Below are 57,671 nucleotides of genomic sequence, written 5' to 3' on the forward strand. Positions count from 1 at the left end.
AGATGAGGCGGTGAGGATGCGCTGCCCATCGGGGCTAAAACTGGCAGTGTTGACTGTATTCTCATGCCCGGCCATTACAGTAATGTTTCGTACTTGATCTAAAATCGTCTGTAAAGCTAATACAGGGTTAGCGGCCGGATAGTCCTGGAGTTTTTTGATTCCCTGCTTGTCAATTAAACTTTTTAACTCTTTGCCATCCCGCATAGCTGCCAGCAAAGCCCCTATTTGATTAAACTGAAAGCGGTTAATATTTGCCAGTCCTGACCGTTCCAGCCTTATACCTGCCAAGGCAAGTTTTCGCTCTGCTTCCGTTTTTTGCAGGTCAACTTGCGCCTTTAGCACCTGTTCTTGCGCTCGTTGTTGTTCTGCTTCCGCAGTTTTTAACCCTTTCAAAGCCTGTTGCTGCTGTTCTTGCGCTTGTTTTAAGTCGTTTTGTGCCTTTTCTACTTGTCCCCGCGCCTGATTTTCTTTATTTTGCGCTTGTACTAGTTCTAGATTTGTTGCAGCCAGTTCTTTCTGGGCAGTTTCCTGTTGCTTTTTTAAATTAGCCTCAGCATCCTGTACCTTGTTATTAGCGTCAGCAATTCGCTGCTTTGCCGTTGCTAGTTCTTTCTCTCCCTGTTGTTTCTCCTGGTCAATTTTGTCTAGTTGGTTTTTCGCAGTAGCAAGTTGTTGATTACTTCTCCCCGCTAAAATTCCTAAAACAACCGCAGCCACTACAGAAATGAGTAACAAAACTGAAGCAATTTGCACTCTTTGTTTAGCCGTTTGATTCGCAGCTGCTAATATTGCTTGTTCCTTCTTGGCTAATTCTAAATCTCGCTCAAATTCTCTTCTTTCTAATTCCTGACTCGCATCCAAAAATCGGTCATCAACTTCAGTCAAACCTTTACCAATACGCCAACCCAAAGCCTCTTGTAACGCATTTCCCCGCAACAAGCGCGATTCATCTTGAAAATCAGCAGCCACCCAAGCATTAAAAGCATCAGAATAGGGACGCAACCTAGCTAAAATATTCTCACACCACTCTTGCTGAAACACCTCTGCATAGATGCGATTATAAATTCGCAACTTTCCATCCCGCCGCACCACCAACCCAGACAACCGCAGCACCATTTGGTCATCACTATCATCAGCAACAATCTCACCCTGCTGGATAATTTGCTGACACAACCCCAAAAGTCGCCCAGTTTGCTGTTCCCCACTCCGCATGATTCTGTCTCGAATCGTCTTCAAATGCTCCGGCTCATCCTGCCCTTCCCAATTCTCAATAATCCGCCTTCTAACAACTGCTTCCACTAACTGCTCAATTTGGGATTTTCCCTCATCCCCGCACTCTTCAATTAATAAGTTACAAACTTTCTGCGTCAAAAACGGTTGTCCTCCCGTCCAAGCCAACACCGCAGCCATCACCTCTTGCTGATTCCCCAACGCCCCTAAACCCTGCGCCAAAGGTTCCGCCTCATCTAGTTCAAAGCCGGTTAAATCAATAGCTCGTCCAATATTAAAAGGCGTGCGTCCCTTATGTTGAATCAAATCGGAAGGAGTAGACACCCCAATCAAGGCAAAAGTGAGACGGTTATATTCAGGATTATCAGCCCGGCGGTTATAGCAGTCTCGAATTACTGCAAAAAAGTCATCCAGATTAAAAGTCAAGCTAAGAATACTATCAATTTCGTCAATAAAAATAACTATATTGGCTGTGATTTCTTTTAATAAAACTGTTTCAATAAATTTACTAAAACGCTGCACAGGTGAAAGCAACTCGTTCTGATTCCACCACATTTCTAAATCAAAATCAGTATAAATATTAAAATATCCCACCAATGTATCAATCACCCCGGCATACCATTGTTCTGCCGTAATATCTGCCGTCCCCACTGAGGTAATATCAACAACAGCACGAGCCAACCCTTCATCCTGCAACTGTTGCATCACCCGCACCCGCAAGCTAGATTTCCCCATTTGGCGCGAGTTGAGGACATAACAAAATTTTCCAGCTTTCAAGCCTGCATACAAGTCATCATCAGCTTGGCGTTTGACATAAGTTGGTGCATCTTGGGGTAAGCTACCCCCGACTTGATACTGATACTGGGTCATAAATGGGTATAAGAGAATGTTTGAAAAGTCCTATTGTCGGTAGCAAAATATTTTAGATCCCCCTAAATCCCCCTTAAAAAGGGGGACTTTGATTCTTTTCCCCCCTTTTTAAGGGGGGCTAGGGGGGATCGAAACGCTGTTAGGCAACTTGATAAGACTTGTGTGTACACCGTAGTTTTTTAAGAGGGGGGATCAACACGTTGTAGGGCTAGGGTGATATCTTTTTCCTGAGTAACTTGAACCATTTTTTTAGACCTTTTAGGCGAATGGTAATTGAAAATAGATAAGAATAAGAACTAAAGTTCTTACTACGAACTTTTACTCCAACCCAGGCGATCGCAAAAGTATTTCCGGTATAAATTACATAAAGGCATAATGTTATTTCCTTGAAATTTGACTAACCCCATACTGCGGAGTTTAAAGGCTTCTGTTGTTCCCACGTTCACCGCCTCCTCGGCTGTGACTACTTGCTTCAGGGCTGCTAATAATTCTTCGTCCTCCTGCAAATTCAGTAAATGGCGGCGCAAGTGGTCATTATAGGGGCCGGCTTCTGTGGGTGCGACTTGTTCTAATTTGTCTAATGTCGTCCTCTCCCGCGCAATTTGATAAAGCGCCATTCGCACTAAATAAGGATGTCCACCCACAAGCATAATCAACTGTTGCACCTGGGAATTAGACCAACTTAACCCATGACGCTGGACTAAATCTTGCACCTGTTGTTGATTTAATTCTGGTAGTTCCACAGGTAAACCCACATTAAAGGGCGACTGATTGATATTCAGGGGAACGTACACTTCCTGAGAATGGACTATCACCAACTTAAGTTTTCGCCAATCTGGGTCATTTTTAGCCCGTTCATGCCAAGCCCGCAGCAAACCAAAAAAATCTGTAGCGATTATGGGATGCTTAAAAATTTCATCAACTTCATCTAAACCCAAAACAATCGGCTTGTCTATCTCCTTGAGCAAATACCTCTGAAAGTAATTTGTACACTTATTTTTACTGCCCAAAACCCCTTTCCAATAGTCGTCTAGCTTTTCTGGTAAACCCAAGCTATCGGTGACACTGGCGCAGAACCACTGCAAAAACATATTCAAGTTGCTGAGATATTCTGCACCACTAAGGATTGCAAGTTCAAATATACAGATTCATAGCCTTGTTTGCTGCCATAATCTAGAACTCTTGACATTAACGAGCTTTTACCCATCTGTCGTGGTGCTTTGATGCGAATTAATGCCCCATCTCTGAGAACTTCTTCATAACAGTCATTTTCCACAGGCGATCGCTTGATGTAAAATGGAGATTCCAAAGGTACTTGTCCTTCAGGATTTTCTAAGGCGATCGCTGGCATTGTGAGAGTTTCTTCACCTTGATTGTTGCGACTTTTGAGAACTGGTGTAGAAGACTCAGGAATGCTTTTGAGGTCAATGGCATTACAGCCAAATTTGTAAGCATCTTCATAAGATCTATTAGCACCCAGGGCATCATAAAATCCAATCGCAAACTCGATTGCTGCCACATCCCCAATTTTTTGATTCATTCCCATTACACAGTCAATGTGTTGGTAAATCGCCTCGGCTTGAACTTCGCTATAACAGGCGTTAAATAAGACACACTCAATTTTGTCTTTACACAACCCAAATAAATTAGCCAGCGCTTCTGTACTTACCAGTTGCCATTCTCCAATATCATTTTCTAAAACTAAACCCTCTTCACCAGCGCCATGTCCAGAAAAGTGGACTATCTGCGGCTCATAATCTAAAAGTCCACGACGCAAATCTTCAGGACGCACCGCCCATTTAGACATGATTTTAAACTGATCTCGGTTTTTAGCCCGTTCCAACCCTGCCTGAATTTCCCGTACTTCCTTATCTAAGCGCAAGGGACTAGTACTGGTGGGATTGGCTGATAAAATCAGTATTTTTTTCACAGAGGAAATAAAAATAAATTAACCCAGGGTTTTTACCTAAAAGTAGTGTACTACAACCAATATTCCCAAACATATGCTGGGTTATGGAGAATTGATTTATCTCAAGATACGCGGATCTTAATTTGCAAATGTACAAAAATAACAGCGGGTTAGGGGACTCCAACCCGCAAAACTTCTTAGACGATGTTTGAAAAGTAGCAGACTATATAAATATCCCCCCTAGCCCCCTGTTCAAGCGTGGATTTAAGGGGATCTAAAAATATTTGATACATCACTAACAACTTTTCAAACACGCTTCTAAATCACAAAAAATACATCAATTAAATCTTAACTACGATAGCAGTTCTGCATCAATCAGTAGAAATTTGCCAAATCTTAGCAGTTTCATCAGAACTACCACTAGCTAGAGTTTGTCCATTGGGACTAAAAGCTACAGACCAAATAGCCTTATTATGTCCGTTGAGATTATCAATTAACTTTCCTGTTTGTGTATTCCATAACTTAATTGTTCTGTCATAACTACCGCTAGCTAAAGTTTTCCCATTAGGACTGAAAGCTACGGAATAAATTGCTCTATTATGCCCTTTCATAACACAGTGCAACTGCCCATTTTGCAAATTCCATAACTTAATCATACGGTCAGAACTACCACTAGCTAGGGTTTGTCCATTGGGACTAAAGGCTATAGACCAAATCGGTTGATTATGAGCTGCTAAAGGTGTCCTTAATTTACCAGTACTTATGTGCCAAAGCATGATTTTACCACCTTCATCACCACTAGCCAGAGTTTGACCATCAGGGCTAATAGCTACTGTTCTCACTGGTTGTGATAGGTTGAAAGTCTGTAGTATTTCCCCAGTCTCTATATTCCATAAGTTCACTTTTCTGTCCCATCCAGCACTAGCAATAGTTTTACTATCTGGGCTAAAAGTAACTGCTTTAACATCATTAGAATGTCCAGATAAAGTGCGGATTAGTTCACCTGTGTTTAAATCCCACAACTTAACTTGATAATCCCAACTACCACTAGCTAAAATTTTACCATCGGGGCTAATTGCCACGGATTCTACAGAGTTTCCATGTCCTTGGAGTGTGTGAATTAATTTGCCAGTGTTAAGATTCCAAACTTTGATACTTTTATCATAATTGCCAGTTACAAGTTTTTGTCCATCGGGACTAATTGCGACAGAATAAACCCAGACTGATTGAGTATTAAAAGTGCGGATATATTCATTGTCTACAATTAATTTATTTGTAGAATTACCTAAAATCAAGGGTATACTACTTAGTCCAAGCAGTGTGGAAAAGACAACGCCGACTAAACCAATTTTGGTTTTTCTGTTAATTGGTTGGAGTTTCATAAATAAATTAATGGCAAATAATGGAAATAAATATGCTACTTAATCAGACAGTGGTTCTATTGATTTCTGTTCTTTAACTTTTGGAGACTTTTTCGTTTGCCGCTCTAGCCAACGTCTTCGTAAAAATAAAATGATCATTGTTGCCATTCCTATGACTACCAAGGGAGTCATAAAATTCCAATGTCCAGACATTTTGTCATTAATGTGCCAAAAAAGTAAAAACATTGCTACATAGGTTAATTGATGTAGCTGTCGCCAATTCTTCTTCATTTTTTTGACACACCAATCATTCGATGTGACCGTTAGCAGTGTAAAAATAATAAATGTTGCCGAGCCATGCACATATACTCTATAAGTAGTCAAATCGAAGAAATCGAAATTTCTTTTGGCTATTAAAAGCCAGGCATGTCCTAAAGCTAAAATAAAAGCTAAAATTCCTAATTGGCGGCGATATTTCAATAACTTGATGGGAAATTTAGCCTTCTTTAAAGCAGGAAAAACTATTCTTAAAGAAGTTGGAAGCAAAGTTAAAATATAACTAACTATTGCTAAACAACCTAGCAAATTAGCTAGCGGAATTGAATCGTAAAACCATGTTGCGTACATGATGCCCTCTTCCGTATTTATTACTATAGAGTTATTCAACTAGTAATGGGAAGATTACGGATTTTTATAGATGAAATTTATGGGAAATTCTTTGTTTAGTGAGAAAATATACTAGGGAATATGAATTAAATAACATACAAGTCTAGTTTTTGACCTCACCCCGCCTTTGACTTGCGTCATAGTCTCCCCTCTCCTTACCAAGGAGAGGGGTTGGGGTTGAGGTTCTGTATTTTATTAAATCCACATTCCTAAACTGAGTTTGACAAGTTTGACAGTGAGCGATCGCATCACTGCTTACTCCTCAAACCCGCTTGTCATCATTACCGAAATTTGACACATAAATAAAATAAAAAAGCAACCAACCACAGACAGTTTTTTATAAACTAAATTCTGCGGCATGATCATCCTCATCTAAATCTTGCCCCATCGCAGTGGGTTTAAATTTAGAACCATGAATGAGTTCACTAAAGTTAATTTCTGGATTGTGATGGAGAAGATTTAGTACACTAATAAAATCGCGGACAATTTCCCCAGGAGTGAGTAAAGCTTCTGCACCTAAGCGAGTAACAATTTCTTGGACAAATTCTTTTAACTGACTATTTTTTAAAGTCTGTTCATAACCGAAATTGAGTGCATGAATTTCAGTTAAGCGTTGCAAAAGGGTGAGAATTTCTGTTTCACTCAAAGGGTTCAACCGGATAACTGGCCCCAAATACTCCTGTACGCCCGATTGTGTAGCAAAACGACTTTCTTTTGTACGTCTTCTCCAAGCTTGGTCTGCAAATAGTCCCCGATTGGGGTCTTCTAAAAATTTGGTTGTTCCACCAATGAAAATGCCCAGATGTTCAGCTTTGCATTGCATGGTGTCATTAAACATTCCTAGCAATCTACGATAATTTTTATCGCGCGTTACAGTCGTAGATATTTGGTACAAATTTACAGCTTCATCAACTAAAATTAATAGCCCTTTATAGCCAATTTCTGCGACAAATTTAGCAAAGATTTTAATGTAATCATACCAACTATCATCATCAATGATAACGCGTACCCCTAAAGCAGCTTTGGCTTCAATTTTCGTGCTAAATTCTCCACGTAGCCAGCGCATTGCTGCATTTTTTAAATCATCATTATCTGAGCGATACCCACGCCAATACGCAATAATCACACTCCCAAAATCAAAGCCATGTACTAAATCTTCCATATATTGAACTACTTCCCGAATTTTGGTTTCAACTTGGTCATCAAAACCATCATCATTAGGACGTAAGTTTGTGTCTTTGACAACTTCTTGTTGAATCTTATTAATCCATCCTTCTAAAATTGAAACTAAAGCACCACCATCAGGACGCGTTTTTGTAGCTAGATGGCTCATTAATTCGCGGTAAGTTGCTAAACCTTCGTTATTAGTTCCTGCTAATCGGCGTTCAGTAGATAAATCAGCATCAGCTACCACAAAACCTTGTTCTAAAGCACGGTTACGAAGTAGTTGCAAGAGAAAGCTTTTACCTGAACCATAGTTACCAATGATGAAGCGAAATGCTGCTACACTTTCTGCGATGTCATCGAGGTTTTGTACTAGGCTTTGAAGTTCTTTTTCTCGACCAACTGCTATATATTCAACTCCTGTTCTCGGTACGACTCCAGCACCTAGAGATTTAATTAAAGCAGTAGAAATTTTTTTCGAGATTTTGAGCTTTGCCATGTAATTCACTTGACTGGATGTTCAACACAGAGGCAGATAATCGGTATTTTAGGAATAATACACCTAATTACTGATCATTTTAAGATGCCGTAGCAGGATTTAATTGGATGAGGTCTGTTTAGCAATGAGTTCTGCGTATACGTCCAGGATTTTTCTAACGTTGCTCAGATGCTCTTGATAAACTTCGGGAATTTCCAGACTCGGTTCAATGATTAATTCACCAATAGTATCATTTGCATGTTGATTAATAGAATCAATTAATAGATTTGGCATAGTAATATTTGTTTCGGCAATCTGCTTAATAGTAGGCTTGGGGTTCTCTTGTTCTACTATGGCTTTTAATACTTCAATTTCATGATTGGGCAATTGTTTTAAAAAATCATGCCATTCTTCAGGTAGAAGCTCAGAAGTGTAAGATTGAGTCTGGCGTGACTCTAAAGGTTCAACCAATTCGGAAAATGGAAATAACTCATTTTCATTTTCTGGGAGATTGTCAGGTGAAATATCCTGATTAAAATTTTCTGTTTGTTGCAGTAGTTCCCAAACTTGATTTTGTAACAAGTCTCGTTCTTGTTGTAATAAAGAAACTTGTCCTTCAATCTGCGTTAATTCTGATTGCTTTTCTGTGATTTTGTTTTGTAATTCATCGAAGTTTTTTGCTAACTTTTCTGTCTCATTCCTTGTAGATATTAGTAATTGATTTTGCTGGTTAACCTGTATTTCTATTTCTTGAATTTGAATCCGCAGTTCATACATTTTTTCCTCTAGTTGCGGCTTTAGTCTACCTAACAAGCTTAAATTACTTTCAAATTCTTGTTTTTCTTGCTGAAGTTGACAAATATGATTTTGTATCTGAGCAATTTCCGATTGATGTACATGGCAATTTAACTCCAGACGACGTTTTTCTGCGGTGAGGTGAGAACAAGTCTGATTCAGTTCTATTTTATTTTTTTCTAGAGTTTCTAGTTCGGTACTGAGAAGATTAGTTTCAGATTCTAACTGCTTTTTTTGCCCTGCAAATACCCCTAAATCTCGATGGAGACTATCTCTTTGGTTGCGACAATCTAATATTTGATTTTCTAATTTTTGCGACTCTGCATATAGTAAATTACGATGTTCTTCTATTTGGTTAATTTCTCTAAAAATTCGTGACTTTAGTCCTTCTGTTTCTTTAATTCGCTGATGGAGTGAAGTGAGAACTAGCATTTCATAGTTTCTGCGGCGCTTATCTATAAATAATGCTGCGGCATAGGTAGATAGTACCGTAATTATACCTGTAATTAAAGCTTGATTTATATCCCAACTGGGGACAAGACTAATGCCAAAACTCACACTAAAGGCAACTATACCTAGAATATATCGATTGCTTACCATTGCTGATTGCATATTGGTTATTTTGAGCATATTTGATTTAGGGGCAGTAAGTAGCTCTGGTGCTAAAGTATTTAGTTGTAACTATTTGTGCATAAAATTTGTGCGGTAAGTATAAAAAATTATCATCACCAGCCATTGAATTTGGTGGCTAAGTGGGGAACGCCTGTTTTGGAGTTGATAGTGATAAATTTGCTTTGAAAAAATGCACGAACTGTTGGGCTGTGCGTCCAGAACGCCCATTGTGGCGAGTTGCCCACTGTAATGCTTGATATTCTAAATCTTCCTGGGTGATATTAATTTCGGCTTGTGCTGCTAAATGTCGGACTATTGTTAAATAAGTTTGCTGATCGGCTGCCTCAAAAGTTAAGGTAAGACCAAAGCGATCGCTAAACGATAGTTTCTCTTGCATCGTATCCCAGGCATGGATTTCTTCGTTATCCTTGGGAGTTGGTCTATCTGCAAAAAACTCTCGAATCAGATGGCGGCGATTGGAAGTAGCATAGACAACTACGTTTTGTGGTCTAGCAGTTAAATTGCCTTCTAAAACTACTTTAAGCGCTTTAAACGCATCATCATCTTCTTCAAAGGACAAGTCATCGACAAAGATAATAAATTTTTGTGGCAAACCTCGCAGATGTTCCACAATTTTTGGTAAATCTTTCAAGTCAGACTTGGCCACTTCCAGCAACCGCAGCTGGCGATCGCCATACTCGTTTAACAAAGCTTTTACCAAAGAAGATTTTCCTGACCCCCGACTACCATAAAGTAATGTGTGCAGTGCGAACTCTCCTGATAATAAAAACTCTGTATTCTTAATCAAGATATCTTGCTGAGACTCGTAACCCACCAAAGTACTCAACTTTACTGGATCAGAATGCTTGATACCTATAAACTGGCCATCTTGCCAGCGCAAGGCATGATATTGTGCGAATAAACCCGTACCAAATTGCCGATAATGATCCGCCAAATCTTCTACAGCATCCGCCCAATTTTCCAACTGTTGTAGAGACTCTATTAATTGTTTCTCCATCTCCAGTCTGTCTTGTTTTCTGTACCACACCACAGGGGAAACGGGTAAATGGGCTACAGTTTGCACCCATTCGCTCAAATAAGCGCTGCTACATTGATAAAGACTCTGGAACACCTGTAAATCATGCTCGGCGGCTGCTACTAATGCCGGAGGTAAATTCCCAAACTCTTGCTGTTGAGCCAGCCTGGTAAAAGGATTCTCGGATATGAGAATTTGAGTAATGAGGTAGTCCTCCCAAGTTTGATTTTTAGCAGCTAAGGCGTAAAAATAACTGCCATAAGCTTGGAGACAACCCCGTGCATCGGCATCAGTGTAACGTATAGCTTGCAACAGGTCAATAAATGCTATCCCTACTTCGTTTTGGAGGACGGATTGGTACAGTAAGAGTGATGCTGCTTGACGTTGGAGAAATTGAATCTGTCCTTGACTATAGGATGAACTACTGGCTCTGGGCATCGCTTGATTATCCATCAATCAACTGGGTGATGTAGCTAAACAGCTATGGTAAATTGTCTGCTGACCCTGGCAGCAAAATCAAAATCTACATAGGTTTTAACAATGAACTCAAGTATAGTTGCTGCTTTTGCCTACGGTATATTAGCGATTGTTGGTGGCATTGTTGGTTACATTCAGGCTAATAGTCAAGTTTCCCTCCTCAGTGGTGTGATCAGTGGTTTACTGCTAGTTTTGGCTGGTTATTTGCAAATCCAAGGTCAAGCATGGGCTTTGATTTTAGCAGTTTTAGTTACAGGCAGTTTAGTGTTTTTCTTTGCTCTCAGGTTGGCTAAAACACGCAAGTTTATGCCTGCGGGATTGATGACCATTCTCGGTGTACTGGCACTAACGTTTATGGTAAATCAACTAATTACTGGTAGTTAATAATTATCTTGATCCAATTTTGGTTCAGTTTTTATAGTACATTTATATTATCACAGAGTTAGTTTTGTCACATTACAAAGTATGAACAAAGTCAGTGTACGATAAATTAATGTAAATTCCACGAACCTCTAGCCCTCTCCAACGCGGGGCTACGGTGTACACAAATGAGCGATCGCGCGAATCAAACCTTTTATAACCTCTCGTCAGAGAAAAAATCCTCGCCGAACGGTAAAAGCCCCAACGCCACTTCCCTGAAGTCGGGAAACCCGCCCACGAGACTGGCTCTCCCTTGTGGGTGGCTAAATTAATTGCAAATTGCGTAAAGCCCTAGTGGGCATAGCTGCGCTTACCGCGTTAGCGTGCCGTAGGCTCTATTGCGAATTATTTTTATATTTAGTTGGTATATTTACTAACCAATAATTAATTTTTAATTTTTGATTTTTGATTTTTATTTAATCATGTAGAGACAAGACTTTTCCTATCTCTACAGATACAACAGGAGCTATATAGAGATAACTCTATGAGAACTATTTAATGAAACTTTGCATTGTGCCGGATCAAATTCATAAATTCCTCGCGGGTTCTACCATCTTCTGCAAACACACCCCGCATGGCACTGCTAACAGTCCAAGAGCCAGGTTTTTGTACACCCCGCATAACCATACACATATGAGTTGCTTCTACTACCACTGCAACACCTTGGGGTTTGAGTAATCTTTGTAGAGCGTCAGCAATTTGTGTGGTGAGGCGTTCTTGCACTTGCAAACGTCGTGCATACATTTCACAAATGCGGGCAATTTTAGATAAACCTATGACTTTACCGTTGGGAATATAAGCAACATGAGCGCGCCCAATTATTGGCAGGATATGATGCTCACAGGAACTAAAAATATCGATGTCCCGAACTAACACCATTTCATTGGCATCTTCTGTGAAAACTGCTCCATTTAGCAGTTCGTCCAAAGACTCATGATATCCCTTTGTGAGAAACTGCAAGGCTTTAACCACTCTTTTGGGAGTGTCTAAAAGTCCTTCACGGTCTGGATCTTCTCCTAATCCAATCAACAAAGTACGCACAGCCTGCATCATTTCTGCTTCTGTGACTTTTGGCTGTTTTTGAGTGGCTAAAGATGACAGTACCTGATCAGCAGAAGTTAGATCGGGACGAATCGATAGAGTCATTTTGTAAGTTTTGTAAGAATGTTGTATGAGTTAATCAGTTGTCAGATTCTTGTGGCTATTGCCTCTGACTACCCCTGACTAATAAATGAGTGTAACATAACTTTACACTTCATTATCATACCAAACATTTATGCAAACGTGAGTGAATTTCACTGGTTTCTAAGTTTCGTCCAATGAAAACTAGCTGATTTTTTGGTGGAGAATACCAATCATCAGCGTGTAAATTGTAACGAGGCCCACTCAGTTGAAAAATATGGCGTAACTCGCTGTCACTAAACCAGAGAATCCCTTTTGCTCGAAATACACCTGCTGGCATTTCTTCAGCTAGAAAGGCTTCAAACTTGTGAACATCAAACGGGCGATCGCTTTGGAAAGAAATGGAAATAAATCCATCATTGTCTAAATGATCAGAGTGATGGTGATGATGCTCATGTTCATGATGGTGATGTTCATGGTGATGATGCTCTTTGTGGGCATCTTCTTCTGCAATGGAAATATACTTATCTTTGGGAGTCAAATCTGTGCCTAACAGCAATGGTAATGGCACTTGTCCATATTGAGTGTGCAAAATCTTCGCACCCACTTTGACTTCATAGATAAATGACTCTACTTCTTTTATTTTTTCTGGAGTAACTAAGTCAACTTTATTCAGGAGGATAATATCTCCATAAGTTATCTGTTTTAATGCTGATTCACTTTGAAAATGCTCGCTATCAAATGCTTCGGTATCTACTAAGGTGAGAATAGAATCTAGGTTTGTTAAATCTCTGAGTTCTGTCCCTAAGAAAGTTAAAATAATTGGTAGGGGGTCGGCAACTCCTGTAGTTTCAATTACTAAATAATCAATGCGTTCTTCTCGTTCTAAAACTCGATAAACAGCGTCAACTAATCCGTCATTGATGGTACAACAAATACAACCATTGCTCAGTTCCATCATGTCTTTATCTACGGAAACTAGCAATTGGCTATCAATGTTGATATCACCAAATTCGTTGACTAGGACGGCAACTTTTAAGTCTTGTTTGTTTTTGAGTATTTGATTGAGAAGTGTAGTTTTACCACTGCCTAAAAATCCGGTGATGAGGGTGACTGGCATTCCCTGTTTGGGAATTTCAGGGATGATATTGGTTTCTGATTTACTTAATGTTGTCATAATTGTATCCTACTGGGAATTGATTCAGGTAAAATAGCAATATTATGAGGAATAAACCGCAAATAATGCCAAAGCAAAGAAAGTTTAAAATGGGTTTTGCGTTAGTCTCATGTACAGTATTTTGTCAGCATATGATAAATCTTGTGGAGTGGGTATCTTGACCTTGTTCACCTTATTTATCTAAAAGAAGTTGAGTGATATCTTCATAATCTATGTCGGCGATTGCTTTATGAATTTTGTACTGTTGAGGTGGCATTGTCATGAGAGAAATTACTGTCTCAATTGGGGGGCAATTTGCTTCAGTACAACTTAATTGACTTAGGGAAATAGGCGTGTCTGGATCAATTGGGAAAATTTGATAAATCCATTGTTTAATTGGTGCTATTAGTTGGGGATTTACTGGAGGTTTTTTGTTGCTAAATGAGAAGTTCATGCTGGGGATTTTAGATGAATGTTTTGGATGCGATCGCTTGTTGCACTTTCTCGATAATGTCATTAATGGTTAATGCACCTAAATCACCAGTTTGTCTGGTACGGATACTTAAGGTTTGGTTTTCTACTTCGCGGTTACCGATGACAGCAACGACGGGAATTTTTGCTAATTCGGCTGTGCGAATTTGTTTGCCTAATCGCTCACCGCTATTATCTATTTCTACCCGGATACCAGATTTTTTGAAAGTTGCAGCTACAGTTTTAGCATATTCGCGTACGTCATCGCTAACTGGTAACAGCCTAATTTGTATCGGTGCTAACCACAGAGGAAAATCACCAGCATAATTCTCAATTAAGATGCCAAAAAATCGCTCTAAAGAACCAAAAATTGCCCGATGAATCATAATTGGTCTTTGGCGATCGCCTGCTGGGGCAACATATTCCATATTGAAACGTTCGGGCAAGTTAAAATCAACTTGAATCGTGGAACATTGCCAACGACGACCAATAGCATCTTCTATTTTAATGTCGATTTTGGGGCCGTAAAAGGCACCGCCACCTTCATCAATGATATAATCCCAACCTTTGGTATCTAAGGCTTCTCGTAGTGCATTGGTGGCTAAATCCCAAACTTGATCATTACCTACTGATTTCTCTGGACGGGTAGACAAGTTAATTTCGTAATTGGTAAACCCGAAGTCCGATAATATTTGTTCTGTCAGATTTAACACACCCAAAATTTCTGGTGCGATTTGTTCAGGTAAACAAAAAATGTGAGCATCATCTTGAGTAAATCCCCTCACCCGCATCAAACCATGTAAAGCACCAGAACGTTCGTAGCGGTAGACTGTCCCTAGTTCACACACCCGAATTGGTAGTTCTCTGTATGAGTGCAGTTGATTTTTGTATGTGAGGACATGAAAAGGACAATTCATCGGCTTGAGTTGATAAGCCTGATTTTCTACATCTATCGAGTCAAACATATTTTCCCGATAGAAGTCAAAATGACCCGATGTTTTCCATAGTTCTAAATTAGCGACGTGGGGAGTGTAGAGTAATTGATAGTCGGCTGCTAAGTGCGATCGCTTCCAGTAATCTTCAATGATATGCCGAATTTGCGCCCCTTTAGGATGCCAGAAAACTAACCCACCACCAGCTTCGTCTTGAATACTGAACAAATTTAAATCTTGTCCTAGCTTTCTATGGTCACGCCGCAGCGCTTCTTCTCTGTGTTTTAAGTAAGCTTGTAAATCTGCGGGAGTTTCCCAAGCAGTGCCGTAAATGCGTTGTAACATCGGCTTGGTTTCATCACCTTGCCAATATGCACCCGCAACATTCAACAGCATAAAAGCATCAGGATAAATTTCCCCAGTAAAGTTGATATGGGGGCCAGCACACAAGTCCCACCAGTAATTTTGAGAACTGGTTAAATCGTCTTGTGAAACTGTAAATAACGAAGCTTCTGGCTGCACAACCGCATCAGGACTACCGATAAAGTAACGTGTAATGATGTCATTTGGGGAAATGCGTTCTAAAATTTCTATTTTGTAACTTTCACCTAAACGCGCAATTTCTGCTTGAATTTCCTCCCGTGACACTTCCTCACGGATAATCGGCAAATTAGCTTGAATTATCCGCCGCATCTCCCCAGCAATTTTATCCAAGTCCTCTGGTGTAAAGCTTACAGGACTATCAAAATCATAGTAAAAGCCTGTTTCTGTAACTGGGCCAGTTGCTACTCTAGTCCCTGGGAATAAGGTTTGCACAGCCATTGCCAAAATGTGGGCGCAAGTATGACGTATTCGCACCAGGTGCTGATTATCTAGCTGCTGCAATGTCTCCTGGGACTGGATGATAGAACTAACCATAGCAACAAAGTAATGAGAATCATTATCATGATAGCGCAAAAAATCCCACTGGCAACATTCAGCCATCAAATTTGATGCATAAAATTACTTGCGGGCTATGCCCATCTGACTAGAAACAGGACTTACGCAAAAATCACCAAAAACCTTAATTTATGGAACCGCCAAGACGCCAAGACGCCAAGACGCCAAGAATCCATAGAGTGTGCGTAAGTCCTATAGAAAATCAGAACAGTAATCAAGCGATCGCCACTTGATTTCATAACAATTCCTTAAATTCTTCACGATTGATTTGACAATCTCTTAGTATTTGTGCAAGCAAACCACGACCAATTGTTTCACCTGAATGTATAGGAACTACTGTCCTACGCCCATCGCTATGTACCATAATATGGTGACTGCCACGTACTCTAGCCACTTCAAAACCGATTTTGCTAAGGGCTGCAATCACCTCGCGTCCTGTAACACTGGGAAATTGACTCATATTTCGACTGCGACCCGTTGAATACCAACAAAGTCTAGTGACTCTAACTGGTCTTCCTCAAACTCCAAACAAAGTTCAATTGCTTCTCGAATACGTTTCATTAACTCATCTAAAGTTTGGGCTTGCGTATGACAACCAGGCAGGTTTGGGACAGAAGCAACAAAGTAACCATCTGCATCTCGTTCAATAATTACATTAAATTCTCGTTTCATGATGAGCTTATCTGAGTTTTTACTTTATGTTTTCATGATACAAAGAGCGATCGCCTGATAATTCCCCATATTCCTCATAGCATAACGGTATCTGAAAATTGGTAAAATTCAAGTTACGCATGAGGAGAACACAATAGACATGGTAGCAACTACAACTAACTTAAATATTCCTGCACTAGAAGCAGAATATAGTCAAAAAACACCAAGAGAAATCTTGAAATTTGCCTTGGAAACGTTTAATAACATCTCGATTTCTTTTAGTGGTGCGGAGGATGTTGTTTTAATTGATATTGCCTCAAAAATCACTAAAAATTTCCGTGTTTTTACTTTAGATACTGGACGCTTACACTCAGAAACGTATCAGTTTTTGGATCAAGTTAGAGAACACTATGGCATTAAACTAGAAGTCATGTTTCCCGATGCAGCCGAAGTGCAAGCCTTGGTAGAAGAAAAGGGTTTGTTCAGTTTCTATCAAGATGGTCACAAAGAATGCTGTGGTGTTCGCAAGGTAAGACCATTACGCCGTAAACTGAATACCCTGGATGCATGGATTACAGGCCAGCGCAAAGACCAAAGCCCCAGTACCCGTAATCATATTCCGGTGATTGAAGTTGATGGTGCTTTTTCTACAGAAGACCATCAATTAATTAAATTCAACCCCCTAGCCAACTGGTCTTCTGCACAAGTATGGGAATACATCCGCGCCTTAGATGTACCTTACAACAAATTGCATGAACGCGGTTTTGTGAGTATTGGTTGTGAACCTTGTACCAGACCTGTGTTACCTAACCAGCATGAACGCGAAGGTCGTTGGTGGTGGGAAGAATCCACAATGAAAGAATGCGGTTTACACGCTGCTAACTTAGAGAAATAGTCCATGCAAAAGTGCGATCAGCTACGCTAGGCGCACGAAGCGCCATCGCCTCCGGTGGGCGTTTTACGCCACCTCCATACTATTGGTTGGTGGCGATCGCCTTAAGCTTGCTTTCATCTAGAAACCTCCGGGACGTTGGAAACTTAGGGTTTCTAACCCTGAGAGGAAAACGGACACGGCAAATTTATTTGCCGTCAAATGTTTTCGTGGATGAAGTACAATGCATAGATGACTCAATCCATATCTGTAAAATGCAAGCTTATAGTTCCCTCTAACTTAGGCGGCGAAGTTGACCGCACGTTGAAGGGGTTTGCTGATGCTTGTAATCAGATTTTGGAAGTAGCTAAACGTGAAAATTGCTGGAATACTACCAAGCTTCACCATAAGGTTTATAAGCCTGTGCGTGAGGCTACAGGGTTGAAGGCTAATCATGTTTGCCAAGCTATTAGACGAGTTATTGGCAATGCCAAAGCGGTTAAACAAATCCATAAATTTAGACCCACCTCTATTAGCTTGGATGTTCGCACCTTTGTTTATAAGGAAGAAACCCAGTCTGTAGGGGTGACTTTGATGTGTGGACGAGTTGAATTTAAATTGTCGATTGGTGGTTATCAGATTGCACTGCTTAGGGGTCAAACTCCGACCAGTGCAACTTTGAATAAAACCAGACGAGGTGACTACTTTATCAACTTTGTAGTAGATATCCCAACGCAACCCACAGGTAAAACTCCCAAAGTAATTGGGGTTGATTTGGGTAGGCGAGATATCGCTACTACTTCCACAGGTAAATGTTGGAGTGGTAAACAGATTCAATCGGTTCGTGATCGATATAGTCAGGTTAGGGCGAACGTTCAAAGCAAACGCACTAGGAACTCTAGAAGACTCCTTAGAAGGCTCTCCGGTAGAGAACGCCGCTTTCAAAAATGGTTGAATCACAACATTTCTCAACAACTTGTTCAAGATACAAAACAGATAAACGCAGCGTTGGCTTTTGAGGATTTGACAAATATCAGGGAATCGCTCAACCAAAAGCCAAGAAGCAAAACTGAACGTCGCAGAACTAATAATTGGGCGTTTTATCAGCTGCGTTTGTTTGTTGAGTACAAAGCCAATATCGCTGGTGTTCAAGTGGTATTCGTTCCACCCGCCTACACCAGTCAGACTTGTTCCCGATGTGGACATATTCACCCTGTTCAGGGTAAATCTTATCGCAACGGCAAGTTTTTCAAGTGTGGGCATTGTGGTTTTGAACATGATTCGGATATCAACGCGGCTTTTAATATTGCTGCTTTGGGGGCTTGTGTAAGCAGTCCCCAAAGTCCGGGGATGAGTTGTCAATTGCTGGGGCAAATGTCTCTGTTTGAGATGATTCAAATCTGTGGCTAAAGCCCCGCGTCTTTAGACCAGGGTATGCTTACAAAACTGTCTCGCAGATGAAAATCAGCTTGTACGCCGCAATGAGTTAATGCCCAATAAGTTACTATATCATTGCTATGTTTAATAACAGTAGTGATAGCAATTTCCAGGGTTTGTTTGGCTGCAATAATTTCACTCAAATCAATATTCACAACCAGTGATAAATCATCGGATTGATGAACATCAAAAGGAAGCACACTAAAAGCTGTTTCCTCTGTCATTCCTTGGCGGTATCCATGAAAATGATAGACATTCCAGTGTCCGGCGGGTGAAAGATTAAATTCCCAATACTGTGCTGAATCTTTGACACCTAAGAAAAATTCAAAACAAGTCTCTTCCCACAATTCATGTTTGCGTGTTGGTGTATTTGATGGTGGTGGAATCACAACTGCTTTTAAGTCAGCCATTAGATGATAGTTAATAGTTAGTTGGTTATGATGTCGAGTAATACTACCAGTGATTTGCAAGTTAGGTAGAGTCTCGTTTGAGGGAAATGGTTGCAGGGTAAATGTCTGGTTATTCATGCCAAATTTGTGAAGTAATTTAGAAGATAAGTTTGTAGTCATAAGAAATGGAGAGGACTAAAGTCCTCACTCTTCGAGTTCGTTAGTCGCTCATGGGGGAAACCCCCAAGACCGCGCTAACTCACTACAAAACTTTCATTTTTTCAAGTTATTATTTATTAATTATTCTCAAGTCTTGAATAATTTGACGAATTTTAGTTTCTTGAGATTCGATGCTTTCGGTAAGTTTAAATTGTACTAAGGCTCTAGCTAAGTTGTGTTCTGGATGCTTAACTTTAAAATAGATATTTCCAGCCAAATAATCAGTGAAAAATCTCAGTCCTAATTCAAAAGTAATTAGGCGAATGGCATCGTAAATGTAAAGATAGTCATTTTCTGTAAGAAAGGCTTGGGCTACAGAAAGATAACCTTGTAAAATTCCCTGGCACAAGTCAGTATCAAAATAAACTCCTGTCCAGTGTTCAGTTTCTTCTCCCGCTGGATTACAGCCCGATCGCAAGCAGTCGCCAATGTCATAATGTACTAGTCCTGGCTTTACGGTGTCGAGATCAATCACGCTAACTGCTTTGTGGGTAGCAGTATCAAACATGACATTATTAATTTTGGGGTCGCCGTGCATCAGGCGCAGCGGTAATTTACCTGTGGCTTTCGCATCTTCGAGAATCGATACAAAGTTAAGACGATCGCTCACAAATTTCCAGCCATAATTAATTTCTGGGGATGGTTGTGGCTGAGTTTTTGCTAAAACTTCGTTGTACTGCTGAAGATAAAGCGGTGTAATATGGAACCCCTCTAAAGTATCAGCCAGTTTTTCTGGGGGTAAATCACTGATAAGGTTGTGAAACATCCCCAACGCATAGCCGATTTCTGCGGCCAGTGAACTATCTTGTAGGGTATCAAATGATTGGGAATTTTCAATGAAACTAATTGCGCGCCAGTAATAGCCACAGCTATCTTGCCAGATATCTTGAGTATTTTTAGTTAATAACACGCGGGGAACTTCCCAACGCCGATTTGCGGGGGTGCGTTGCAGGCGATCGCGCACATGTTCTGTTAAAGTACGCATATTCCGCATCACTAGTTCTGGCTGGCGAAACACCTGGGTATTGATGCGTTGCAGAACAAAATGCTTTTCTGTGGCAGAATCTAGAGTTACTAAAAAAGTATCGTTAATATTGCCACTGCCAAATGCTTGAACACCTGTAACTCTATCGGAAAATGTGAATTGTTCGGCGATTGTCACTAGGCTTTCTACACCAAGTGTCTGCATATCTTCTGTAATTTTCATAGATGACCTACACTACTCCTCACTGAAATTGCACAAATGCAATAGGGGATATCGTAGCCTATGTCTAATTAATTCGTAATCCCAGCAAAAAACCCCGGCGAAACTAACCGAGGTTTATAGGAGGAGTCCAAATGACGATGAGATACAGTGATACCGAAATCTACAAATATTAGCTAACGCTTAAGGCTACCAAAACTAAAGTTGTGACGAGTAATGTAGCGAATGCACCCTGCACAGCATATAAACGTTGCTCTTCTTGGTCAGGGTAGCTAGCGTAATACATTTTGGGTTCGTTAGCGTAGTTATTTAAAATGCCTGCTTCGTTAATGGTGGTATACATAGTTTTTTCTGTGTTTGTTACTTTATGTAAACTAATTTAACAATATTGTTACAAAAGATCAATAGGGCTTGACAAAAAAGAATGGATGACTGTGATTAGAACTACTTATGTGGGGATCTTTGTGAGACTCCACCCAAGGCGATCGCCTCAATATTTATCAGTCGTATAATCAGTATTAGTTGCTATAGCTACCTCAAACATCAACCAGGAACACATAGCATAGGGCGGCAATGCAAAAACTACTTTTTAATGACAGAGATAACTTTAAAGCGCAGGCCCTATTCATTGGTAAGAAGATTAACCTACAGACGTTAGAGAATTACGGCTGTTTGGCGACCATGCCAATAATGATTACAGTGGGTGAACACGGCTGTGCAGTGTTGCTGAGTTATGGCGCAGTTGTTTTCTTTAACCTTGAGCCTAAGGAAAAGGAAGCCTTTTTGACCAAACTATCCTCTCAAGTTAGCGAAGCCTTTGCCAAACCGGAGACAGAAGAGGTAGAAATGCACCTCAACTTGATTGAGAGTGAGCGAGTCAGGGAAGGAAAAATTTTGCTGCATGAATTCAGTATTGAACGCTTGCAGATAGTGGCTGATATTCTGGCTAAAAGTGTTGTGCTATCTCATTACGAAACGAGCCTAGCCACTGTATTTGATCAAATCGAACCCTTTGCAGCTAGTCTTCAGCGCGAACACAGAAGTAGACGCGAGAGTCGGGAATTACTACGTCAACTCGGCACTACCTTGTTAGTTCAACATAAAATTGTCGGTCGAGTCGAGATCATCGATAAGCCAGAGGTACTGTGGGAATCGCCCCAACTAGAAAACTTATATCTGCGTTTAGAGGATGAATACGAAATTCGTGAGCGTCACAACGCCTTAGAACGCAAACTAGAGCTAATTTCCCAAACTGCACAAACGGTGCTGGAGTTCATGCAGCATAGCAGTAGTCAGCGAGTCGAGTGGTATGTGGTGATTCTGATTATAGGTGAGATTTTACTGTCACTGTATGACATTATTTTTAAAGGCTAGCACCGCTGCCTTGGAAGTTAAAGACCTTATTTTATAGGCTTTTCATTGATTTCAAATGATCTATTTATTTACACCAAGTTAAAGATAGGGGAAACTATACTGAGTATAACTAAAAACAATAAAATAACCAATGCATACAACCAGAGCGATCGCCCCATTAACGGCCATTATTTTCTCTAGTCTCATATCCTGTGCATCCATCACAGCGCCGGAATTATCCCAGTCTGCACAATCAACTCCATCCCCATCTATTGTTGCTGACAACGACCAGCCCAGTTCAGAAAGCATCCTCAACGAAGTCATTAGCCGCCAGAAAAGTTTACAGGTGTGCGATTTTGAGTTTAACCCAGAGGCAGCACGCCAATTCTCTGAAGTCTACACTAATAATCAAGGTCAGCATCTAGTACAACTTCTCTGTTTCATGGCCGCTTATCAAGGTAGATTCGCCTTCTTGGAAGTAGATACTTCTGGGTCTGACCTCAAAATTCAACCTTTAGAACTCGAAGTTGCAGGATTACCCGAATTTGATTCCCAAACAAATATCCTATCTAATAGTTATAAATTTGTAGGCGCAGGTACTTGCATACAAGCAACTCAACACTATTGGCGTGGTGATGGGTTAAGGCTGATTAGTTCCCAGATGATAGATGGACAACCTAATGGCTGTCAAGAATTAGGAGTGCGATCGCCTTCAGCCAATCAACTAATTACTACGAAGAATATCGGCCCTGCTAAACTAGGCATGACTCTAGGACAACTCAAGCAAGTTTTAGGTGAGGAAGCAAAATTTGAACCCACCAAGCTGGGGGTTGATGCAGGTGAAGGGATAAAAGTTATTCAAGAAGGAACTTTGCAGTACTTGTTGGGTTTCACCCCAGAAGAAAAAACTATAACCGATAATTCTCTAATTAACAGCATTATAGTTGCTAACCCCGACTATAGAACCAGTACCGGGATAGGGCCAGGAACTCCCCTGAAAACAGCAGTTGCAGTCTACGGCCCTGCGACCCTATTTTACAACTGGAATAATGAAGGACGAGAATACATTGAATTTGAAAAAGGACTTGGTTCAGGGATGTCCTTCAGGTCTAATCAGTGGACTCGTACAGATTTTTCTGGTATTTATTCTGACACTAAAGCTGAGTTCAACAGAACTCAAAAATACCACGAACATGCAGGCATTGGTTCCATCACTATCAGGCAGTAATACAATTTGGGATTTCCAATGGGGAATCCCTTTGTTTGTATGCTTTTCTCGCATTTGGATTAAGGTTTGATGAACCCAAGATTTACACAAGATTCACGAAATTAAGTTATTCGCTAGGCGTAAAAGGTGACGATAACGACGTAAACGCCTAAAACGCTGATATTGCTTACCTAAAACACATTTCAGTCGCATTAACAATCTTTTTTTGTGTAGATTCTGTATAATGAATTTCCGTAATAACGCTGAATCTTATTTTTTAAATAGAGCTTTTTTACGCCAAATAAAAGATAATAAAACTAAGTATGAGCAAAATACAGAACTCATATTTTAAGGAGCTTAAATGAATCGACGTATTACCAGTACTGTAAATTCGGTAGTCAGTAAATTAACGCGCAGAAATGCACTACTATGGCTTGGGGGTACCGGGGTAACTACTGCTTTGGTCGCAGGAGTACAGCCGGAAGCAAGTGCTAAACAACCCAAAGATGTGCAATTGATTAACCCACCAACGTTATACAATGCAACTCAAAATGGCTATAGTCATATAGCTATTGCCCCGCAAAAGGGTACAACTGTCTATATTTCTGGTCAATTTGGTTCGGATTTGCAGGGTAATCTTGTCTCCCCTAATTATGAAGAACAGGTAATCCAGTCCTTTCAAAATCTCCGCTTTGCCTTAGAAGCTGTGGGAGCGCTACCATCCGATGTGGCCAAAACTACGGTGATGATAGTGGATCAGACAGAAGAGAAATTGATCCCTTTCGGTATGGAAGTTGGGAAACTTTGGGGCAATAAACCACCTGCTAATACTCTCATTCCCGTACCTAGACTGGCACTTGATGGGATGTTGTTTGAAATTGATGCTTATGTGGTGATTCCAGACAACCGTAAACGATCACCTTGGTCTTAATGAAGATTGTTTTGTGATCAAAAGATCCCCGATTTTTCAAAAAAGTCGGGGATCTGAATCGCTGAAACTGTAAGCAAAGTTAATTAGGCAAATGCAGCAGTTTGCACATCATTATTTGCCAAAATTTCTTGCAATTCGTCAGAATCAACTGTTTCCTTCTCAACCAGCATTTTCGCAATTTGATCGAGAATGTGACGATTGTTAACTAATACTTCCTTGGCGCGTGTATAAGCTACATCCACCAACTTACGGACTTCTTCATCAATGGCCGCAGCAGTTTCTTCGGAGAAATCACGCTCTGACATGATATCTCGACCCAAGAACATATTACCTTGCTGACGACCAAGGGCAACGGGCCCCAAGCGATCGCTCATGCCAAAACGAGTAATCATCTGACGGGCGACACGGGCTACTTGTTGTAAGTCGTTGGAAGCACCTGTAGTCACTTCTTCTTCACCAAAGATTAATTCTTCAGCTAAACGACCACCTAAAGCCACAGCCATTTGATTTTCTAAATAAGAACGGCTGTACAAACCAGTATCCATGCGGTCTTCACTGGGGGTAAACCAAGTCAAACCACCGGCACGTCCGCGAGGAATAATACTGATTTTTTGTACTGGGTCATAATCGGGCATCAAAGCACCAACTAAGGCGTGACCAGCTTCGTGATATGCTACTAGGGTTTTGCGCTTTTCGCTCATTACCCGGTCTTTCTTCTCTGGGCCAGCTAACACGCGATCGATGGCATCATTGATTTCATCCATCGAAATTTCTGTTAAGTTGCGTCGTGCTGCCAAAATTGCAGCTTCATTCAGCAAGTTAGATAAATCTGCACCGGTAAACCCAGGAGTCCGACGGGCAATTTTATCCAAGTCCACATCTTTGGCTAAGGTCTTACCACGGGCGTGTACTTTGAGAATTTCGCTACGTCCAGCATAATCGGGACGATCTACTACTACTTGACGGTCAAAACGACCAGGACGCAACAGTGCGGCATCTAAGACATCAGGACGGTTGGTAGCGGCAATAATAATAATACCTGTGTTACCTTCAAAACCATCCATTTCGGTAAGTAACTGGTTAAGAGTTTGTTCTCTTTCATCGTTACCACCGCCTAAACCTGCACCCCGTTGACGACCTACTGCGTCAATTTCATCGATGAAGACGATACAAGGAGCATTGGTTTTAGCTTGTTCAAACAAATCACGGACGCGGGATGCACCCACACCAACGAACATTTCTACAAACTCAGAACCAGAGATTGAGAAGAAGGGTACACCTGCTTCCCCAGCTACAGCCCGGGCTAGGAGGGTTTTACCTGTACCTGGAGGGCCTACTAACAATACACCTTTAGGAATTTTCGCGCCAACTGCGGTAAAGCGATCGGCATTTTTCAGGAAGTCTACTACTTCGTTTAATTCGAGTTTGGCTTGGTCAATACCAGCGACATCACCAAAGGTCACCTGAGTTTGCGGTTCCATTTGGACTCTGGCTTTGGATTTGCCAAAGTTCATCGCTTGACTACCAGGGCCACTTTGGGCGCGCCGGAGTAAGAAGAATAAGCCAACTAGAAGTAATACAGGGAAGAATAGACTGCTCAGGGCCCTAAACCAAAATCCTTCGTCGGTTTGGGGCAAGACAGAAATATCAACGCCTCTGGCGGTTAAAGTATTAATTAAATCAGGGTCGTTGACTAAAGTCACTACCTTTTTATCACCATCTCCAGAGGTGACAAGTGCTGTAGAACGGTCTGCACTCAGGCTAACTCGGTCTACTCTGCCTTGTTCAACTTCTTGAATAAATTGGCTATATCGCCATGTTTCTCTTGTTTGAGGTTGTTTGTCAAAGAACGCTGTTCCTAACGCAATGACAACTATAAAAAGCAGTGCATACAGCCCCGCATTTCTCCATCTTTTATTCACTGAGGTCTATCCTCCTGTATTTTTGTGCGTTCTTGTAGCTTCTCTGAATATGAGAGGGCATTATTAAGAATTATGTTAACTTATCTTAAGGTATAACATAATGGTGCGGCTGTCATGCTAAAAAAAGCTCCTTTATTTGCTGAAAATGAGGATGGTAGGGATTATATTGTAACGACCCTGAGAGCTGATGAACGGTATGAATGGGGATAAATTCCACCACACTATTAGTGTAGGCGATCGCTTCAAATCTCCTGACCAATTCAGCATTCCAAGGTTCCTCGCGCACGTCTGATAGCCATTGCATCAGTTGTTTTCGGATAACTCCCGGCAAAATTCCCTCTGTTAGTGGGGGTGTCCACCAACTATTATCTTGCCATCCCCAAAGATTGCCGGTGGTGGTTTCCAACCAATTACCATCGGAATTTACTAAAATTGCTTCTTGAGTGTGGGCATGATTCTTGGCCAGCCAAGCACTCAGATAATTGCCAGTTTTATGAGAAGGAAGACTGCGACTAAATTCCGCTATAGCCAAACTTGTGGTAATGCCGTGTTGTTGTTTTTCGGGCAAATCTGGCGGTAAAAACCTGCCAGTTATCCATTCCCGCCCATCAGGAAACAGAGTAATTCTCAGCACAGGAAAGTTGGCTGAGAGGATTTCTGCACCTTGACGTACCAGATGCCAGTTTGGTTGTGTCCAGTCAAAAGATTGTAAAGAGAACAGCAGGCGATCGCAGTGAGCCACCCAGTTAGTTAAACTACTATCTAAAGATTTTTCATAAACCCGCAGTGTCGTGAAAATCGTCGCCCCGTAGAGTAACCCTGGATCGGTAATATCTAATTCTATGGTTGGGGATGTGATGATTTTGCCGTTGTACCAGTAAATAGGATTTACCTCGCTAGAAAGTCGGAAGATGAGGGAATGAGGATGAAAACTTCCCAGTACCTAGTCCCCTTTGGGTACTCTACGAGAGAGCTTTACTGTACTCCTCACTCCCTACGAATTAACAACTATCTTGCAGTGACGCCAAAAAATTATCGACGTACTACCACTAAAGTCCCATTAGAGGCCCAGTTAAAAAGTTGCCGCGCTTGCGGGACTGTCAAATTTACGCAACCACGACTAACTGGAGTCCCAAAACGGTTATGCCAATAAGCACCATGAATCGCATAGCCGCGATGAAAATACATGGCATAAGGCACATCAGGAATATCATAACCCCTGCCGCGCATCCGGTTAACGCGATGTTTAGAGCCAATGCGAAAACTACCAGTAGGTGTGGGAGTGGAACGCTTGCCTGTAGAAACACGGAAAGAATAAACTAATTTTTGACCTTCCCACGCACGTAAACGTTGTTCAGATAAGCTAATTTCAATGCGGCGGGGTTGAGAATTTTGCCGACGTTGAGAAATGAGGATGCTGTTGTTATTAACTGAAGCGGCGTTGGCTATAGCAGAGTTGGGGTCAGCAGTGGTTGATGGCGACCAGGAAATAAAAGTTGCGATCGTCAACACTACGCCTGTACAGAAAGTTCCTGAGCAACGTATCCAACTTTGCATGTTGCGTTACCTTATATATTTGATTTGCTGTTGTCGGCAGATGGCAAGCAGTCTGAAGATGAGCTACTTCCACCGTTATTAATCGTGCTGTGCAAAAATCACATCGGTTCAGTTATTCACATAAGATGAATGTCTTATGCCTATTCCCCGTAACTGAACTGTATTGAGCTATCTATTCAATGCCTAAAAGGCTATTTTTATCCGAACTGTATTGAGGAGTCAAAGTAATTTGTAATTGTTAATTCATGATTAACAACCCACGCATAAATCAGATGACTGGCCATCAGGGGATGGAATCCCTAGAGTTATGCGCTGATGCAGTTTCAATTACAAATTACTCAGTCAGGATTTACGCTAGATGTCTTGAGGGTATACATGATGAATTCCCTCTTCATATTTTTTATTTCTAGTTCTGTGATGGTGAATCCGGAGATTTACCACGAAAATCTGCCAATTGTCTTGATTTCTGGTTATTTGCTGACAGAAGAGGCAGGGGAGTAGGGAGTAGGGAGTGGGGAGTAGGGCAGGGCTGCGCCCATGTGATGGAGAGCGAAAAACCTTGGTTCATTCCCAAAGTACAAAATGCCGTGAAAAAGTTAGCTGAAAATTAATAGTCTCAAACCCATGCTATGCCATATCAAATTGCTGCGCCAGTTAGCTTTTTAGGCTAACTGGTACAAGTTGTCCTTCTGTATGTCACTTATAGCCTGTAGACTTATAGCCTACATTATTGCTAATTTTTTGTGCCATGTGTGATGGGGACAGACTAGATATAAAGCAACGCTTTGGGTTAGCAATTAAACAGCGACGGCAAGAGTTGGGGATTTCCCAAGAGGAGCTTGCTTACCGTGCTTCACTCCACCGCACCTACGTTTCTGACATAGAGAGAGGAACACGTAACGTCTCAATAGAGAATATTGCAAAGCTAGCTAAAGCCCTGAATATTTCTATCTCTGCCCTCTTCGCTAATTACAACATAGAGATAGAACAATAATTTCCACATGACAGACCAACCTAAATACGGCAGCAAAGGGCAAGAGTGGCATCCTAATTTTATTAAGTACATAGAATTTATTGCTAATCATAAAATTTATGAGGGGATGCCAGATACCTTTGTAGATGGTGGCAAGATTCAATGGGAAGCTCCTTCAAATAGAATATCTGGAAGATATAAAGATACTCATCATAAACGACGAGAATGGTGGCGAAAAAAAGCTATTTCAATTGGAATTGACATCAATTCATCGCAATGGATTAGCAGAACTGCAAGGTTAATACACCCGACAAAACAAAAGCCTTGTAAGCGATGTGGTCGAGTCATGGAGTTACGATACGCTTATCCATCTAACTCTTTAATAAAACGAATCCAAAAGCTAAGTTATGTTGATGATACATTCCCTCTAATTTTATTTGAAGATATTATAAGTTTAATCACAAGATTAGTAGAAAAATTTGGAGAAATTGTATTTTCTGATCTTCCTACCATTTTGAAAACCACCGCAATATCACCACCAGCACTTGAACCTAAATTAGAAAATTGGCTGCAATGGCTTGAAAAAGTTTATATTCCAAGTGAACCTAGCGTACTTAGTCCTGGAGCTATGTCAAATGCACCAGATCGTTTTGATGGCTTTCATTCCTTTAATCAATGTTGTCGCAGCGTAGCAGATAAAGGACGCCATAAGTCAAATCTTCAGTCTTATACGACAGATCGCCGTGTATTTGAATATTGGGCAGAGGGTAATTGGATTGCTGCGGATAGGCTAATGGGTCAGGTTAGAGCCATTTTTTCTAATGAATCCTGCTTAAATGGGCATCCTGGGCCTTGTTCAGCAGATCATATTGGGCCAATATCATTAGGTTTTACTCACAGACCTGAATTTCAACTTTTATGTAAATCTTGTAATAGTGCAAAGAATAACCGCATGACTTTACGTGATGTTGTTCATTTACGAATGGTAGAAGCTGCGGGAGAGAAAATTATATCATGGCACAGTCAAGATTTATGGAATGCCAAGAAACTTGATGTTGTAGATGATGAGACGGCTCTTAGATTAAGTAAATTGCTTAGGGATAATCGACATACCCTAATGAGTATTTTACAAAATATTAAAGATGCTGGATACTTTACATTTTTAGCGAGTTTTCTTGAACTTCAATATGCCGAGTATGACGTTGACTTCGTTAATTTACGAGTAGAAAATCATGTTACTGTTTTTGACAAAATAAATCAAAATTATCGTACAACAAAATATACAGAAGAACAAAAAGCACGTCGCGCTAGAATTGCTTTTCAGTCATTACGGGATTACTTTACTAAAGATAATCGTAACGCTTTTGTTATATCTACACAAGAGATAAAGAATAAAGTTGAAACAGTTTTATCAGCATTACAAAATTCTTCCAACACAATTCAACAGCTTGACCAACAGATTGCTGCTATCTTAGCTAAGGAGAGTGAAACAACTATTGATGAAGAATTTCGCTATATCGTCAGTAATCTTCCCTCATGTGAGTCGCCAGAGTTTATAGCAGTCAAACAGGAGTTGAGGAATGCAATGGCACTTGTAGCACAGGAATTAAACAATTTGTGGGACTCAGAACGATATGTCCGTTCAGAACCTGGCGAGGCTTTAGTAGAAGCTGTAGTAAAAGTTCAAACTGAGAAGAAAATAGCTAACCACTATACACCACGTCTTAGTCAACTTGACCTGATGATGGTAAGGGCAGTTCCACCGGGTGGCAACTGGAAAAATATTCCAGAGTCAATACCTTCAAAACGCTTGGAACAAATCAGAATTAGTTTCGCAGCAGGTATGGGAAGTAGGTCTACTTATTACGGTAGACTAAAACCGGATGTACCATCTTACACAATTAGCACTTACTTCAACCGACCTGGGAACGGTTGTCACATTCATTATGATTATGAGGGTGGACAACATCGCGTAATATCCCAAAGAGAGGCTGCTCGTCTCCAAAGTTTTCCAGACAACTTTGTTTTCTACGGTAGTCGTACTGCCGTCAATGAACAAATCGGCAATGCAGTTCCTCCGATGTTAGCCTACCAGATTGCGCTACATTTGGGTCAACCTGGTCTATTTGTCGATCTCTTCGCTGGGGCTGGAGGTTTAGCACTGGGATTCACTTATGCTGGTTGGCAATCTGTGATTGCAAATGACGTGATGGCATCTGCTCTAGAAACCTATACCAACAATATCGACGGCTCTGTTGTTCTCGGAGACATCCGCAACGAAAAGGTTTTTTCTCAGATTGTATCAGCGGCTCAAGCGGCGAGAAAAGCTAACCCTAATCTTAAGTTGTTTGTGCTGGGAGGCCCCCCCTGCCAAGGTTTTTCTACAGCTGGGAAAGCTCGAACAATGAGTGATGAGCGTAATTCCCTCTTTCAGAATTATCGTCAAATTGTCGAGGCTATTAGACCTGATGGGTTTGTATTTGAGAATGTTATGGGGTTGTTGAACATAGAAAAAGGTCGTGTTTTCAACCTTGTACACACAGCGTTAAGTTCCATAGCTGACAAACTCTCAATTTGGAAACTGAATGCCGAGAATTATGGAGTACCACAGCGACGCAAGCGGCTTATTTTAGTTGGGAGGATGGGAGAGTCACGAGATATACCCCCTCCTCCACATATTTGTACTTCTACTGGAGAAACTTTGTTAGTTCTTCCAGCACCAATTACAGTATCAGAGGCACTCAGTGACTTGCCTCCACTACAACCAGGGCAAGACGGTGAAAACCTAGACTATGCTACTCCTCCCTTAACGGATTACCAGCGCTTGATGCGAGGTATCATCTCACCTAGTGAATATCTTGAGAAACTTCGGCAGAAGTAGCTAACTACTCTTCATGTTGCAAGTGGCGATAAAGCATTTAATTCTGCATCTGTTAGCTTATCAAATGCTGACAAGAGTAGTTTGAATTCGTCTGGGGTGAGATTGTATGCTTTAGCAACTTGAATCTCAATTTCAATTTGTGATGCTTCACAGCCAGCTAAACACCGATCAACCAAATGGGCAAGCCGAGTAACAAGCTGGCAATTGTTTAATGAGGGAATTCGGACTTTTCGGACAGAACCCAAAGAAACATGAGATGTGGCAAGGTAAGCTCTAAGCTGGAACTCAAAGACTAGGGAGTTCATTATTGCCAAAAGTGCTTTTAGTCGCTCCAAGTTGCAATCTCGAAAATAAGCAACTTGTAATGAGTTTCCAGTTACCCAACTGGAAGGTATTAAGGTTGCGTGAAGGCGACGCTTTTGGGAAGGGCGAGATACATCACGCCATGCTATACGGTAATAGGCTGTAGATGGAGGAATCCTTGGTCCATCACGTTTAACAAACTGATGGGGTTCCTCTACAACTTTAAACCTTTGAATCATCCTTCCTTTAAGGAAGAGATAGTCACCTTCTTGTCCCAGAAACTGTTTGTGTCCAGTTTCGTCTAACTCACGACCAGCCCAAAGCGCTTCACTCTCAGAGCCTTCAAGCTCACCAAAGGTTGGAAAACCACGCAATTTGTTAAAAAGTTGGATCTGGCTTTCTCCAAAATGGATAGGCAGCGTCAAGTCATTGGCTTCCATTTCTTCCCAGCTTTGAGAAAGTACGGTGTGTGTTTGAACTTGACGTTCTCGATTATAAACAGACAGCCGTGACGAAAAATGCTCGCTTTGTCCCGGTGAGACAACCAGTGTGATGCTAGCTTGATCTACTTTTTCAAATAATCTTGCTTCAGCGGGATAATAAGCCAACTCGTGAACAATATGTTCCCGTAAAACCCAGCGCCGCAGTTTCTCGGTCATTTGGTCAGCTAGTAATGAAACTGGTGAAACTAACCCACATACACCCTGTGGTGCTGTTAAACGTAATGCCACCTCAGTCCCGCAACGCGCTAGATTAGTTCCCCAACCAGAATGTTTTCGTTTAGGCTGCGACAATGGGTAAAGTTTCGCCATTTGCTGATCCTTCCTCTTGAGCCATGCTTTATATACTTCTGCTTCTTTCTTTGTCAGCCTTTGAAGTTCTCGGCTATCTGGTTTGATTACTTCCCACGGGGGGTTGGTAATCACAATGTTAAACTGCCCTTCATGATTGAAGGTACGTTCAAATGTATCACCGACTCTAACACGAACATTAAGTGGCAAGTTCAGTTTTAGACCCACCTGAGTAACAGACGCTTCAGCATAATAAATAACTACTTCATCACAATCCCACATTTCAACATCAAGTGTATTGTTCAGCGAAACACCGGATGCAACCATCTCTTCAAGTAGCCAGCACACTAAACGTCCATCGCCACAAAAGGGATCAATGATGCGGAGTACAGGAAAATTCTTACTCTGAACAACCCGAATAATTGCACGAACTAACTGTTTACCTACAAGTTCAGGTGTGTAAAAACGTCCCATTACTCTAGTAATGAGATCCTTCTCGCCTAACTTTCCATACTCTTGTTTACTATGATTCAAAATGTCAACTATTTGGCTCATTTCTTTTTTCCCGATAGCCCCCCTTGCTTTCATCGGGGGAGATTTTTATGTTGCCAGGGAATATCTCAACAAATAGACTACAAAAAATGTTGAGTTAAGTCAACATTTTTTGTATAAAACCTTTGTAGTATATTTGTTGAATGGATAGATCCACAAATTGGTTCTCGCATTTGAGGCAAAGATACAACCTAACCCAAAGACAGGTAGCAGAAGCACTAGGGGTTACTGATCAGACAGTAAGTAATTGGGAACGGCGTCATGTTGACCCAAAGTTAACTTATGCTCAATGGGAATCTTTATGTCAACTTCTTCGTTGTAGTTTTGAGGAGTTGACTATGGCTATTAGAGATATTGAAAACGCTAGTAAGGTAAGGGAGTAGGGGGGAAAGATTCTAAGTTCCCCTGCCAATAGGGTTTTGAGCAACTAAATTTATGTATGGGGTTCTCCCCTCTGCCCCCAAATCCCTACTTATGAATGACAACTTGCGTCCCTAGGGATGCCCAATCGAATAGCCACTTAGCATGGTTAGGGGCAACATTGACGCAGCCTTGGCTGACTGGGGTACCAAATTTTTTATGCCAGTAGGCTCCATGAATACCATAATTGCCCTGGTAAAACATCGCATGGGGGACGTTGGGAACATCATAGTTTCTGCCCCGCATTCTGGTAGATTTGTGCTTAGATTGAATCTTAAACGTACCAACACGGGTTGGGGTAGATTTTTTACCGGAAGAAATAATCACCGCATATACAGGTTTTCCTCCTTCCCAAGCTATTAAGCGTTGAGTTGAGAGATTAACTTGAATCCAGCGTTGATCAGATTTTTCTAGTGTCTGGATGGTTTGTTTAATTGTTTGGTTTTGAGGAGTTGCCCAAGTTTCATTGGCAGTAGCACCAATCACACTCAAGGATAATGCTGTACCAACGAAACTTATTTTTAAGTGACGCACCCAGTCAGAAGTAATTAGGCTGTTCATAGATACACTCAAATGATGAAATTTCAGAAAATCTTCTGCTTTGTATGTATACTTTTTAGCCTAAATTTTTCCTAAGTGCGGATTTTGTATCATTTTATTTGCAAGTTATTTAACTCTTGGATGAGTTGATTGGCTTGCCACGCGATCGCCTGCCAATTTCCTTGTGTTACCAGCCCTTGGGGAAATAATTGACCACTCAAACCCACTGCGATCGCCCCGGCTTGAATAAATTGGTGGGCATTTTCTAAGGTGACACCCCCAGTAGGAATCAAGGGAATATCACCTAGTGGCCCTTGTAAACTTTTAATATAGTTAGCTCCTCCTACCGCTTGCACAGGAAACACCTTCACACAGCTAGCACCATGATGCCAAGCTGTGACAATTTCTGTGGGAGTCAACGCGCCAGGGATAATGGGTACATCTTGAGCAACTGCGGCTTGAATCATGGCAATATCCACATGGGGAGTAAAGAGGAACTGGGCCCCACAAGCGATGGCATCTTGTAACTGCTGCACATTAAACAGCGTACCCGTACCAATGAGACAACCTGGTAACTCTGCACGTAATTGAGAAATTAATTCCCCAGCACCATCGCTATTCCAGGTAATTTCAATCAGCTGCATTCCCCCAGCAGCCACAGACATAGCCATTTGTTGAGCCAACTTCATCTTTGAGGCGCGAATCACTGCGATCGCTCGGTGTTTTTGCAACTGTGATAACCAAACTTGATTAGGCATTTTACTCGGACTTAAAACCAAAAGCAGATTTATCCCACACAGATTGACACTCCCCCGCTAATTGCTAACGCAATGTAGCGGAAGATTCTTGCTTCTCAGAAACACGCTTTTTGGCACAAGTACCAACGAGTCTTACTGCTTCTCCACAAGCTTGGATTTCTGCGTGTCCCGCAGTATTTGTTGACAGTATTCTTATCCCCTCTGACCTCAAGTTCCGTGAAGCATTTTCATCTCTGTCATGGGGTATTTGACAACTCGGACAAATCCACTCACGGATGCTTAAATTCAGAAAATCATTTTTATGACCGCAACACGAACAAAGCTTTGAACTGGGAAAGAATCTGTCAACTTGAACAAATTTTCCTCCACCTCTTTCCAGTTTGTAGCTGATGAAATTAAGCAGCATACCAAAACCAGCATCATGTATTGACTTGGCTAACCTGGTACGAGCTAATCCCTTAACGCAAAGGTTTTCAGCTACTATGACTTGGTTGTCATCACATAACTTTCGTGAGAGTTTATGGAGAAAATCTTGTCTTGTATTAGATATTTTTTCGTGAACCCTAGCAACTACTTTAACTGCTTTACGCCTATTGTTAGATCCTTTAACTTTGCGAGATAAATTTTTTTGTCTAATTCGCAGTCGTTTGGCATATTTTCTCGTGGGTTTGATTGGGTCAACCTTATAACAGGTTTCACCATCAAACACAGTTATCAAACTGGTCAACCCAAGGTCAATTCCTGATATCTTACCTTGTTTATTGGTTGTTAAATCTTTTGTCTCAAATAAGATTGCAGCAAAATATTTATCTGTGCTTGTCTTAGAAAGAGTTACAGATTTAATCTTGCTATTAATATTTTTTGAAAGACTAGCTTTAACAATGCCAAGCTTAGGTAGTTTTAATCCACCATCTTTAATTGAACAACTTTCAGGGAATCGGATTGACTGTTTAGAGTGCTTATTTTTGAATTTTGGGAATCCAGTACGTTTAGAGAAAAAGTTTGTAAACGCAGATTCCAAATTCTTGAGTGACTGTTGTAGAACAGCAGCAGTTGGTTCTTGTAGCCATTCATAATTAGTTAGTTTCTTCAATTGGGTAAGGTCTTTAGCCATCTGGCAGTAAGTCATTCCTTTACCCGTTTCTTCGTATTGAGTATTAGTTTTATTGAGGTAGAAATTCCAAACAAAGCGAGAACATCCAAAGCTTTTGCCTAAGGATATTTCTTGCTCTTTGTTGGGATAAATTCTGACCTTTAGGACATCCAACATCAATACGATATTGAGAAACAATTATGGTAATATATTACTTATCGCTATTTCTTGTCAATATATGTATAATCATGGTTTTAGGTCTGTTTACAGACTTAACGCTCATATCATCTTAGTTGTAAAGTACCGCAGAAAAGCTATTAATACAGAAATACTAAACAGGCTAAAAGAAATAATCACAGACACCCTAAAAAAATGGGACTGTGAGTTGTTAGAGTTCAATGGTGAAGCAGACCATGTACATTTATTAATTGACTACAAACCAGACAAACCACTCTCAACACTGATTGGAAATATTAAAACAGTGAGCAGTAGATTAATTCGTAAAGAGTTTCCTTGGTTGGCTAAAAATTACTTCTACAACAAGCCTCATTTTTGGACTGGTGCGTATTTTGTGGCTAGTTGTGGGGGTGTTACGGTTGAACAATTAAAGAATTACGTTGAGAACCAAGAACAACCAAAACAATGATTCGCGCTTGCCAATTTTATCTTGGTCGCAATTCATCTCCCGTTAAGTCTTGCGTCTGTAACGGGAGTCCTCTTGCTCCATTAAGATAGAAGAGTTACGAACTATCTCACTATTTCTTGGGGGATATCAACACATCTAGCATCATGCAACCTTAGCTAGATGGAATTAGAGTTGGAGATTCTTAATCTGAATTTAGCTTGAGTCGAAATTTTATCAGTATAAAACCGGAGCAATTGGTAATTATTTAACATCAATAACCAACTCAAACCATGAGACAAAACATTGACCCCTTGAGAATGGGAAGCCGCCTAGCTAAAAATTGGTGGACAGTTGCATTACGGGGAATATTTGCCATTATTTTTGGTTTAATAGCACTATTCTGGCCAGAAATTACCCTCACAGCACTAGTACTTGTGTTTGGTGCATTTGTATTAATTAGTGGTGTACTGTTGGCGATCGCTGCCTTTAAAGATGGTCTAAATCATGCCCACAGTTGGCTGTTGTTGCTAGAAGGTGCCATCGGCATTGCTATTGGAGTACTGGCTTTTGTCTGGCCTGGTATCACTGCATTAGTCTTACTTTACCTAATTGCAGCGTGGGCGATCGTTACTGGCGTTTTAGAAATCATAGCCGCTATTCAGATACGCAAAGAAATTGAGAATGAGTGGCTGTTAGCTATAGCTGGTATTGCGTCGGTACTGTTCGGTGTATTGCTACTTATTTGGCCTGTGGCTGGGGCATTAGCAATTTTGTGGATTATTGCTGCCTACGCCATTATTTTTGGTATATTGTTGTTGATTCTGGCCTTTCGCTTACGTACATGGGGAAGCAATGGCGTCAGCGCCCACCGTAGGTGATGACCATTTTGGATTAAGGGTACTTAAGTAGAGAGTAGGATTCTTGTGTAAAACCTATTGCCATATCTATAGATAAAATTAAATGACTTGTATCAGTTAAATCTATGCTTAAACCATAGAGCATAATCTATGATTAAAATTAGAACTCTCTTAGATAAGTATTAATTAGACTAGACATCATCGATTTATTTTGTTAATCAATTCCTTTTTGGGAAATATAACGTTAAGCTAAAAATAATTTTAAACAAAAATAAATTTCTGCAATCTCAAATAATTAGCTAACTGGAAGTTTTACATTTGCTCCCAGATAGCTAATTTTTGCTCCCAATCCAGAGGTTAATTTCATGGCTCAGTTTCTCCTAGAGACTGTTTGGCTGGTTCCTTGTTATGCCTTAATAGGTGGACTTTTGGCGATTCCTTGGTCACCGGGCGTCATTCGTAAAACAGGGCCCAGACCAGCAGGTTATGTCAATTTAATCATGACATTTCTGGCACTAGTTCACAGTGTTTTGACTTTTCCCTTGACTTGGAATCAACCAGCCCAAGAAATATTTATACCTTGGTTATCTACCGCAGGTTTAAACCTCACCATTGCAATAGAAATTTCTGCCATTAGTGTGGGTGCAATGGTAATTATCACTGGCTTGAATTTGTTAGCACAAATCTATGCCATTGGTTACATGGAAATGGATTGGGGTTGGGGGCGTTTCTATTCTTTATTGGGATTATTTGAAGCGGGATTATGTGCTTTAGCATTATGCAATAATCTGTTTTTCAGCTATGTAATTTTGGAAATCCTGACGTTAGGAACTTATTTATTAGTAGGTTTATGGTTTAGTCAGCCGTTGGTAGTCACTGGTGCTAGAGATGCTTTCTTAACCAAACGAGTAGGTGACTTATTCTTACTGATGGGAGTCTTGGGATTATGGACTTTATCAGGAACGTGGGATTACACAGAGTTAGCTGTATGGGCCGCTAATACTCAAGTTGATCAGACAATAATTACATTAGTAGGTTTAGCCTTAGTTGCTGGGCCGATGGGTAAATGCGCTCAATTTCCTTTGCATTTGTGGTTAGATGAAGCAATGGAAGGCCCTGTTCCCAGTACAATTTTGCGGAACTCAGTAGTAGTTGCTAGTGGTGCATGGGTATTAATTAAGCTGCAACCTGTATTAACTTTATCGCCTGTAGTTTCATCATTTATTGTCGCCATTGGTGCAGTGACGGCTATAGGTGGATCTTTAATTGCGATCGCCCAGGTTGATATGAAGCGCTGTTTATCTTATTCTGTAAGTGCTTACATGGGCTTAGTGTTTATTGCTGTAGGCACACAACAAGACGATGCAGCTTTATTGTTGGTACTCACTCATGCTTTAGCATCGGCATTATTAGTCATGAGTAGCGGCGGTATTATCTGGAATAGCATTACTCAAGATGTAACTCAACTGGGCGGCTTATGGACACGTCGCCCCATATCTGGGTTAGCCTTTATCGTCGGCACATTGGGATTAATTGGCTTTCCCCCCTTAGGTAGCTTTTGGGCTTTACTCAAATTAGTTGATGGACTGTGGGCTACTTACCCTTGGTTAGTAGTAATTATTATTACCGTCAACACCTTAACAGCCGTAAGTTTAGTCAGAGAATTTGGCTTAATTTTCGGTGGAAAAACTAAACAAATGAGTGAGCGATCGCCTGAAGTTCATTGGCCGATGATTGTACCGATGATGATTTTATTTGGCTTGGTGTTGCATTTGCCTTTGGTGTTACAAAGCTTATTGTTATTACCAGATTGGGCTAATTTAAATAAAGATGCAGCCTTATTACTGATTTGGTCAAGTATTTTTGGTTGCAGTATTAGCGGTGTCATTTACTTAGGCAATATTCCCAAGCCCATACGCCTACCTTGGAAACCCTTACAAGATTTGTTGGCATACGACTTTTACACCCCCAAGCTTTATCGTATGACCATTATTTTCAGCGTTGTCCAACTTTCCAAGTTTGCTGATATGATTGACCGCTTTGTAGTTGATGGCATTGTAAATTTTGTGGGTTTATTTTCATTGTTAGGTGGCGAAGGTTTGAAATACAGTAACACTGGACAAACCCAATTTTATGCTTTCACTGTACTTTTAGGAGTAGGCGTTTTATGTGCCTGGATAACTTGGCCATTCTGGGGAATACAGTTTTTAGATTTGATGTTTAAGTTCTAAAAATCAAAACACACAAGAGTTTTTCCACTCCCCACTCCCTACTCCCTACTCCCCACCCAAACTAATAAACTCATACACCAAAGCAGATTTATATGTTGAGTGTTCTCATTTGGATACCAATCATCAGCGCGATAATCATCGGTTTTGTACCCGGTAAACTCGTTCCCGCCAGCCGCATTCGTTTAGTATCTTTAACCATCGCCGGCATAGTTTTACTCTGGAATTTATTTATTTTGCTGAAATTCGATATCAGCAATGCAGGGATGCAATTTCAAGAATATTTGCCTTGGAACGAAACCTTAGGTTTGAGTTATCAACTAGGTGTTGATGGCTTATCAATTTTGATGTTGCTTCTTAATAGCTTACTTACTTGGATTGCAATTTATACCAGTGACAAAGCAACTGAACGTCCCCGGCTTTTTTATTCCCTAATTTTATTAATTAGTGGTGGCGTTGCTGGCGCATTTTTAGCGGAAAACCTGCTGTTATTTTTCTTATTTTACGAACTAGAATTAATTCCCTTTTATTTATTAATTTCTATTTGGGGAGGAGAAAAAAGAGCCTATGCCGGCATCAAATTCTTAATTTACACTGCCGTTTCCGGTGCTTTAATTTTGGCAACCTTCTTAAGCATGGTATTCCTCACAGGTTCTACTAGTTTTGCTTTTGATGCCGTATCTACACAAACCCTATCCGCCGGGTTGCAATTGGTTCTGTTAGCAGGAATTATCTTAGGCTTTGGCATTAAAATTCCCTTGGTTCCCTTCCATACTTGGCTACCTGATGCTTATGTTGAAGCTTCCGCCCCCATTGCCATTTTGTTGGGTGGCGTGTTGGCAAAGTTGGGAACTTATGGACTGTTGCGGTTTGGTATGGGGATGTTCCCTCAAGCTTGGAGTGTAGTTGCACCAACCTTAGCTATTTGGGGGGCGATAAGTGCAATTTATGGGGCAGTCATTGCGATCGCCCAAACAGACATCAAGCGCATGGTAGCATATAGTTCTATCGGTCACATGGGTTACGTGTTGCTGGCTAGTGCCTCTAGTACATCTTTAGCGTTGGTGGGTGCAGTGGCTCAAATGTTTAGCCACGGTTTGATTCTGGCAATTCTCTTCCATTTAGTAGGGATAATAGAAACCAAAGTAGGCACACGCGAATTAGCTAAACTCAATGGTTTAATGAGTCCGATTCGTGGTTTACCTTTTATCAGTGCCTTACTGGTTCTCAGTGGGATGGCTAGCGCCGGGATTCCCGGTTTAACGGGCTTTGTGGCAGAATTTATTGTGTTTCAAGGTAGCTTCTCGGTTTTCCCCTTGCCAACATTGTTATGTGTCGCCTCTAGCGGCTTAACAGCCGTATATTTCGTCATCCTCCTCAACCGCACCTGTTTTGGCAAGTTGGACAGTAACTTAGCTTACTACCCGAAAGTTTTCTGGTCTGAAAAAATCCCTGCTATAGTCTTGGCATTTCTGATTATCTTTTTGGGCATCCAACCTAATTGGTTAGTGCGTTGGAGTGAAACCACAACTACAGCAATGATAGCGACGATTCCCGCCACAGAAAAAACCGTAGTTGCTCAAGTAGCGCTGAAGTAATTCACATTATTTAGTCAACCAGATTTGAGAGGCGATCGCAATGGTACAAACCCCAGAAAAACCTACTAAATTACCTTCTTCTCAACATGAATTTGCTGATGTAATTCATCGGCTAGAAGCTGGCGGTTCCATGTTGCCAGATACGCCAGAAAATTTAATGCAAATTATTGGTATATATAAAGCTTACGCTGTACCGATGGATTTCTATTGGCGTAACTTGTTGTATATTGCCGAACGAGTATTTTTAAATCCCTTGCCCTTATTTAAATACTTCCTACCCCAAGAGTATTTAGAAAGGCACAATCATTATGCGGGTGATGATGCCGAGTTGAGAGTTTGGCGTGGTGAAGCCATAGCCCATCCCGAACTCCTGGCATTTATGGAAAAGGGTGAAACCTTAAAAATGCCCAAAATATTACATCACTTATTCCATGACCGCATCAACATGGAATTTGCCGAAGCTTGTATGCGGGCAATGTTTTGGCATAGAGGCATGGGTGGAAAATTTGACCCTTACTTAGACAGCGAAGAATATCAAGCCAACGCCGATAAAGCCATCAAAGCTTATTTTCAAGGGAACCCAGTGATGTTGGGGCTTTACAAACTGTTCCCAGATATGTTTCTCGAACAGTGCCGCCAAATGTCTTACTACGCTAATTTGGGGCTATTTTGGGAAGTCATGGCACCTGTCTTTTTTGAAATGTCAGATTTGTATGACGAAGGGAAAATTACTACTGTCCCGGAAGCGATGAATTTTCTCGTCAATGGCATTTTTGCAGTTGCCAATCGGCCAATTTATCATCATGTATATATTCGTGGTGAATGCTACGAAATAATTCCGAAATCAAAAGGTTTTGTTTGGCTGTATGAAGCTGCATTACCTTATGTAGAAGCTGTGTTTTATCGGACATCACCATTCCGGGGGACAAAATCATACAACGCCCAAGCCAATCAAGTGCCAACAGACCAAAAAGACTTCCACTATGGCATTCTCTATGCAGATGTGTTTCCCGTCGGGACTGCGGGTATTCCCCCGACATTGCTGATGCAAGATATGTTGCACTTCTTACCAGAATATCTTGTTGATTACTATAAAAAACATTGTCGCGGCGAAGAAGACACATTAATTCAGTTGGGAATTAGTTTCCAACGCTCAATGTATAATGTCACCTCTGCGGTAATTCAAGCATTAAGGACTGCACTACATCATCCTTTAGATGACCCCAACCCTGAACATTTACAAGCTAATAGAGACTTTTTTGAAGCACAGTTAAATCGTTTTACTCGTTCTGAATATAATATGCGGGATGCTGCCCGTTTACGTGATATTCAAAGACAAGATTATCGATAAGTTTGTAGTAAGGGCTTAAGCCCTTTTTTGTCAAGCCCTTAGGAGATAGAGAGGACTAAAGTCCTCACTACAAACTTAGGCATCATGTAAAAATAAGTTGTACAAATTTAATCTGGAGTAGGCTGTGAGCCTTACTTTCCAATTAAAAGTGTTCAAGTTATTTTTGCGCGACTCCTTAAGAAGCTGCACCAAATCCTCCCCCCCCTGGAGTTGCAATCACAAACACATCCCCTGGTTGCATCTCTACAGTTGCAGTACTATTTAATTCTTCTTGGGTTCCGTCTTGACGTTGTACCTCATTGCGTCCTACCTGTCCTGATTCCCCTCCATTTAACCCAAAAGGCGGAACCACCCGATGACTAGAGAGAATATTTGCTGTCATCGGTTCTAAAAACTTGATGCGGCGGATAACTCCATTACCACCGCTATATTTACCTTTACCTCCACTCTCAGGACGCAGATTAAAACTTTCCACCAAAACAGGATAACGGGTTTCTAAAACTTCTGGATCAGTTAACAGAGAATTAGTCATGTGGGTATGCACAGCATCAGTACCATCAAAGTCAGCCCCGGCACCAGAACCACCGCAGATAGTTTCGTAATATTGATAACGTTGATTCCCAAAAGTAAAATTATTCATGGTTCCCTGCGAACCAGCCATAATACCCAAAGCACCATATAAAGCATCGACAATGGTTTGGGAAGTTTCCACGTTACCTGCTACCACTGCGGCTGGATAAGTTGGGTTCAGCATACAGCCCACAGGTACAATAATTTCTAATGGGTTCAGACATCCAGCATTCAAGGGAATATTATCATCAACCAAAGTCCGAAAAACATATAAAACAGCTGCTTGAGTTACAGCCTTGGGAGCATTAAAGTTGCTATTTAATTGTCCAGATGTGCCAGTAAAATCAATAATAGCACTACGATTTTCTTTGTTGATTGTGACTTTAACTTGAATTTTTGCCCCATTATCCATTTCATAAGTAAATGAGCCATCCTTAAGCAGATTTATCGCTCGTCTAACTGACTCTTCAGCATTGGCTTGAACAAATTGCATATAAGCTTGGACTGTTTCTAATCCATATTGGGCTACCATTTTACGGAGTTCTTGTACTCCTCTTTTATTGGCAGCAATTTGAGCTTTAAAATCAGCAATATTTTGGTCAGGATTACGCACCGGATAAGGATGATTTAGCAGGACATTTCGTAATTGAGTTTCTTGAAAAATCCCCTGTTCAACTAAGAGAAAATTATCAAATAAAATGCCTTCCTCTTCTACTGTAGTGCTGTGGGGAGGCATGGAACCGGGTGTAATACCACCGATATCGGCTTGGTGTCCACGAGAAGCCACATAAAAGAAGGGAGTAGGGCGTGGGCTTGCCGTGAGCGTAGTCGTTAGCGTAGCTTCCCGAAGGGTACGGGAATTTGGAGTAGGGGTGTTTTCTAGGAAGACGGGGGTAATAGCGGTAACGTCGGGGAGGTGGGTTCCGCCGTTATAAGGATTATTTGATAGATATACGTTTCCTGGTTGGATGGTGTCGCCTTTATCGTTAATTAGACTGCGAACACTTTCACTCATTGAGCCTAAATGTACGGGAATGTGGGGAGCGTTGGCAACTAATAATCCAGAAGTATCAAAAATAGCGCAGGAAAAATCTAGGCGTTCTTTAATATTTACTGATGCGGCGGTGTTTTGCAGAACTATCCCCATTTGTTCGGCAATGAATTGGTAGAGGTTTTTGAATATTTCTAAGCGAACGGGGTCGGGTTGAGATGTGGTGTGCATTAGTTAAACATTTTGGCGTTGCAGAATAGAAATATGAGTTAGTGCGAACTTTTATTATTGATAATCAAGAACCTCCCCCAAATATACCGATTAATGTAGGCGATCGCTTTGCCAATCACAAAAATACATTAACAAATTTGCCAATAGATGAAACTTTTTTGGCATCAATACATGGGCTTGGTCTATTGTCACAGTTCTCTTCACCAGCTTCTAAATCACATCTTGTAGGACTCGCCTGGTGTTTTTCCATGTCCAAATACCCACACCTGCAACTACTATACTCATGCCGACTAAAACAACGCGTAAGCCCAAAAAATCAGTTAATGGGCCAGTGATAGCTAATGGTACAGATAAAGCAATATTGACGACATGATTTTGAAAGCCAAAAACCTTACCGTGCATAGTGGGGGGTGTGTGCTGTTGAATTAAAGTCTGCATGGGTACGCCAATTAGCGCCGCACCTACACCCAAAAATGCCGATAGTCCTAAAGCCAGCCCTAGATTATGGGTAAAAGTGAACACCCCTAACACTAAAGACATAATCAAGAAGCCAATCAAAGGTAGGGGCTTGTGATGAAATTTATCACCCCAGTGACCCAAAATTGCTGCACCTAATACCATACCCACACCAGCTGCTGCTAAAAAGAAGCCAAATTGTTTTTCTTTCAACCCAAAATCGGCGGCTAATCTAATGGTCAGCACCATTAAAGATGCAAACACACAATATAAAGTGGTGAGTTGCAGCATGGCATTTAATACCAGCCGATTTTTGGTGAGATAATTTAAGCCTGATTTAAAGTCAGCCCAAGGATGAATTACCGCGCGCTGTTCATCACCAGGGAATTTGTTTTCATTGCCAAAGTTAATTGGTTGTACAGCCAATCCCGACAACAGGTATAGTCCACCAACTACTAGTTCTTGGCCATATTCTGATCCTAGCCAAGTTTTGGAGAGACTTAATATTGGTTCTCCAATGGCAAAACCCACAATTAATGCGCCCATCATGGTACTGCTGTACACCGCATTGGCTGCCATAAAATTCTCTCGTCGGACTAAAACGGGGATAGCCGCCTGTTGAGCCGGAGTGAAAAACTGGGCCAAGGTGGAAATACCAAAAGTCAGCACCAATAACATGAAAAAGTCCCTGGGCAAAAATGCTATGAACAGCATTAATACCGTTTGAATGTAATTAGAGCCAGTTAAAACCAGCTTTTTAGAAAAACGATCTACAAAAATACCCCCCGCAGAACCGAACAAAATCGCTGGTAATGTAAAAGCCAGCATCAAAGTCGAGTACATGGAGTTTTGAGCTAACCCAGCGGGTGCTGGGTAGTTTTCTAGCAGTCCCACCATTAAGACGAAAAAGACTTTATCTCCCAACTGGGAACACAACTGCCCAATCCACAGGAGCATAAAACCACGATTTTTTAGTAGTGAGTTAAACCCGTTATTGATAGCAGCCGGTTCAGTGGGAAACATTTAGATACTTGGGGATTGGGGACTGGTGATCAGGGGCAATGGGGATGGGAATGAGGAAAAAAGATGGTGCTTTCATATCTTCCTCCTGCACCTTACTACCTACTACCTACTGATTAATTCTGTTTTCCGGACTAATTTTCTTCATAGCGGGTTACCAGAATATGCAAAAATTCACTTGCAGTCAGGCGCACTGGTGAAGCAGAAACCTCAACAGATGAGTCTACCCAGCAACCTTTTACTTTTTGGGGCGATCGCCACATGGATAAATGGTCTACTGGTGGTTCTGCGTAAAAATTATTATGCCCACCACCTAGTAAGGAAGAACTCCAATGAGTGAAATAATCATGACTCATGCGATGGATAGGAAAGTTTCCTGAAAGTGGTACTCCCCAACCATCTATGGCAATAAACGCTTTGACATTACCGCCTAACAGTTGCCAGGCACACGCCGCGCCTATTGCTCCGACTACGCCAGCACTGAAGCTAAGAAATATCACTGGCGATTTTAACTCATGCTGTAGGCGATCGCCTAAAAACTGCACAATGTGAAGTGATGATAAGGCTAATAAACTGTGACCCGGATAAATCAGTACTTTGCCTTGGTTTTGCCGCTTTAAACTATCAAAGGATGGATCTAAGCACTCCAAAATAAAGCTTTCAGTTAAGTCTGGTTCATGAATTCCCGGGCAAATGATGATACTCATTCTTCTTAGGTACTCACAATTTGGCAGTTATTTATACAAAAACTTGTATTTAATCATACTTATCTCTCAGTAATTAAAAGTAAATGAAGTGCCAACCAAAATGCACTCAATTACTCACCCTTGCTTCTAGGATATATGAAAATTTCCTGATCACACAAATCAGGCAATAGATACAGAGTACTAAAAAAAATATTTTCCAATACTCAGTATCTGGTAATAACCCTAGTATGTCTTTTGATATATTGTTGTTAATTTTGTAGTTATCCCTTCCAGGGGGATGGGATAATATTTTACTAATCAGGGAAATAATGGAGCTATAACCTAGCTCGTTTTGCTCTTAACTCTGGTTTATATAGATTTATATTGAGGGACTAATTGTGGTTGCCACGCCAGAAAAACAGCAACACATCCATGAGCAATTACCGAGTCAAAACCGAGTAGCTGTCTTACTCATGGGCTATGGTGAAGTCGAAAGCTACGAAGACTTTGCTAACTATAACGAACAAGCATTAAATCTACTGACGGCAAAATTTGCACCAGTACCAACCTGGATTTATCCCCCTTTAGCAAAGCTTTTGGCTTTATTTGACCGCCATGAATGGGGACACACCCATCATGATTTTATTTCCCCACACAACGCCATCTTTGAACAGCAACGCGCTGGTATCGAAAAGAATTTACAAGCCAAGTGGGGCGATACTATCCAAGTATTCAAGGCTTTCAACTTCTGCGCTCCCCATTTACCGCACCAAGTTCTGGCAGAAATTCAAAATCAAGGCTTTGACAAAATCCTCATTTATCCCTTGTTAGTTGTTGATTCTATCTTTACTAGTGGGATTGCCGTTGAGCAAGTTAATAACGCTTTAGCCGAGATGGCAGGTGGAGAGGAACATTGGGTAAAAGGACTGCGTTATATTCCTTCTTTCTACAACGAGCCAGCTTACATCAATTTGATGGCTAATTTAGTTGAGGAAAAAATAACCGCCGACTTACGTGCAAATTACCTCCCTTCTCAAATCGGCATTGTCCTCATGAATCATGGCTGTCCCCACAAAGCCAAGGGATTCACATCGGGAATTATCGAAAGTCAAACGCTATACGATTTGGTACGCGATAAATTAATTAACCGTTATCCCTTAATTTCGGTGGGTTGGCTGAACCACGACACACCTTTAATTGAATGGACGCTACCAAATGCCGAGCAAGCTGCTAATAATTTGATTCAATTGGGTGCAAAAGCTATCGTCTTTATGCCCATTGGCTTTGCCACAGAAAACCACGAAACTCTATTAGATGTCCACCACATCATTCATGGCTTGGCGAAAAAGCATCCCGATGTGAATTATGTCCAGATGGCCTGTGTCAACGATAATCCAGAATTTCTGGAGATGGCTGCTGAATGGGCAAATGCTCACATTGGTGAGTTAATGAATCAGGAAGCTATGGCGGTTAATCCCCAGTTGGCGGGAAATCACCATCACCATCACCATGATTAGTTGACAGATTCCAGGGGGATAAATAAATTACTTTATTATCCCCTTGGTTTAAATCAGGACTTACGCAAGTGTCACAAAAAATAAAAATTTTTGCTTGTAGTAAGGGCTACCCTACGGGAACGCTGCGCGAACAGCCCTTATCTTGTCAAGCCCTGCGGGCATAGCTGCGCTTACCGCGGAGCGTCTCGCAGAGAGGACTAAAGTCCTCACTACAAACTTAAAATAATATGCCAGTTGCGTAAGTCCTATAAGTTTAGTTGCTAACCTGAAAGTAACTAGAAGATTTGGGTACAACCGTCTTCACAAGTATTAGTTTCAGGACGGACTGATGACACAAACTGACTTATTTCCAGCCATTGCTGTCAATATCCCCAACACGCTCATCCTGAAAGTTTCCCACGAGCAATTTGTGGATTTGGCACTCGTTAACCGAGACTTACAATTAGAACGAAGTGCTACGGGTGAGTTAATTATTATGCCACCGACCGGAAGCGATACTGGCAATAAAAACCTAGATATGGAAGGGCAATTGTGGCTGTGGAATCGTCAGAGTAAACTGGGTCAAGCTTTTAACTCTTCAACAGGTTTTCATCTTCCCAATGGTGCTAATCGCTCTCCTGATGCAGCCTGGGTACGTCAAGAAAGATGGAATGCTCTCACTTTAGAACAGCAGGAAACTTTTGCGCCTATTTGTCCTGATTTTGTACTGGAACTACGTTCTAAAAAGGACTCTCTAGAAAAGTTGCAAGCCAAGATGAGAGAATATATAGAAAATGGCGCTTGTTTAGGTTGGTTGATTGACCGACAAAATCAACGAGTGGAAATTTATCGTCCAGGTAGAGATGTGGAAGTTTTAGATCATCCTGTCAGTTTATCAGGGGAAGATGTTTTACCTGGGTTTGTGTTGGATTTAACCGAGGTTTGGAGTTGAAATTATTGCTATTACTAATTTATACAAAATTATTTTAAAGCATTTGCTGAATGTCATTAACTGCACTAATTATCAGAGAAGATGTCCTTTCTATTTCGGCTTTGGTTGTAAATTTACCAACACCAATTCTTAACGCTCCCTCAATCATATTTTCTGAAAGATTCATAGATTGTAAAACGTGAGATGGGGCAACAACGCCTGATGAACAAGCAGCACCCGTAGAAATAGCTAATTGGTGGCGGATTCTAGCAATAATGGCACTATTAGGAATATTTGGGATGGAAATATGTAAGTTACCTGATAAGCGGTTGTTTAAGTCTCCATTCACCACTAAGTCAGGGATGTTTGATTGTAGTAGGTTTTGCAGTGTATCTCGCAGTTGGGCGATCGCACTTTCATCCTTTTCCATTTCCAACCCTCTCAATCTGCAAGCTTCCCCTAAACCAGCGATTCCGGGGACGTTGAGTGTACCGGATCTAAGTCCCTGTTCATGTCCACCACCATAAATTATCGGTAGGAGATGATGATTTTTTTTCACTACCAAAGCACCAACGCCTTTGGGTGCGTAGAATTTATGTCCAGAAATAGCTAGATAGGTAATTCCCCAGTCCTGAAAGTTGAAGGGAATTTTCCCGACTGCTTGGGAAGCATCGCATAAAAAAGGGATATTTTGGGAGGAGGCGATCGCGCCAATTTTTTCTATGGGGTAAATTGTCCCTACTTCGTTGTTAGCCGCCATCACACAAATTAAAGCAGCACCATCAGCACAGACTTTTTCGAGATGTTCTAAATCAATCTGTGCTTGTTGATTGACTTTTAACCAAATAATTTTCGCTAGTCCTTTTTTAGCTAATGCTTTGCAGGTATCTAAAACGGCTTTGTGTTCCACTGGGGAAACAATGATTTTGGCGGGGGTATTTTGTTGAGAAATATGTCCTTGAATTGCTAAGTTAATGCTTTCTGTTGCACCAGATGTAAAAATAATTTCTTTGGGGGAAGCGTTAATTAATTCTGCTATTTGTTGACGTGCTTGTTTAAGTGCTTTTGCTGCTTCGTCTCCATAACTATGATCTACACTATTAGCATTACCAAAGGCGGTAGTCATATAGTACATGACTTTCTCGGCTACTCTGGGGTCAACGGGTGTAGTTGAGTGGTAATCGAGGTAGATTATGTTGGTCATTTTTTTAACGCGGAGGAACGCTAAGGAAACGCTAAGGAACGCAGAGAATTATCATAACAACTCTCTTAACTCTCTGCGTCTCTGCGCCTCTGCGTGAGATTTAATCACTTTTACTGAAGACTTAAAGCTAATAAAGTATGATTTTGATATTATGGGGGTATCGGGTTCTAGTTAGCGAGTCAGGTTATGGAAAGTATCAAGATTAGAACACATATCGGTAATGATGGAATTTTGCAAATCCAGCTTCCACCTGAGAGTGCTAACCAAGAATTAGATGTAGTAATTGTCTTCCAGCCTGTAATCCCAGAAACCTCAGAGACTACAGCCAAAACACCCCAAGAATTAGGGTATTCTCATGGGTTTTTAGAAAATGTCATAGGTAGTCGGGAAGGTGAACCCCTTGAACGACCAGAACAGCTTCCCTTTGAGAATAGGGAGGAGATTCAATGGCCTATCTCTTAGATACAAATGGGTGTATCCAAATTCTTAATTTAATCACTTTTACTGAAAAGTTAAATATTCTAAAATTAGTAATCGTAAATAATCTAACATTCTTAGGTATGATTTGATATTCTCGTATTCATGAGAATTATGCAAATACAACTGGGAAATACTAGGAACATCAAACACTCGTTTTTGTTTGAGTTGTTCAATTGCTTGTTGTGTATTCTCTATATATCCTTTAGCTTTAATTTGACTAGCATAACCTCGAATATCTGTAGTTAATAGTTCAATTTCTTCTAATAATGTAAATTCCGTTTCTGATACAGGTAATTGATGAGCGATCGCCTGACGTTCTGATTTACTATTTTGGTAGTCAATTGTTAACTTATCTAACAGTTGAATGATATAATTTTTAGTTAGTTCAGGATTTTGATTAGTCAGAGTAGTATTAGTCATCGTTCACTCCATAAGTGACTATTTTTTCAGTTCCAAATTTATCTGGACGCACAATTAAATATTCATTTCCTTTACGATAAACGGCTGAACTATCTTGACGATACCCTGTTTTTGGTACTCTTATTGCTCCTTTTTTGTTAAAATTATGTGCTTTACGGAGTAATTTTAATGGGTCAATTTCTTTTCTGGCGGCATGATCTAAAATGTTATTGGAAACGCTGATATAACTTGCTTTATCCCACTCTGTTAAGTATTTTTCGATTTCTGCAATTTCTGAGGATGTGTATTCTTGACAGAGTTCTGTAAAAAACGGGTCATCTTGTAGTTCATTAGACATTATTTTATCACTTCGCTATTCATTCTCTAAAAACCTCCTAGCGACTCTTCCCCAATCAATGCGGGTATCTTGAGCATTATCTTTAAATTTACCATCGGGCTGTTCATCTTCATATCTTGCCCATGCCATTAGGAGTAATTTTAACCCATCTAAAGAGTTAACTAAGCGAGAACGTAAGGTATCTATATCGGCTTTATCAACATCTTCTTCTAAGATTTCAACTAAATTTTTATAAGCTGGATGATTGGTATTTAGAGTCACAATAATCGCTCCGCCTCTGGGTTTAACGGAGAAGAAAGCAGGTGTATCAAGTGGAGATTCGACAAAAGTATACTTTAAACCGTCATCTACTGTTGTGGCGGCTAATAATTCGGCTTTAGTTTCAGTTACTCCGTCTTCTTTTAAAGTTTCTTTGATAACTTGTTTGCGTTCTGCTTTAGGTAATTGTTCATCTGCATCACTTTGACCTTTATAACCTTGTAATTTACGTTCTTTAGTTACAGTTGTTGCTACTTTTTCAGGTTTATAAGGGTCATGGCGTTTTTCAGGGTTACTACGAGTACCTTTTGTTTGGTTTTTAATTAAGCGACGAATTAAACTTAGTTGACTGCTGATTTTATGGGCTAATTCCAATAGAGGCAGTTTTGGATCTTCATCTTGAAGTAATTCTTCTTTAAGTTGAGCAACAGTTTTACTTTCCTCTAATAAAGATTCAATATCGAGTTGTAAAATTTCGCCAAAATTACGGGCTGATTGTTTGTTATTTGTAACTCCAAAAATATCATCAAGAGATGGTGGAAATTCTACTTCAATTCCCCACCAACGTTCTGTAGGGTCGTAATTATTGACTAGATTTTGATCTAATTCTAATTCTCGTCCCGCACGCACAACGGAAACTCCCAAATTTTTGGCGGCGTGTTGTCCATGTGGTAAGCTACCGGGATTTTTTCCTGGTTCAGCTTGACGCGCTTCTTCTTTGGCGTAGGAGAAACACACTTTGACATCATGTTCTTTGTCTTTAAAATTAATTTTATGAATGTATTCATAAGATGTATCTCCTTCCCAGAGGCGGAACATTGCTTGATGATCATAAGGTTGAGGACAGGAGGTTTTTTCTATTAGATAACCGGGGTCATTGGGTAGGGCATATTTTTCTAAAATCAGGCTATATAAAGCATCTAAATCAAAGGCTACCATACGGATTTTGACTGTACCGCTATTAATAAACTTGCGGTACATTCTCCCAATCACAAATTCAGAATTATCAATAATTGCTTTGCCAGTTCGCCACATACAACGGTCGATTTTTGACCATACTACTAATGTGCCACTGTCACCAAATTTATGACCGATGTTTCTCCAAGTTGTGGGAATTGGTTGAGGTGTCGGTTCTGGTACTTCGGTTATCCGCCGAGTTTTGATTTCATCTAAATCTAGGTAACTATGCAGTGCATTTTCTATGCTATTTTGCCATGACCACACATCAACTCTCTGACATTGAGAAATAGAAGACGAGGGTAAACCCATTCCAAAACGACCTATTCCGGTGTGTTTGTCTTCATCTAAATGAGTACCATTACCAAATTGCAGGGCGAGACGTAACACATTCGCATCCATCCCACAACCATTATCTAACACGGCGATTTGGTCAATGCGCGATCGCCTCCTCACTTCCCCCTGTTCTTTCCTTTCCCCACAAAGTAACTCTACTTGCGATGCACCGGCTTGAATGGCATTATCCATTAATTCGGCTAAAGCATAGGCGGCGTTTTTATAACCGTTATCGCGCATGGCTTGGACTGCGAGGTGTGTGGGAACAATATCGTGGGCGTTATTCATGGGTTTTCCTCCAAACGTCTTCCCAATTGTGGAAGGCTGATGTAACTGAACCAAAACCAGGGAGTTGACTATCGACAACGGTGACTATTTCGGCTGTAGCATTACCCCCAGCTTTGATTCCTCTGATGGCGCGTCCTACCATTTGGCTGTAGAGAACAAGGGATTTGGTAGGACGGGCGATAACAGCAGCACTGGTTTTAGGTGCGTCGAAACCAGTGGTTAATACGCCGTAGTTACATAAAATCTTGGTTTGGGTTTGTTGGTCTTTAAAGCTGTGAATCAGTCTTTCTCGTTCCGATTTGGGGGTTTCCCCTGTTACAGCATCAGCATTCAAGCCTCGTAAACGCAAAATGGAAGCGATGAGTTTGGCGTGTTCCACGGAGGTATTAAAGACGATGATGCGTTGATGATGTGGGGCGAGGGCTTCTAGTTCTAAGATGATGCGGAGGTTGCGTTGTTCGTCTGCTGCTAACCGATTGAGGATATAGGCGGGAATGTCTAAGTCTGTATGAATGCGCTTGAGGTCTTGGGGTGTGAGTTCAATGCCGGTTTCGTAAAATAATGAGCGATAGTTAACTTGTGCTAGGTATTGTTGATCTACGAGATAATCAATGGGGTTGTCATAACCCTCGATTTCTAAGGTAACTTTTTGGTGGGCGAAGAATTTAGCTAATTGTGCATCGGTGTTAATATCCGCCCAAGTGCGTCCAGGTGTGGCGGTTAGTCCTAGTAAGGCGGTTTTTTCGTAGGGGACGACAAGGGAATCTAAGACGAGTTTATAGGTTTCGGCTACTGCTTGATGGGCTTCGTCGATAATGACTAATGAACAACGCACACCCAGTTGATTAATAAAGCGGATACTCTTTTTAGCGGCGTTGTAGACTTTGGCTAATCCTGCTACTACTAAGCCATCTTGCGCTTGTGTTAGGTCTAACTCATGGTTGCCCCAGAAGCGGTAAGTTGAAAGGGTGCGATTCCCTAAACTGTCCCAGGCTTTTTGAAATTCTGTAACTGCTTGTTCGCATAGTTCTTCACTATAGGCTAGCCAAATTACTAAAGTCGGTTCATTGTTTCTTAGGTGGTCTGCAATAATATTCATTGCAGTACGGGTTTTACCTGCACCAGTGGGAAGATGAAGAAGCACACGGCGAGGTTCTTGACTCAGATAGTTTTTTACTTTTTTAGCTGCTTTGCGTTGGTGTGCAAATAAAGGATATTTGGGAGTATTTTCAATAACTGTAGGAGTTTCAATTGTACTTTCGTTTCTGGGTTTAAGTTGTATTTCAAAGAAGTTAAACAGATATTTTTTACCTTCTGAATTTCCACTTATTTTAATTTTTTTTAATGCTTGATAAGGGTCTTTATTTTCAGGTGCTTCTAGTACAACCGCGAGAATTTTCGCTTGTTCTGGCGTAATTAAATCAAAAATTAAATCTCGTTTTTCTTTTGATAATAGTAATTCTTCTGGGGTATGAAGGGTTAAGAGAATTTCTCTGAGTTTACTAGAATGAACTAAATTAGGTTCTAGGAGTTTGAGCAGATGAAAGGTTGCACTACCTAATAATTGCTGTAGTGTTTCTTCATTGGCTTTTGATAGCAAGTCATTGAAATTCAATTTAATCCTCTATAGTTCTTTATTATTGTGGGGATTCTGAACCAATGTCGTCTACAGATAACTTATTAGAAATACGGCTTATAAGTTTATCAGCTTTAGCAAATTCACCTAAACTTGCTGAAATATTTTCCTTGCACTTATCTCTAATTTCTTTTTCTGTATCATTTATTTTTTGTGCTGCTTGTTCATCAACCTCAGTTTCGGATTTTCCTGCACCTTTTAATCTTTCTTTAAGCAACAAAATTTCCTGATTAAATTCTTTTGATTTGAGTCCTGAATCAACAGCTTTTTGAATATATCCTTCTCGTAATTTTAGAAAACTATTTATTAATTCTGGCAATACTTCTATGTATCTTTGAGATAAAGATATGTTTTCCTGAGTTTCTAAAATACCTAGAAGTGCTTCATAGCCATATTTGCTGTGAACTATTTCTAAAATAGAGTAACGGAAGAAAATCCATTGAGTTTCATTAAGTTCTTTGACACTTTGTGTTAAAAGTCCTCGCAAACCTAATTCGTTAGGATCAAAAACTTTTATTCTAGATTCTTTGATAAAACCTGTCAATGTTCTATGCTCAGTATCAGCATTACTAGAAAAATATTTATTAAGGGATGCAATATATAAATTGCAGATAAATTTTACTGTTTCTAATCGTTCTTTATAGGGACTATCAGGCCGCATAAAGAGTTCAACAACAGAATGAATAGCCATTAAATATCCAAGTTGAAAAGCTTGAGTTGAAATAGTGTCATAAATCCATTTTGCCCGATTCAGTAGCTCTTTTTGATCATTTGTATTATCTTCTAATGTAAAAAATTTATCATGGTCAATATTAAAGAGTTTAGCAGCCCTTCTTTTTTTAATTTCTTCTTCATAGCGATTAACCGCATTTGATGTTGATTGTGCATCATTTAGTTGATTAAGTATATAATCTCCTATTGTCTTTTTTTCCTCTTCTAAACTAGCTTTTCTGTCTTTTAAACGATTAATATGTTCTTCAAATACAGTTCTTACTCCACTTCCTTCAAAAAGTAAGCTGTAACATTTAGCTTGAATAGGATCTCCTCTTAAAGCTGGATCTTGTAAACGAGTGCGTAATGCTCTCATTTCATTGTTATGAATAGCAAAAGGACGGAACTTATCAAATAGAGTAATTATTACTTCATCAGTTATTCCTGCTAAATATTGAACAGCTTCTTGAACTTCATGAGGCGGATGATATTTACCAGATCGACGAGAAAGAGTAGCCCATTTTTGCAAAGAAGTCCCAATTAAAATTGAAGCGGGACGTTCTGAGTTTAAAACCCTTCTACCATCAGTAATGTCTTGAGGCTGTTCTAAATTGAAGGCTGCGGGAACTCCAAAAGCAACAGCAGCGTGCATTTTATGTAAGGTTACAGCAGAACTATATTCAAGTTGACCTGCAACGACTTCTGCTTTGCGATTTTGTGCTTCAGAAACAGAGTCACCAAAAGCAAAGGAATAAATACGGGCTAAGGAAGCAATTTCTTCACCTCGACCTTTGAGCTTAGATAATGTCTCTCGCATCATTCTGGCTGCAAAATCTTCATCATCTAAGAGAAGTTCTCTTGATTGACTAACTCGTTTAGCAGTTTTGTTAACGACCAAAAATATTTCACGACAAACGGTTTTGAGGTCAATACCTCGGTCTTTATATTCTTGATGACCTTCATGTAGATCAGGGAAAAATACAATACAAATTGGTAATTCAATATTCTTGACTTGATTTTCTGTTAAAGAAAGATGGTTATAATATGCTGCATAACGATTACCTGCCCAACTATCATTAATTTGGCGATGTAATGCTAAAAGAGCCATTGCTCGATGTTGTCCATCAACAATGATAAAGGCAGTTTTTTGACGATTATATTCAATTGACCCAAGAGGACTAATTTGACCAGCAATTTCAGCTTTTTTAAAATCAAACAAATTGCCGAAACTGATTGAAGTATTAGTTTGATTTTCAGGCGTAGGGTAGTAAGGTAATATTCCTGATCTTTCTGGCTTATTTGGAACTAAAACTGCAAGAATTGGAGGAAAAAATCTAGCAAATGCGCCACTTTCTCCGAGTAAGTAAGGAATCAGATCGTGAGCAACACGAGAATCATCTAAATCTCGTTGTAAAAGTTCATCAAAAGTTAATTCTTCTATGTTAAATATCTCTCGCCAAGGCACCATTTGAGAAGCAAGCGAGTTTTCCCAACTTCCTTCTGATCCCGGTTTCATTTTTGTAAGTAAAAATTGAGCGCGAACACGATTACTATCAGAACCTATTGTAAATTCACCATAAGTTCCGTAAATTGGATCTTTTTGAACTCCAAAACTAAATGTCATAATTAACGTCTCCCACAAATTGGATCTGCCATAATTTGTAATAATTTTTCTAAAATACGTCTGTAATTAGTATCTGATTGAATATCCTCGTTATCATTCCCAATTTCACTAGGAATATCTTCAGTAGGAAAGATATTTACCATTAAGTCTCTAGGTGCAATGTGTCTTACCCTAGCTTCTAATGCAAAAGAATGATGTACGTCAAGCTCGGTCATCACTTTTTGTACTGTTGCATCAGGATGAAGAGTTAAATACTTACTAATACGAGAATCATCATTCCACATTTGGTCTAAGGATAAATAATGTTGCTGATAAACTCTTGTATATAGATTTTTAGCTATACCAATATAAATAGGTCGAGTAAATAATTGAACAGCCTCTGATTTAAAAAAGTGAGTAATAAAATTTTCTCCATATTCAATAGCTTCAGAAAATATTTCAGCTAAAGATTGGTTTTGTGAACCATAAAACATATTTAGCGATGATTCTGAAATTAGCCGAACTCCATAACGCATATTAATTTGAGTCTGAATTTCTCCTTGATTATCTAAAAAAGAAATCAAAGTTTTAGTCAGAGCATTAGTATCTACTAATAAAGGCTTGTAATACCAAGCATATAGCCCGGAAATTTGTGGTATTCTAGCAATTTGCATTCCACCCTGAAATTGTCGTTGTTCATTTTTCATTTTG

At 40.5% G+C, this 57,671-nt stretch carries 51 protein-coding genes and 1 pseudogene; 19 read left to right on the plus strand and 33 right to left on the minus strand.

What is annotated here, in order from left to right:
• The 7 genes and pseudogenes from ACM0OS_RS05180 to ACM0OS_RS05210 all read right to left on the minus strand — a co-directional run.
• On the minus strand, positions 1-2,100 hold a 2,100-nt coding region (locus ACM0OS_RS05180), incomplete at its 3' end, for an AAA-like domain-containing protein (protein ID WP_414542097.1).
• 308 nt (positions 2,101-2,408) lie between these two features.
• Positions 2,409-4,030: pseudogene (locus ACM0OS_RS05185) on the minus strand (AAA-like domain-containing protein).
• Between the two features lie 350 nt (positions 4,031-4,380).
• Entirely contained in the window at positions 4,381-5,391 is a 1,011-nt protein-coding gene (locus ACM0OS_RS05190) for a WD40 repeat domain-containing protein (RefSeq protein WP_414542098.1), read from the minus strand.
• Positions 5,392-5,430: 39 nt separating this feature from the next.
• Complete coding sequence (locus ACM0OS_RS05195) at positions 5,431-5,997, minus strand: ferric reductase-like transmembrane domain-containing protein (protein WP_414542099.1); 567 nt, start codon at positions 5,995-5,997, stop codon at positions 5,431-5,433.
• Between the two features lie 376 nt (positions 5,998-6,373).
• Positions 6,374-7,699 carry an ATP-binding protein gene (locus ACM0OS_RS05200; protein ID WP_414542100.1) on the minus strand — a complete coding sequence of 442 codons (1,326 nt, stop codon included), beginning with the start codon at positions 7,697-7,699 and terminating at the stop codon, positions 6,374-6,376.
• Between the two features lie 99 nt (positions 7,700-7,798).
• Positions 7,799-9,085, minus strand: coding sequence for a tellurite resistance TerB C-terminal domain-containing protein (locus ACM0OS_RS05205; protein ID WP_414542168.1), 1,287 nt, complete (start codon positions 9,083-9,085; stop codon positions 7,799-7,801).
• Positions 9,086-9,221: 136 nt separating this feature from the next.
• On the minus strand, positions 9,222-10,574 hold the full coding sequence (locus tag ACM0OS_RS05210) for an ATP-binding protein (RefSeq protein ID WP_414542101.1): 1,353 nt from the start codon (positions 10,572-10,574) through the stop codon (positions 9,222-9,224).
• A gap of 87 nt (positions 10,575-10,661) precedes the next feature.
• Between ACM0OS_RS05210 and ACM0OS_RS05215 the strand changes: the two genes are divergently transcribed.
• Positions 10,662-10,982, plus strand: coding sequence for a TMEM14 family protein (locus ACM0OS_RS05215; RefSeq protein ID WP_414542102.1), 321 nt, complete (start codon positions 10,662-10,664; stop codon positions 10,980-10,982).
• Positions 10,983-11,513: 531 nt separating this feature from the next.
• Here the strand turns inward: ACM0OS_RS05215 and folE are convergent.
• The 6 genes from folE to ACM0OS_RS05245 form a co-directional block, all read right to left on the minus strand.
• Positions 11,514-12,164, minus strand: a complete 651-nt coding sequence (folE, locus tag ACM0OS_RS05220; protein WP_414542103.1) for a GTP cyclohydrolase I FolE — start codon at positions 12,162-12,164, stop codon at positions 11,514-11,516.
• A 115-nt stretch (positions 12,165-12,279) separates the two neighbouring features.
• Complete coding sequence (locus tag ACM0OS_RS05225) at positions 12,280-13,317, minus strand: CobW family GTP-binding protein (RefSeq protein ID WP_414542104.1); 1,038 nt, start codon at positions 13,315-13,317, stop codon at positions 12,280-12,282.
• A gap of 172 nt (positions 13,318-13,489) precedes the next feature.
• Complete coding sequence (locus ACM0OS_RS05230) at positions 13,490-13,750, minus strand: hypothetical protein (RefSeq protein ID WP_414542105.1); 261 nt, start codon at positions 13,748-13,750, stop codon at positions 13,490-13,492.
• A 10-nt stretch (positions 13,751-13,760) separates the two neighbouring features.
• Positions 13,761-15,617 carry a threonine--tRNA ligase gene (thrS, locus tag ACM0OS_RS05235; protein ID WP_414542169.1) on the minus strand — a complete coding sequence of 619 codons (1,857 nt, stop codon included), beginning with the start codon at positions 15,615-15,617 and terminating at the stop codon, positions 13,761-13,763.
• A 256-nt stretch (positions 15,618-15,873) separates the two neighbouring features.
• Positions 15,874-16,098, minus strand: coding sequence for a type II toxin-antitoxin system HicA family toxin (locus ACM0OS_RS05240; RefSeq protein ID WP_414542106.1), 225 nt, complete (start codon positions 16,096-16,098; stop codon positions 15,874-15,876).
• Complete coding sequence (locus ACM0OS_RS05245; protein ID WP_414542107.1) at positions 16,095-16,310, minus strand: type II toxin-antitoxin system HicB family antitoxin; 216 nt, start codon at positions 16,308-16,310, stop codon at positions 16,095-16,097. The genes ACM0OS_RS05240 and ACM0OS_RS05245 overlap by 4 nt, the downstream gene beginning before the upstream one ends.
• A gap of 139 nt (positions 16,311-16,449) precedes the next feature.
• Here ACM0OS_RS05245 and ACM0OS_RS05250 point away from each other — a divergent pair, with 139 nt between their 5' ends.
• Genes ACM0OS_RS05250 through ACM0OS_RS05260 form a run of 3 tightly spaced genes read left to right on the plus strand, consistent with a single transcriptional unit; the run spans position 16,450 to position 18,570 of the window.
• Positions 16,450-17,184 (plus strand): phosphoadenylyl-sulfate reductase, encoded by a 735-nt coding sequence (locus ACM0OS_RS05250; protein WP_414542108.1) that lies wholly within the window; start codon positions 16,450-16,452, stop codon positions 17,182-17,184.
• 11 nt (positions 17,185-17,195) lie between these two features.
• Positions 17,196-17,459, plus strand: a complete 264-nt coding sequence (locus ACM0OS_RS05255; protein WP_414542109.1) for a hypothetical protein — start codon at positions 17,196-17,198, stop codon at positions 17,457-17,459.
• Positions 17,413-18,570, plus strand: a complete 1,158-nt coding sequence (locus ACM0OS_RS05260) for an RNA-guided endonuclease InsQ/TnpB family protein (protein WP_414542110.1) — start codon at positions 17,413-17,415, stop codon at positions 18,568-18,570. The genes ACM0OS_RS05255 and ACM0OS_RS05260 overlap by 47 nt, the downstream gene beginning before the upstream one ends.
• Here the strand turns inward: ACM0OS_RS05260 and ACM0OS_RS05265 are convergent.
• The 3 genes from ACM0OS_RS05265 to psb34 form a co-directional block, all read right to left on the minus strand.
• Positions 18,567-19,124, minus strand: coding sequence for a DOMON-like domain-containing protein (locus tag ACM0OS_RS05265; RefSeq protein ID WP_414542170.1), 558 nt, complete (start codon positions 19,122-19,124; stop codon positions 18,567-18,569). The two genes, ACM0OS_RS05260 and ACM0OS_RS05265, sit on opposite strands and share 4 nt — an antisense overlap.
• A 151-nt stretch (positions 19,125-19,275) precedes the next feature.
• Entirely contained in the window at positions 19,276-20,412 is a 1,137-nt protein-coding gene (locus ACM0OS_RS05270) for a phosphotransferase enzyme family protein (RefSeq protein WP_414542111.1), read from the minus strand.
• A 169-nt stretch (positions 20,413-20,581) separates the two neighbouring features.
• Positions 20,582-20,752: a photosystem II assembly protein Psb34 gene (psb34, locus tag ACM0OS_RS05275; protein ID WP_414542112.1), complete on the minus strand. Its 171-nt coding sequence runs from the start codon at positions 20,750-20,752 to the stop codon at positions 20,582-20,584.
• Between the two features lie 230 nt (positions 20,753-20,982).
• Between psb34 and ACM0OS_RS05280 the strand changes: the two genes are divergently transcribed.
• The 3 genes from ACM0OS_RS05280 (at position 20,983) to ACM0OS_RS05290 (ending at position 23,900) form a co-directional block, all read left to right on the plus strand.
• Entirely contained in the window at positions 20,983-21,783 is an 801-nt protein-coding gene (locus ACM0OS_RS05280; protein WP_414542113.1) for an RMD1 family protein, read from the plus strand.
• 130 nt (positions 21,784-21,913) lie between these two features.
• Positions 21,914-22,990 carry a hypothetical protein gene (locus ACM0OS_RS05285; protein WP_414542114.1) on the plus strand — a complete coding sequence of 359 codons (1,077 nt, stop codon included), beginning with the start codon at positions 21,914-21,916 and terminating at the stop codon, positions 22,988-22,990.
• 340 nt (positions 22,991-23,330) lie between these two features.
• Entirely contained in the window at positions 23,331-23,900 is a 570-nt protein-coding gene (locus ACM0OS_RS05290) for a RidA family protein (protein ID WP_414542115.1), read from the plus strand.
• An 83-nt stretch (positions 23,901-23,983) separates the two neighbouring features.
• Here ACM0OS_RS05290 and ftsH3 read toward each other — a convergent pair whose 3' ends face one another.
• The 3 genes from ftsH3 to ACM0OS_RS05305 all read right to left on the minus strand — a co-directional run bounded on the left by ftsH3 (position 23,984) and on the right by ACM0OS_RS05305 (position 27,379).
• The gene (gene ftsH3 / locus ACM0OS_RS05295; protein WP_414542116.1) at positions 23,984-25,822 is read right to left on the minus strand and encodes an ATP-dependent zinc metalloprotease FtsH3; all 1,839 of its coding nucleotides are present in this window, start codon (positions 25,820-25,822) and stop codon (positions 23,984-23,986) included.
• Positions 25,823-25,934: 112 nt separating this feature from the next.
• A complete protein-coding gene (locus ACM0OS_RS05300; protein ID WP_414542171.1) occupies positions 25,935-26,705 on the minus strand; it encodes an aminotransferase class IV in 771 nt (256 codons plus the stop codon).
• A 149-nt stretch (positions 26,706-26,854) separates the two neighbouring features.
• Positions 26,855-27,379 carry a L,D-transpeptidase gene (locus ACM0OS_RS05305; RefSeq protein ID WP_414542117.1) on the minus strand — a complete coding sequence of 175 codons (525 nt, stop codon included), beginning with the start codon at positions 27,377-27,379 and terminating at the stop codon, positions 26,855-26,857.
• 375 nt (positions 27,380-27,754) lie between these two features.
• Between ACM0OS_RS05305 and ACM0OS_RS05310 the strand changes: the two genes are divergently transcribed.
• From ACM0OS_RS05310 to ACM0OS_RS05320, 3 genes are all read left to right on the plus strand, one after another.
• Positions 27,755-27,880, plus strand: coding sequence for a hypothetical protein (locus ACM0OS_RS05310; RefSeq protein ID WP_414542118.1), 126 nt, complete (start codon positions 27,755-27,757; stop codon positions 27,878-27,880).
• A gap of 247 nt (positions 27,881-28,127) precedes the next feature.
• The gene (locus ACM0OS_RS05315) at positions 28,128-28,373 is read left to right on the plus strand and encodes a helix-turn-helix domain-containing protein (protein ID WP_414542119.1); all 246 of its coding nucleotides are present in this window, start codon (positions 28,128-28,130) and stop codon (positions 28,371-28,373) included.
• 7 nt (positions 28,374-28,380) lie between these two features.
• Entirely contained in the window at positions 28,381-31,233 is a 2,853-nt protein-coding gene (locus ACM0OS_RS05320; protein WP_414542120.1) for an Alw26I/Eco31I/Esp3I family type II restriction endonuclease, read from the plus strand.
• A gap of 11 nt (positions 31,234-31,244) precedes the next feature.
• On the opposite strand, the gene ACM0OS_RS05325 is transcribed toward ACM0OS_RS05320, so the two are convergent.
• A complete protein-coding gene (locus ACM0OS_RS05325) occupies positions 31,245-32,882 on the minus strand; it encodes an Alw26I/Eco31I/Esp3I family type II restriction adenine-specific DNA-methyltransferase (protein WP_414542121.1) in 1,638 nt (545 codons plus the stop codon).
• A 140-nt stretch (positions 32,883-33,022) separates the two neighbouring features.
• Here ACM0OS_RS05325 and ACM0OS_RS05330 point away from each other — a divergent pair, with 140 nt between their 5' ends.
• Positions 33,023-33,262: a helix-turn-helix transcriptional regulator gene (locus ACM0OS_RS05330; protein WP_414542122.1), complete on the plus strand. Its 240-nt coding sequence runs from the start codon at positions 33,023-33,025 to the stop codon at positions 33,260-33,262.
• A gap of 85 nt (positions 33,263-33,347) precedes the next feature.
• On the opposite strand, the gene ACM0OS_RS05335 is transcribed toward ACM0OS_RS05330, so the two are convergent.
• The 3 genes from ACM0OS_RS05335 to ACM0OS_RS05345 all read right to left on the minus strand — a co-directional run bounded on the left by ACM0OS_RS05335 (position 33,348) and on the right by ACM0OS_RS05345 (position 35,867).
• Positions 33,348-33,860, minus strand: coding sequence for a L,D-transpeptidase (locus ACM0OS_RS05335; protein ID WP_414542123.1), 513 nt, complete (start codon positions 33,858-33,860; stop codon positions 33,348-33,350).
• An 89-nt stretch (positions 33,861-33,949) separates the two neighbouring features.
• Positions 33,950-34,597, minus strand: a complete 648-nt coding sequence (locus ACM0OS_RS05340) for a bifunctional 4-hydroxy-2-oxoglutarate aldolase/2-dehydro-3-deoxy-phosphogluconate aldolase (RefSeq protein WP_414542124.1) — start codon at positions 34,595-34,597, stop codon at positions 33,950-33,952.
• 64 nt (positions 34,598-34,661) lie between these two features.
• The gene (locus ACM0OS_RS05345) at positions 34,662-35,867 is read right to left on the minus strand and encodes an RNA-guided endonuclease InsQ/TnpB family protein (protein WP_414542125.1); all 1,206 of its coding nucleotides are present in this window, start codon (positions 35,865-35,867) and stop codon (positions 34,662-34,664) included.
• A gap of 61 nt (positions 35,868-35,928) precedes the next feature.
• Here ACM0OS_RS05345 and tnpA point away from each other — a divergent pair, with 61 nt between their 5' ends.
• From tnpA to ACM0OS_RS05370, 5 genes are all read left to right on the plus strand, one after another.
• Positions 35,929-36,336, plus strand: a complete 408-nt coding sequence (tnpA, locus tag ACM0OS_RS05350) for an IS200/IS605 family transposase (protein ID WP_414542126.1) — start codon at positions 35,929-35,931, stop codon at positions 36,334-36,336.
• Positions 36,337-36,605: 269 nt separating this feature from the next.
• On the plus strand, positions 36,606-37,193 hold the full coding sequence (locus ACM0OS_RS05355; protein WP_414542127.1) for an HdeD family acid-resistance protein: 588 nt from the start codon (positions 36,606-36,608) through the stop codon (positions 37,191-37,193).
• A 344-nt stretch (positions 37,194-37,537) separates the two neighbouring features.
• Positions 37,538-39,403: an NAD(P)H-quinone oxidoreductase subunit F gene (locus ACM0OS_RS05360; RefSeq protein WP_414542128.1), complete on the plus strand. Its 1,866-nt coding sequence runs from the start codon at positions 37,538-37,540 to the stop codon at positions 39,401-39,403.
• Between the two features lie 92 nt (positions 39,404-39,495).
• The gene (locus tag ACM0OS_RS05365; protein ID WP_414542129.1) at positions 39,496-40,998 is read left to right on the plus strand and encodes an NADH-quinone oxidoreductase subunit M; all 1,503 of its coding nucleotides are present in this window, start codon (positions 39,496-39,498) and stop codon (positions 40,996-40,998) included.
• A gap of 40 nt (positions 40,999-41,038) precedes the next feature.
• Positions 41,039-42,349: a CO2 hydration protein gene (locus ACM0OS_RS05370; protein ID WP_414542130.1), complete on the plus strand. Its 1,311-nt coding sequence runs from the start codon at positions 41,039-41,041 to the stop codon at positions 42,347-42,349.
• A gap of 175 nt (positions 42,350-42,524) precedes the next feature.
• Here the strand turns inward: ACM0OS_RS05370 and ACM0OS_RS05375 are convergent, their stop codons facing one another.
• The 3 genes from ACM0OS_RS05375 to ACM0OS_RS05385 form a co-directional block, all read right to left on the minus strand.
• Positions 42,525-44,141: a hydantoinase B/oxoprolinase family protein gene (locus ACM0OS_RS05375; RefSeq protein WP_414542131.1), complete on the minus strand. Its 1,617-nt coding sequence runs from the start codon at positions 44,139-44,141 to the stop codon at positions 42,525-42,527.
• Positions 44,142-44,351: 210 nt separating this feature from the next.
• Positions 44,352-45,620 (minus strand): MFS transporter, encoded by a 1,269-nt coding sequence (locus ACM0OS_RS05380; RefSeq protein ID WP_414542132.1) that lies wholly within the window; start codon positions 45,618-45,620, stop codon positions 44,352-44,354.
• Between the two features lie 131 nt (positions 45,621-45,751).
• Positions 45,752-46,324, minus strand: coding sequence for a hypothetical protein (locus ACM0OS_RS05385; RefSeq protein WP_414542133.1), 573 nt, complete (start codon positions 46,322-46,324; stop codon positions 45,752-45,754).
• A 377-nt stretch (positions 46,325-46,701) separates the two neighbouring features.
• On the opposite strand from ACM0OS_RS05385, the gene ACM0OS_RS05390 reads away from it, so the two are divergent.
• A complete protein-coding gene (locus ACM0OS_RS05390; protein WP_414542134.1) occupies positions 46,702-47,820 on the plus strand; it encodes a ferrochelatase in 1,119 nt (372 codons plus the stop codon).
• Positions 47,821-48,148: 328 nt separating this feature from the next.
• The gene (locus tag ACM0OS_RS05395) at positions 48,149-48,751 is read left to right on the plus strand and encodes a Uma2 family endonuclease (RefSeq protein WP_414542135.1); all 603 of its coding nucleotides are present in this window, start codon (positions 48,149-48,151) and stop codon (positions 48,749-48,751) included.
• A gap of 34 nt (positions 48,752-48,785) precedes the next feature.
• Here the strand turns inward: ACM0OS_RS05395 and ACM0OS_RS05400 are convergent, their stop codons facing one another.
• Positions 48,786-49,934, minus strand: a complete 1,149-nt coding sequence (locus tag ACM0OS_RS05400) for a cysteine desulfurase family protein (protein ID WP_414542136.1) — start codon at positions 49,932-49,934, stop codon at positions 48,786-48,788.
• 186 nt (positions 49,935-50,120) lie between these two features.
• Here ACM0OS_RS05400 and ACM0OS_RS05405 point away from each other — a divergent pair, with 186 nt between their 5' ends.
• Positions 50,121-50,396 (plus strand): hypothetical protein, encoded by a 276-nt coding sequence (locus ACM0OS_RS05405; RefSeq protein WP_414542137.1) that lies wholly within the window; start codon positions 50,121-50,123, stop codon positions 50,394-50,396.
• A gap of 39 nt (positions 50,397-50,435) precedes the next feature.
• On the opposite strand, the gene ACM0OS_RS05410 is transcribed toward ACM0OS_RS05405, so the two are convergent.
• From ACM0OS_RS05410 to ACM0OS_RS05435, 6 genes are read right to left on the minus strand one after another with little or no spacing between them, the layout of a single operon-like run.
• The gene (locus ACM0OS_RS05410) at positions 50,436-50,834 is read right to left on the minus strand and encodes a hypothetical protein (RefSeq protein ID WP_414542138.1); all 399 of its coding nucleotides are present in this window, start codon (positions 50,832-50,834) and stop codon (positions 50,436-50,438) included.
• Positions 50,827-51,171 carry a hypothetical protein gene (locus ACM0OS_RS05415; RefSeq protein WP_414542139.1) on the minus strand — a complete coding sequence of 115 codons (345 nt, stop codon included), beginning with the start codon at positions 51,169-51,171 and terminating at the stop codon, positions 50,827-50,829. The genes ACM0OS_RS05410 and ACM0OS_RS05415 overlap by 8 nt, the downstream gene beginning before the upstream one ends.
• 15 nt (positions 51,172-51,186) lie before the next feature.
• Entirely contained in the window at positions 51,187-53,010 is a 1,824-nt protein-coding gene (locus ACM0OS_RS05420) for an ATP-binding protein (RefSeq protein WP_414542140.1), read from the minus strand.
• Positions 53,003-54,625 (minus strand): DEAD/DEAH box helicase, encoded by a 1,623-nt coding sequence (locus ACM0OS_RS05425; protein WP_414542141.1) that lies wholly within the window; start codon positions 54,623-54,625, stop codon positions 53,003-53,005. Before ACM0OS_RS05425 ends, ACM0OS_RS05420 begins: the two co-directional genes overlap by 8 nt.
• A 22-nt stretch (positions 54,626-54,647) precedes the next feature.
• Positions 54,648-56,981, minus strand: a complete 2,334-nt coding sequence (locus ACM0OS_RS05430; RefSeq protein ID WP_414542142.1) for a hypothetical protein — start codon at positions 56,979-56,981, stop codon at positions 54,648-54,650.
• A 2-nt stretch (positions 56,982-56,983) separates the two neighbouring features.
• Positions 56,984-57,667, minus strand: coding sequence for a hypothetical protein (locus ACM0OS_RS05435; RefSeq protein ID WP_414542143.1), 684 nt, complete (start codon positions 57,665-57,667; stop codon positions 56,984-56,986).
• Between the last annotated feature and the right edge of the window lie 4 nt (positions 57,668-57,671).

Origin of the sequence: Nostoc sp. CCY0012, from assembly GCF_963920855.1 — a bacterium.
Taxonomy (GTDB): Bacteria; Cyanobacteriota; Cyanobacteriia; order Cyanobacteriales; family Nostocaceae; genus Cyanocohniella.

Coding starts and splice junctions, on each gene's coding strand:
- ACM0OS_RS05190 (WP_414542098.1), bottom strand. CDS start 5,391: ATGAAACTCCAACCAATTAACAGAAAAACCAAAATTGGTTTAGTCGGC.
- ACM0OS_RS05195 (WP_414542099.1), bottom strand. CDS start 5,997: ATGTACGCAACATGGTTTTACGATTCAATTCCGCTAGCTAATTTGCTA.
- ACM0OS_RS05200 (WP_414542100.1), bottom strand. CDS start 7,699: ATGGCAAAGCTCAAAATCTCGAAAAAAATTTCTACTGCTTTAATTAAA.
- ACM0OS_RS05205 (WP_414542168.1), bottom strand. CDS start 9,085: ATGCAATCAGCAATGGTAAGCAATCGATATATTCTAGGTATAGTTGCC.
- ACM0OS_RS05210 (WP_414542101.1), bottom strand. CDS start 10,574: ATGGATAATCAAGCGATGCCCAGAGCCAGTAGTTCATCCTATAGTCAA.
- ACM0OS_RS05215 (WP_414542102.1), top strand. CDS start 10,662: ATGAACTCAAGTATAGTTGCTGCTTTTGCCTACGGTATATTAGCGATT.
- folE (WP_414542103.1), bottom strand. CDS start 12,164: ATGACTCTATCGATTCGTCCCGATCTAACTTCTGCTGATCAGGTACTG.
- ACM0OS_RS05225 (WP_414542104.1), bottom strand. CDS start 13,317: ATGACAACATTAAGTAAATCAGAAACCAATATCATCCCTGAAATTCCC.
- ACM0OS_RS05230 (WP_414542105.1), bottom strand. CDS start 13,750: ATGAACTTCTCATTTAGCAACAAAAAACCTCCAGTAAATCCCCAACTA.
- thrS (WP_414542169.1), bottom strand. CDS start 15,617: ATGGTTAGTTCTATCATCCAGTCCCAGGAGACATTGCAGCAGCTAGAT.
- ACM0OS_RS05240 (WP_414542106.1), bottom strand. CDS start 16,098: ATGAGTCAATTTCCCAGTGTTACAGGACGCGAGGTGATTGCAGCCCTT.
- ACM0OS_RS05245 (WP_414542107.1), bottom strand. CDS start 16,310: ATGAAACGAGAATTTAATGTAATTATTGAACGAGATGCAGATGGTTAC.
- ACM0OS_RS05250 (WP_414542108.1), top strand. CDS start 16,450: ATGGTAGCAACTACAACTAACTTAAATATTCCTGCACTAGAAGCAGAA.
- ACM0OS_RS05260 (WP_414542110.1), top strand. CDS start 17,413: ATGACTCAATCCATATCTGTAAAATGCAAGCTTATAGTTCCCTCTAAC.
- ACM0OS_RS05265 (WP_414542170.1), bottom strand. CDS start 19,124: ATGAATAACCAGACATTTACCCTGCAACCATTTCCCTCAAACGAGACT.
- ACM0OS_RS05270 (WP_414542111.1), bottom strand. CDS start 20,412: ATGAAAATTACAGAAGATATGCAGACACTTGGTGTAGAAAGCCTAGTG.
- psb34 (WP_414542112.1), bottom strand. CDS start 20,752: ATGTATACCACCATTAACGAAGCAGGCATTTTAAATAACTACGCTAAC.
- ACM0OS_RS05280 (WP_414542113.1), top strand. CDS start 20,983: ATGCAAAAACTACTTTTTAATGACAGAGATAACTTTAAAGCGCAGGCC.
- ACM0OS_RS05285 (WP_414542114.1), top strand. CDS start 21,914: ATGCATACAACCAGAGCGATCGCCCCATTAACGGCCATTATTTTCTCT.
- ACM0OS_RS05290 (WP_414542115.1), top strand. CDS start 23,331: ATGAATCGACGTATTACCAGTACTGTAAATTCGGTAGTCAGTAAATTA.
- ACM0OS_RS05305 (WP_414542117.1), bottom strand. CDS start 27,379: ATGCAAAGTTGGATACGTTGCTCAGGAACTTTCTGTACAGGCGTAGTG.
- ACM0OS_RS05310 (WP_414542118.1), top strand. CDS start 27,755: ATGATGAATTCCCTCTTCATATTTTTTATTTCTAGTTCTGTGATGGTG.
- ACM0OS_RS05315 (WP_414542119.1), top strand. CDS start 28,128: ATGTGTGATGGGGACAGACTAGATATAAAGCAACGCTTTGGGTTAGCA.
- ACM0OS_RS05320 (WP_414542120.1), top strand. CDS start 28,381: ATGACAGACCAACCTAAATACGGCAGCAAAGGGCAAGAGTGGCATCCT.
- ACM0OS_RS05325 (WP_414542121.1), bottom strand. CDS start 32,882: ATGAGCCAAATAGTTGACATTTTGAATCATAGTAAACAAGAGTATGGA.
- ACM0OS_RS05330 (WP_414542122.1), top strand. CDS start 33,023: ATGGATAGATCCACAAATTGGTTCTCGCATTTGAGGCAAAGATACAAC.
- ACM0OS_RS05335 (WP_414542123.1), bottom strand. CDS start 33,860: ATGAACAGCCTAATTACTTCTGACTGGGTGCGTCACTTAAAAATAAGT.
- ACM0OS_RS05340 (WP_414542124.1), bottom strand. CDS start 34,597: ATGCCTAATCAAGTTTGGTTATCACAGTTGCAAAAACACCGAGCGATC.
- ACM0OS_RS05345 (WP_414542125.1), bottom strand. CDS start 35,867: ATGTTGGATGTCCTAAAGGTCAGAATTTATCCCAACAAAGAGCAAGAA.
- tnpA (WP_414542126.1), top strand. CDS start 35,929: ATGTATAATCATGGTTTTAGGTCTGTTTACAGACTTAACGCTCATATC.
- ACM0OS_RS05355 (WP_414542127.1), top strand. CDS start 36,606: ATGAGACAAAACATTGACCCCTTGAGAATGGGAAGCCGCCTAGCTAAA.
- ACM0OS_RS05360 (WP_414542128.1), top strand. CDS start 37,538: ATGGCTCAGTTTCTCCTAGAGACTGTTTGGCTGGTTCCTTGTTATGCC.
- ACM0OS_RS05365 (WP_414542129.1), top strand. CDS start 39,496: ATGTTGAGTGTTCTCATTTGGATACCAATCATCAGCGCGATAATCATC.
- ACM0OS_RS05370 (WP_414542130.1), top strand. CDS start 41,039: ATGGTACAAACCCCAGAAAAACCTACTAAATTACCTTCTTCTCAACAT.
- ACM0OS_RS05375 (WP_414542131.1), bottom strand. CDS start 44,141: ATGCACACCACATCTCAACCCGACCCCGTTCGCTTAGAAATATTCAAA.
- ACM0OS_RS05380 (WP_414542132.1), bottom strand. CDS start 45,620: ATGTTTCCCACTGAACCGGCTGCTATCAATAACGGGTTTAACTCACTA.
- ACM0OS_RS05385 (WP_414542133.1), bottom strand. CDS start 46,324: ATGAGTATCATCATTTGCCCGGGAATTCATGAACCAGACTTAACTGAA.
- ACM0OS_RS05395 (WP_414542135.1), top strand. CDS start 48,149: ATGACACAAACTGACTTATTTCCAGCCATTGCTGTCAATATCCCCAAC.
- ACM0OS_RS05400 (WP_414542136.1), bottom strand. CDS start 49,934: ATGACCAACATAATCTACCTCGATTACCACTCAACTACACCCGTTGAC.
- ACM0OS_RS05405 (WP_414542137.1), top strand. CDS start 50,121: ATGGAAAGTATCAAGATTAGAACACATATCGGTAATGATGGAATTTTG.
- ACM0OS_RS05410 (WP_414542138.1), bottom strand. CDS start 50,834: ATGACTAATACTACTCTGACTAATCAAAATCCTGAACTAACTAAAAAT.
- ACM0OS_RS05415 (WP_414542139.1), bottom strand. CDS start 51,171: ATGTCTAATGAACTACAAGATGACCCGTTTTTTACAGAACTCTGTCAA.
- ACM0OS_RS05420 (WP_414542140.1), bottom strand. CDS start 53,010: ATGAATAACGCCCACGATATTGTTCCCACACACCTCGCAGTCCAAGCC.
- ACM0OS_RS05430 (WP_414542142.1), bottom strand. CDS start 56,981: ATGACATTTAGTTTTGGAGTTCAAAAAGATCCAATTTACGGAACTTAT.
- ACM0OS_RS05435 (WP_414542143.1), bottom strand. CDS start 57,667: ATGAAAAATGAACAACGACAATTTCAGGGTGGAATGCAAATTGCTAGA.